This is a genomic window from Desulfosporosinus sp. BICA1-9 (genome assembly GCF_000802135.1).
The window spans coordinates 1-57,671 of record NZ_JUEE01000044.1 but is presented as its reverse complement, the minus strand read 5'-3'; the positions used below and the strand labels follow the sequence as shown (position 1 = coordinate 57,671).

56 protein-coding genes, 4 pseudogenes and 2 riboswitches (1 of these 62 running past the window's edge) are annotated in these 57,671 nt (G+C 41.4%); of the genes and pseudogenes, 7 read left to right on the top strand and 53 right to left on the bottom strand.

Annotated elements, in window-relative coordinates:
* From lpdA to JL57_RS05635, 16 genes are all read right to left on the bottom strand, one after another.
* Nucleotides 1–780, bottom strand: the 5' portion of a protein-coding gene (gene lpdA / locus JL57_RS05710; protein ID WP_034141116.1) for a dihydrolipoyl dehydrogenase. The gene continues 606 nt to the left of window position 1, outside the view; only the first 780 of its 1,386 coding nucleotides appear in the window; it begins with the start codon at nt 778–780; its stop codon lies beyond the left edge, outside the window.
* Nucleotides 781–803: 23 nt separating this feature from the next.
* Entirely contained in the window at nt 804–2,261 is a 1,458-nt protein-coding gene (gcvPB, locus tag JL57_RS05705) for an aminomethyl-transferring glycine dehydrogenase subunit GcvPB (protein ID WP_034141091.1), read from the bottom strand.
* Nucleotides 2,258–3,598: an aminomethyl-transferring glycine dehydrogenase subunit GcvPA gene (gene gcvPA / locus JL57_RS05700; RefSeq protein WP_034141090.1), complete on the bottom strand. Its 1,341-nt coding sequence runs from the start codon at nt 3,596–3,598 to the stop codon at nt 2,258–2,260. Before gcvPA ends, gcvPB begins: the two co-directional genes overlap by 4 nt.
* Nucleotide 3,599: 1 nt before the next feature.
* On the bottom strand, nt 3,600–3,986 hold the full coding sequence (gene gcvH, locus JL57_RS05695) for a glycine cleavage system protein GcvH (protein WP_034141089.1): 387 nt from the start codon (nt 3,984–3,986) through the stop codon (nt 3,600–3,602).
* Nucleotides 3,987–4,053: 67 nt separating this feature from the next.
* Entirely contained in the window at nt 4,054–5,148 is a 1,095-nt protein-coding gene (gene gcvT, locus JL57_RS05690) for a glycine cleavage system aminomethyltransferase GcvT (protein ID WP_034141088.1), read from the bottom strand.
* A gap of 32 nt (nt 5,149–5,180) precedes the next feature.
* Nucleotides 5,181–6,074, bottom strand: a complete 894-nt coding sequence (sdaAA, locus tag JL57_RS05685) for an L-serine ammonia-lyase, iron-sulfur-dependent, subunit alpha (RefSeq protein ID WP_034141087.1) — start codon at nt 6,072–6,074, stop codon at nt 5,181–5,183.
* Nucleotides 6,075–6,093: 19 nt separating this feature from the next.
* Nucleotides 6,094–6,753: an L-serine ammonia-lyase, iron-sulfur-dependent subunit beta gene (gene sdaAB, locus JL57_RS05680; protein ID WP_034141086.1), complete on the bottom strand. Its 660-nt coding sequence runs from the start codon at nt 6,751–6,753 to the stop codon at nt 6,094–6,096.
* Nucleotides 6,754–6,788: 35 nt separating this feature from the next.
* Complete coding sequence (glyA, locus tag JL57_RS05675; protein WP_034141085.1) at nt 6,789–8,021, bottom strand: serine hydroxymethyltransferase; 1,233 nt, start codon at nt 8,019–8,021, stop codon at nt 6,789–6,791.
* A gap of 140 nt (nt 8,022–8,161) precedes the next feature.
* A riboswitch (glycine riboswitch) is annotated at nt 8,162–8,257 on the bottom strand.
* Between the two features lie 390 nt (nt 8,258–8,647).
* A complete protein-coding gene (locus tag JL57_RS05670) occupies nt 8,648–10,270 on the bottom strand; it encodes a PucR family transcriptional regulator (RefSeq protein ID WP_034141084.1) in 1,623 nt (540 codons plus the stop codon).
* Nucleotides 10,271–10,353: 83 nt separating this feature from the next.
* Nucleotides 10,354–11,160, bottom strand: coding sequence for a methyl-accepting chemotaxis protein (locus JL57_RS05665; RefSeq protein WP_034141083.1), 807 nt, complete (start codon nt 11,158–11,160; stop codon nt 10,354–10,356).
* 175 nt (nt 11,161–11,335) lie between these two features.
* Complete coding sequence (locus tag JL57_RS05660) at nt 11,336–12,697, bottom strand: amidohydrolase (protein ID WP_034141082.1); 1,362 nt, start codon at nt 12,695–12,697, stop codon at nt 11,336–11,338.
* A 15-nt stretch (nt 12,698–12,712) separates the two neighbouring features.
* The gene (locus JL57_RS05655) at nt 12,713–13,411 is read right to left on the bottom strand and encodes a hypothetical protein (protein WP_291299747.1); all 699 of its coding nucleotides are present in this window, start codon (nt 13,409–13,411) and stop codon (nt 12,713–12,715) included.
* A gap of 25 nt (nt 13,412–13,436) precedes the next feature.
* Nucleotides 13,437–14,132: a DUF5058 family protein gene (locus JL57_RS05650; RefSeq protein ID WP_034141080.1), complete on the bottom strand. Its 696-nt coding sequence runs from the start codon at nt 14,130–14,132 to the stop codon at nt 13,437–13,439.
* 706 nt (nt 14,133–14,838) lie between these two features.
* Nucleotides 14,839–16,332, bottom strand: a complete 1,494-nt coding sequence (locus JL57_RS05645) for a Na+/H+ antiporter NhaC family protein (RefSeq protein WP_034141079.1) — start codon at nt 16,330–16,332, stop codon at nt 14,839–14,841.
* An 89-nt stretch (nt 16,333–16,421) separates the two neighbouring features.
* Complete coding sequence (locus tag JL57_RS05640; RefSeq protein WP_034141078.1) at nt 16,422–17,555, bottom strand: aminotransferase class V-fold PLP-dependent enzyme; 1,134 nt, start codon at nt 17,553–17,555, stop codon at nt 16,422–16,424.
* A 68-nt stretch (nt 17,556–17,623) separates the two neighbouring features.
* Nucleotides 17,624–18,661, bottom strand: coding sequence for a low specificity L-threonine aldolase (locus JL57_RS05635; protein ID WP_034141077.1), 1,038 nt, complete (start codon nt 18,659–18,661; stop codon nt 17,624–17,626).
* 158 nt (nt 18,662–18,819) lie between these two features.
* Here JL57_RS05635 and JL57_RS05630 point away from each other — a divergent pair, with 158 nt between their 5' ends.
* A complete protein-coding gene (locus tag JL57_RS05630) occupies nt 18,820–19,536 on the top strand; it encodes a Crp/Fnr family transcriptional regulator (protein ID WP_034141076.1) in 717 nt (238 codons plus the stop codon).
* Between the two features lie 252 nt (nt 19,537–19,788).
* Here JL57_RS05630 and JL57_RS05625 read toward each other — a convergent pair whose 3' ends face one another.
* The 13 genes from JL57_RS05625 to JL57_RS33590 all read right to left on the bottom strand — a co-directional run bounded on the left by JL57_RS05625 (nt 19,789) and on the right by JL57_RS33590 (nt 30,953).
* The gene (locus JL57_RS05625) at nt 19,789–21,141 is read right to left on the bottom strand and encodes an APC family permease (protein ID WP_034141075.1); all 1,353 of its coding nucleotides are present in this window, start codon (nt 21,139–21,141) and stop codon (nt 19,789–19,791) included.
* A 162-nt stretch (nt 21,142–21,303) separates the two neighbouring features.
* On the bottom strand, nt 21,304–22,509 hold the full coding sequence (locus JL57_RS05620; protein WP_034141074.1) for a thiolase family protein: 1,206 nt from the start codon (nt 22,507–22,509) through the stop codon (nt 21,304–21,306).
* A gap of 21 nt (nt 22,510–22,530) precedes the next feature.
* On the bottom strand, nt 22,531–22,626 hold the full coding sequence (locus JL57_RS33600) for an acyl-CoA dehydrogenase family protein (RefSeq protein ID WP_291299755.1): 96 nt from the start codon (nt 22,624–22,626) through the stop codon (nt 22,531–22,533).
* Between the two features lie 112 nt (nt 22,627–22,738).
* Nucleotides 22,739–23,575: a DUF2148 domain-containing protein gene (locus tag JL57_RS05615; protein ID WP_034141073.1), complete on the bottom strand. Its 837-nt coding sequence runs from the start codon at nt 23,573–23,575 to the stop codon at nt 22,739–22,741.
* A gap of 1 nt (nt 23,576) precedes the next feature.
* Nucleotides 23,577–24,365 carry a DUF2148 domain-containing protein gene (locus JL57_RS05610; protein ID WP_034141072.1) on the bottom strand — a complete coding sequence of 263 codons (789 nt, stop codon included), beginning with the start codon at nt 24,363–24,365 and terminating at the stop codon, nt 23,577–23,579.
* Between the two features lie 67 nt (nt 24,366–24,432).
* Entirely contained in the window at nt 24,433–25,614 is a 1,182-nt protein-coding gene (locus JL57_RS05605) for a thiolase C-terminal domain-containing protein (protein ID WP_034141071.1), read from the bottom strand.
* Nucleotides 25,615–25,749: 135 nt separating this feature from the next.
* Nucleotides 25,750–26,175: a Zn-ribbon domain-containing OB-fold protein gene (locus JL57_RS05600; protein WP_045691375.1), complete on the bottom strand. Its 426-nt coding sequence runs from the start codon at nt 26,173–26,175 to the stop codon at nt 25,750–25,752.
* Between the two features lie 126 nt (nt 26,176–26,301).
* Nucleotides 26,302–27,669 carry a phenylacetate--CoA ligase family protein gene (locus JL57_RS05595; RefSeq protein WP_034141070.1) on the bottom strand — a complete coding sequence of 456 codons (1,368 nt, stop codon included), beginning with the start codon at nt 27,667–27,669 and terminating at the stop codon, nt 26,302–26,304.
* A 79-nt stretch (nt 27,670–27,748) separates the two neighbouring features.
* On the bottom strand, nt 27,749–28,312 hold the full coding sequence (locus tag JL57_RS05590) for a TetR/AcrR family transcriptional regulator (protein WP_034141069.1): 564 nt from the start codon (nt 28,310–28,312) through the stop codon (nt 27,749–27,751).
* Between the two features lie 156 nt (nt 28,313–28,468).
* Nucleotides 28,469–28,642: a hypothetical protein gene (locus tag JL57_RS33595; protein WP_291299746.1), complete on the bottom strand. Its 174-nt coding sequence runs from the start codon at nt 28,640–28,642 to the stop codon at nt 28,469–28,471.
* A gap of 429 nt (nt 28,643–29,071) precedes the next feature.
* Nucleotides 29,072–30,034 (bottom strand): S8 family peptidase, encoded by a 963-nt coding sequence (locus JL57_RS05585; protein WP_034141068.1) that lies wholly within the window; start codon nt 30,032–30,034, stop codon nt 29,072–29,074.
* A gap of 182 nt (nt 30,035–30,216) precedes the next feature.
* Entirely contained in the window at nt 30,217–30,456 is a 240-nt protein-coding gene (locus JL57_RS05580; protein ID WP_034141067.1) for a helix-turn-helix transcriptional regulator, read from the bottom strand.
* A gap of 395 nt (nt 30,457–30,851) precedes the next feature.
* Nucleotides 30,852–30,953, bottom strand: coding sequence for a putative holin-like toxin (locus JL57_RS33590; RefSeq protein ID WP_243454596.1), 102 nt, complete (start codon nt 30,951–30,953; stop codon nt 30,852–30,854).
* A 434-nt stretch (nt 30,954–31,387) separates the two neighbouring features.
* On the opposite strand from JL57_RS33590, the gene JL57_RS33585 reads away from it, so the two are divergent.
* From JL57_RS33585 to JL57_RS05565, 4 genes are all read left to right on the top strand, one after another.
* Nucleotides 31,388–32,047, top strand: coding sequence for a LexA family transcriptional regulator (locus tag JL57_RS33585; RefSeq protein WP_291299745.1), 660 nt, complete (start codon nt 31,388–31,390; stop codon nt 32,045–32,047).
* A 430-nt stretch (nt 32,048–32,477) separates the two neighbouring features.
* Nucleotides 32,478–32,864, top strand: coding sequence for a site-specific integrase (locus tag JL57_RS05570; RefSeq protein WP_291299744.1), 387 nt, complete (start codon nt 32,478–32,480; stop codon nt 32,862–32,864).
* A 26-nt stretch (nt 32,865–32,890) separates the two neighbouring features.
* On the top strand, nt 32,891–33,055 hold the full coding sequence (locus JL57_RS33580; protein WP_291299743.1) for a hypothetical protein: 165 nt from the start codon (nt 32,891–32,893) through the stop codon (nt 33,053–33,055).
* Between the two features lie 94 nt (nt 33,056–33,149).
* On the top strand, nt 33,150–33,374 hold the full coding sequence (locus tag JL57_RS05565) for a type II toxin-antitoxin system Phd/YefM family antitoxin (RefSeq protein ID WP_291299742.1): 225 nt from the start codon (nt 33,150–33,152) through the stop codon (nt 33,372–33,374).
* A 156-nt stretch (nt 33,375–33,530) separates the two neighbouring features.
* On the opposite strand, the gene JL57_RS05560 is transcribed toward JL57_RS05565, so the two are convergent.
* From JL57_RS05560 to JL57_RS05515, 9 genes and pseudogenes are all read right to left on the bottom strand, one after another.
* Complete coding sequence (locus JL57_RS05560; protein ID WP_034141066.1) at nt 33,531–34,319, bottom strand: PhzF family phenazine biosynthesis protein; 789 nt, start codon at nt 34,317–34,319, stop codon at nt 33,531–33,533.
* A gap of 591 nt (nt 34,320–34,910) precedes the next feature.
* Nucleotides 34,911–35,654 carry an NAD(+) synthase gene (gene nadE / locus JL57_RS05550; protein ID WP_034141064.1) on the bottom strand — a complete coding sequence of 248 codons (744 nt, stop codon included), beginning with the start codon at nt 35,652–35,654 and terminating at the stop codon, nt 34,911–34,913.
* Nucleotides 35,647–36,261 carry a nicotinate (nicotinamide) nucleotide adenylyltransferase gene (gene nadD / locus JL57_RS05545; protein WP_291299741.1) on the bottom strand — a complete coding sequence of 205 codons (615 nt, stop codon included), beginning with the start codon at nt 36,259–36,261 and terminating at the stop codon, nt 35,647–35,649. The genes nadE and nadD overlap by 8 nt, the downstream gene beginning before the upstream one ends.
* A gap of 8 nt (nt 36,262–36,269) precedes the next feature.
* A complete protein-coding gene (locus JL57_RS05540) occupies nt 36,270–37,619 on the bottom strand; it encodes a nicotinate phosphoribosyltransferase (protein ID WP_034141062.1) in 1,350 nt (449 codons plus the stop codon).
* 15 nt (nt 37,620–37,634) lie between these two features.
* Entirely contained in the window at nt 37,635–38,300 is a 666-nt protein-coding gene (locus JL57_RS05535) for an isochorismatase family cysteine hydrolase (protein WP_291299740.1), read from the bottom strand.
* A 64-nt stretch (nt 38,301–38,364) separates the two neighbouring features.
* Nucleotides 38,365–39,270 (bottom strand): NrtR DNA-binding winged helix domain-containing protein, encoded by a 906-nt coding sequence (locus JL57_RS05530; RefSeq protein WP_034141060.1) that lies wholly within the window; start codon nt 39,268–39,270, stop codon nt 38,365–38,367.
* A gap of 302 nt (nt 39,271–39,572) precedes the next feature.
* Nucleotides 39,573–40,097, bottom strand: coding sequence for a 3-isopropylmalate dehydratase small subunit 2 (locus JL57_RS05525; protein ID WP_034141059.1), 525 nt, complete (start codon nt 40,095–40,097; stop codon nt 39,573–39,575).
* A 16-nt stretch (nt 40,098–40,113) separates the two neighbouring features.
* On the bottom strand, nt 40,114–41,400 hold the full coding sequence (locus JL57_RS05520; protein WP_034141111.1) for a 3-isopropylmalate dehydratase large subunit: 1,287 nt from the start codon (nt 41,398–41,400) through the stop codon (nt 40,114–40,116).
* Between the two features lie 385 nt (nt 41,401–41,785).
* Nucleotides 41,786–42,559, bottom strand: a pseudogene (locus tag JL57_RS05515) (DNA polymerase III subunit alpha); the annotation flags it as partial.
* On the opposite strand from JL57_RS05515, the gene JL57_RS36245 reads away from it, so the two are divergent.
* Together JL57_RS36245 and JL57_RS05505 are read left to right on the top strand one after the other, a co-directional pair.
* Complete coding sequence (locus JL57_RS36245) at nt 42,444–43,244, top strand: tyrosine-type recombinase/integrase (RefSeq protein ID WP_366556983.1); 801 nt, start codon at nt 42,444–42,446, stop codon at nt 43,242–43,244. The pseudogene JL57_RS05515 and the gene JL57_RS36245 overlap by 116 nt on opposite strands.
* On the top strand, nt 43,226–44,419 hold the full coding sequence (locus tag JL57_RS05505; RefSeq protein ID WP_034141056.1) for a tyrosine-type recombinase/integrase: 1,194 nt from the start codon (nt 43,226–43,228) through the stop codon (nt 44,417–44,419). The genes JL57_RS36245 and JL57_RS05505 overlap by 19 nt, the downstream gene beginning before the upstream one ends.
* A gap of 10 nt (nt 44,420–44,429) precedes the next feature.
* Here JL57_RS05505 and JL57_RS05500 read toward each other — a convergent pair whose 3' ends face one another.
* The 15 genes and pseudogenes from JL57_RS05500 to JL57_RS05430 all read right to left on the bottom strand — a co-directional run.
* Nucleotides 44,430–45,788, bottom strand: a complete 1,359-nt coding sequence (locus JL57_RS05500) for an ATP-binding protein (RefSeq protein WP_034141055.1) — start codon at nt 45,786–45,788, stop codon at nt 44,430–44,432.
* Between the two features lie 33 nt (nt 45,789–45,821).
* Nucleotides 45,822–46,145: an STAS domain-containing protein gene (locus JL57_RS33570; RefSeq protein ID WP_291299739.1), complete on the bottom strand. Its 324-nt coding sequence runs from the start codon at nt 46,143–46,145 to the stop codon at nt 45,822–45,824.
* A gap of 17 nt (nt 46,146–46,162) precedes the next feature.
* Nucleotides 46,163–48,037, bottom strand: a complete 1,875-nt coding sequence (locus JL57_RS05490; RefSeq protein ID WP_034141054.1) for a DUF342 domain-containing protein — start codon at nt 48,035–48,037, stop codon at nt 46,163–46,165.
* Nucleotides 48,038–48,055: 18 nt separating this feature from the next.
* Nucleotides 48,056–49,270, bottom strand: a complete 1,215-nt coding sequence (locus JL57_RS05485) for a PP2C family protein-serine/threonine phosphatase (protein WP_034141053.1) — start codon at nt 49,268–49,270, stop codon at nt 48,056–48,058.
* A complete protein-coding gene (locus JL57_RS05480; protein ID WP_034141052.1) occupies nt 49,270–50,343 on the bottom strand; it encodes an HD-GYP domain-containing protein in 1,074 nt (357 codons plus the stop codon). The genes JL57_RS05485 and JL57_RS05480 overlap by 1 nt, the downstream gene beginning before the upstream one ends.
* Nucleotides 50,344–50,369: 26 nt before the next feature.
* The gene (locus JL57_RS05475; protein ID WP_291299738.1) at nt 50,370–51,803 is read right to left on the bottom strand and encodes an HD domain-containing phosphohydrolase; all 1,434 of its coding nucleotides are present in this window, start codon (nt 51,801–51,803) and stop codon (nt 50,370–50,372) included.
* 72 nt (nt 51,804–51,875) lie between these two features.
* Nucleotides 51,876–51,961: riboswitch (cyclic di-GMP riboswitch) on the bottom strand.
* 467 nt (nt 51,962–52,428) lie between these two features.
* Nucleotides 52,429–52,650: pseudogene (locus tag JL57_RS33565) on the bottom strand (23S rRNA (uracil(1939)-C(5))-methyltransferase RlmD); the annotation flags it as partial.
* 3 nt (nt 52,651–52,653) lie between these two features.
* Nucleotides 52,654–52,923, bottom strand: a pseudogene (locus tag JL57_RS05470) (hypothetical protein); the annotation flags it as partial.
* A 481-nt stretch (nt 52,924–53,404) separates the two neighbouring features.
* Nucleotides 53,405–53,647 (bottom strand): hypothetical protein, encoded by a 243-nt coding sequence (locus JL57_RS05455; RefSeq protein ID WP_034141048.1) that lies wholly within the window; start codon nt 53,645–53,647, stop codon nt 53,405–53,407.
* Nucleotides 53,648–53,681: 34 nt separating this feature from the next.
* Nucleotides 53,682–53,882: pseudogene (locus JL57_RS36240) on the bottom strand (Fic family protein); the annotation flags it as partial.
* Between the two features lie 126 nt (nt 53,883–54,008).
* Entirely contained in the window at nt 54,009–54,875 is an 867-nt protein-coding gene (locus tag JL57_RS05450) for a hypothetical protein (RefSeq protein ID WP_034141047.1), read from the bottom strand.
* Nucleotides 54,876–55,021: 146 nt separating this feature from the next.
* On the bottom strand, nt 55,022–56,116 hold the full coding sequence (locus JL57_RS05445) for a plasmid pRiA4b ORF-3 family protein (protein WP_034141046.1): 1,095 nt from the start codon (nt 56,114–56,116) through the stop codon (nt 55,022–55,024).
* A 51-nt stretch (nt 56,117–56,167) separates the two neighbouring features.
* Complete coding sequence (locus tag JL57_RS05440; RefSeq protein WP_291299737.1) at nt 56,168–56,449, bottom strand: hypothetical protein; 282 nt, start codon at nt 56,447–56,449, stop codon at nt 56,168–56,170.
* 216 nt (nt 56,450–56,665) lie between these two features.
* Nucleotides 56,666–57,079 (bottom strand): nucleotidyltransferase family protein, encoded by a 414-nt coding sequence (locus tag JL57_RS05435; protein ID WP_034141045.1) that lies wholly within the window; start codon nt 57,077–57,079, stop codon nt 56,666–56,668.
* A gap of 397 nt (nt 57,080–57,476) precedes the next feature.
* Nucleotides 57,477–57,671: putative quinol monooxygenase (locus tag JL57_RS05430; RefSeq protein WP_034141044.1), on the bottom strand; the 195-nt coding region annotated here is incomplete at its 5' end.

Sequence of the window (57,671 nt, the reverse complement as noted above, 5' to 3'; positions counted from 1 at the left end):
AGACTGAATTTCCTGTATTCCTTTAGCGTTTTCCACAACAGTCACCAAACCGTTCTCAACCGATTTGATCTCTTTAACCATGGTTTTAGTCAGAATATCAATGCCGGTTTTCTTAAGCACTGGGTTCAATCGCTTCGGGATTTCTTCATCAATATTAGCCAACAAAGAAGGCAGCATTTCAACAACGGTAATTTTTACACCCAGTGCTTGGAAAATGGAAGCAAACTCTAAGCCGATAACACCGCCGCCGATGATCACCAGTTTTTCCGGCAATGTTTTCTCATCTAAAATATTATCACTGGTCATAACCCCGTCAAGGTTCACGCCAGGGATCGGGATACGGAATGGTGTGGATCCGGTCGCAATAACCAGATTTTCAACTTCAAGACTGACCTTGCCGGATTCTGTTTCGACGTTAATCCTGCCAGCTTCGGTAATTTCGCCCCATCCTTTGATCACTTGAATCTTGGCGGCTTTAAAAAGTTGCTCGACTCCAGAAACCAGAGTATTGACTACGCGATCTTTGCGTTCGATCATCTTTGCAAAATCAAAAGAATTTTCTCCTGCCTGGATTCCAAATTCCTCTGCATGCTGTAGTTCTCTCCAAAGATCAGCAGATTTTACTAAGGCTTTAGTTGGAATACACCCTCTGTTCAGACAGGTTCCGCCCAAGCGGTCGCCTTCAACAAGAACAACGCTTAATCCCAGCTGCGCTGCTCTTAGAGCGCATACATAACCTCCTGGTCCTCCTCCAAGAATACCCACCTGATAATGCTCCACGATTTTTCCCTCCCAAATAAAACCTATTCTTTCTTCCAACGAAGGTTCGGCTTCCGGGCAGCTGCTGTTTCATCCAAACGTGTTATCAGAGTATTGTGAGGGGCGGTTTTAACCAGCTCTGAATCCCTTTTCGCTTCCTCCGCTATTTTGATCATGACTTCAACAAATTGATCGAGGGTCTCCAGACTTTCACTTTCGGTTGGCTCGATCATCATCGCTTCTTCAACGACTAACGGAAAATAAATTGTCGGCGGATGATAACCGTAATCAAGCAGGCGTTTAGCTATATCTAAGGTATGGATACCATATTGTGTAAGATTTTTAGAGGTTATGACAAACTCATGTTTGCACGTCCGATCATAGGGGAGATAATAATGCTCCTTGAGTATGCTCATCAGATAATTTGCATTGAGTACTGCATTTTGGGTAGCATTTTTCAAACCTTCTCCGCCAAGGCCACGAATATAGGCATACGCTTTAACAAGAACTGAAAAATTCGAATAAAACGTTTTTACACGCCCTATTGATTGTGGCGGGTTATAGTTTAAGGTAAATGTTCTGTCTTCGCGTTTCTCCACTACTGGTTTGGGTAAGAAAGGCTCTAAAAATTCTTTAACCCCGACGGGACCAGCACCAGGACCGCCACCGCCATGAGGAGTTGAAAACGTCTTATGCAAATTGATATGAACAGCATCAAAACCCATATCTCCAGGACGGGTAATACCCATGATGGCGTTCGTATTCGCTCCATCATAATAAAGTAATCCGCCGACAGAGTGGATGATTTCGGCAATCTCAAGGATATTTTCATCAAATAAACCCAGTGTATTCGGATTGGTCAGCATTAATCCTGCGACTTCTTCGTTGGCTACCTTACGCAGAGCCTCGATATCTACTCCCCCGCGTTCATTAGATGGAACCTGGATAATATTAAATCCAGCCATCGAAGCGGTAGCAGGGTTCGTACCGTGTGCAGCATCAGGAACAATGATTTTGGTACGCTTTGTATCCTGACGGGACTCGTGGTAGGCTTTAATCATTAAAATACCGGTCATTTCACCATGAGCACCGGCAGCCGGCTGCAGAGTGAAGGCATCCATCCCCGTGATTTCACAGAGGTCCTGTTGCAGCTCATACATCAATTGTAAGGAACCTTGAGTCAATTGCTCTGGCTGATAAGGATGAATATCGGTAAAATCACTTAAACGAGCAAGGCTTTCATTAACTTTGGGATTATACTTCATTGTGCAAGATCCCAGCGGATAAAAACCGGTATCCACACCGTGGTTGAAGGATGATAACCGTGTAAAATGTCTGACAAGGTCAACTTCTGCCAGCTGTGGCAGCTCTGGTTTACTGTCTCTCAGTAGTTGTGACGGTAAAATGGTATCCAAATCAACTTCAGGTACATCACAAACAGGTAGGCTCATGGCACAACGGCCTTCTGCACTTTGCTCGAAAATTAGTGGTTCCATTTTCATTTGATCCCCTCCAGTACGGTGACAAGCCTGTCGATATCTTCTTTGCTCTTTGTTTCAGTAACACAAAACAGGAGATGATGATCCAGTTCGGGATAGAATCGTGATAGGTCAAGCCCACCGATAATGTTGTTCTTTAACAGCTCCTCGTTGATTCTGGCTGGTGATTCTGTGGTTTGTATCACGAATTCATGAAAGAAAGAGCTGGTAAAGGCCAGGCTCATACCCTGTATAGCAGCGATTTGCCGAGCAGCGTAATGTGCTTTCTGCACATTCAGATGAGCCAAATCATGAATTCCTTGTTTGCCAAGAGCACTGAGATGCATTGTAAAGGCTAAAGCACAAAGTGCTTCATTTGAACAAATATTGGAAGAGGCTTTCTCACGTCTGATATGTTGTTCACGTGCCTGGAGGGTCAAAACATACCCGGTCTTGCCGTTATGATCAGTAGTTGCTCCAACGATCCGTCCCGGCATACGTCGGGTAAATTTCTCACGACAAGCCAGAAACCCGAGATTGGGACCACCGTAATTTAGGGGATTACCAAAAACTTGTCCTTCGCCTACTACAATGTCAGCACCCAATTCCCCTGGAGATTTCAACAATCCCAGAGCTACCGGATTCGTGACGAAGACTAAGAGCGCGCCCAAAGAATGTGCCATATCAGCTATCCGTACATAGTCTTCAACACTTCCGAAAAAGTTTGGATATTGGATGATAACGCAGGCAATTTCTTTATTAAGAGTATTACCCAAAGCGTCATAATCGATGACGCCATCAGAGTACTCGATATCTTCGATCTTGACACCACGAGGTTCGAGATAGGTCTGTAAGACCTCTCTATACTCCGGATGAACAGTCTTCGCAACAAGAACTTTGTCGCGGCGAGTTGCATCGCAACTCATCAAAGCTGCTTCAGCCATTGCCGTCGCCCCGTCATACATTGAAGCATTCGATGCATCCATACCTGTCAATTCACAAACCAAGCTTTGATACTCATAGATCGCCTGAAGAGTTCCTTGACTGATTTCCGGCTGGTATGGAGTATAGGCCGTATAAAATTCCTGACGAAGGAGTAATTGATCGACAAATGACGGAATGTAGTGCTCATAAGCACCTGCACCCAAAAAGGAGGTGTACTGCTCTAAACTGCTGTTCTTTGCAGCCAAGGCTTTGACATGTTTGACCAATTCCTGTTCGGACATTCCACCTTGAATATTAAGAGGGCGGTACAAACGTACACTCTCTGGCACATCTTGAAACAGTTCTTCTATATCATTGACACCGATGCGGGCCAATAACTGTTCCTGTTGGCTAGCCGTATTGGGTACATAGTTCATTTTAATGCTCCTCCTCGGCCACAAAGGTTTCATATTCGGAGACGCTCATCATGGATTCCAATTCGGAAAGATCTTCTGCTTCAATTTTGATTAACCAGCCCTCACCATAGGGATCATTATTCAACGTATCCGGAGCATCGATTACAGCCTCATTGATTTCAATGACTTTTCCGCTGACTGCTGCAACAACATCAGAGACCGCTTTAACAGACTCAATTGTACCATACGCTTCACCAGCGCTTACTGTTGCCCTGATTTCTGGCAGTTCGACAAAGACAACATCTCCTAAACTTGTTTGAGCATGATCAGTAATTCCGGATGTAATAATATTTCCTTCAGCCTTTGCCCACTCGTGGGTTTTGCTATATTTGATATCGGTTGGATTCATGAATAATTCCCCCTAATTGTATTTATTGTTTAAATTTCATAATATTTAGATTCTAATTCAATTGGAGTTACTTGGCTCTCTTATAGAATAGCGAAGGGATAATTTGAGCTATTACGGGTTTGTTCCGAATGATAACATCCAGAGTTGCCCCTATCTCAGCTAGGTCTGCACGAATCAAGCCAAGGGCAATATTTTTGTTTAAGGTTGGCGAGAAAGAACCTGAGGTTATGAAACCCACTTCATCTCCATCTTTCTGTAGCAGATAATGGGAACGAGCAATCCCACGTTCGATCATTTCAAGGCCTACAAGCTTACGGGGAATGCCTTTTTCCTTTTGTTGGACCAGCGCTTCTTTACCAATGAAATTCTCTTTGTTAAGCTTTACGAAAATACCAATTCCTACTTCTAAGGGGGAGATTTCAGGTCCTAACTCGTTACCGTAAAGCGGTAACCGTGCTTCAAAACGAAGGGTATCACGAGCCCCGAGTCCAATGGGTTGAACGCCTTCGGGAGCGCCGACTTCAAGAATCTTGCGCCAAAGATCGGATGCTTTATCTGGTGCGATATAGATCTCGAAACCGTCTTCACCAGTATAACCTGTACGAGAAACAAGGCAGGGTACTCCGTTCACTTCCCCATGCATAAACCAATAGTATTTAATCTCCTTTAGATCGATGGGTGTTAACTTTTGCAGAATTTGTTCAGCAAAGGGGCCTTGTAACGCCAGTTGCGCGACTTGGTCTGATACATTCTCCACCTGGACTGAATAGCCTTGTATTTGTTCCAGCATCCAAGCATAGTCTTTATCCGTATTTGAAGCGTTAACTACAATATAGAAATGCTCTGCTCTATAACGATAGACTAAAAGATCATCGACGATTCCACCATTCGGATAGCACATAGGAGAATAAAGAATCTGTCCATCCTGAATTTGGGTTACGTCATTTGTAATGAGGTTTTGAACGAAAGCAAGCGCATCTTTCCCTGTAACATCAATTTCACCCATATGGGAAACATCGAAAAGGCCGACCTTTGACCTCACTGTATTGTGTTCTTCGATGACCCCGGCATACTGCACAGGCATTTCCCAGCCGCCAAAGTCAATAATCTTAGCATTTGCTTGGACATGGGCTTCATACAAGGGTGTTCTTAGTGTTGTCAAGATTGCACCTCCTAAAAATTCTGTAATCTTTATCAAGCGGTGTCGTTTCGTCGATCCTCAAGTTCCTTTGCCAATCGACAACCGGTGGGTGTAACTGCTAATCCCCCTAGGGCTGTCTCCTTTAGGGTAACGGGCATCGATTGCCCAATTTGGTACATGGCTAGTATTACTTCATCAACTGGGATTACACTTTTAATACCGGCAAGCGCCAAGTCAATAGCTACGAGTGCATTAGCAGCACCTGCTGCATTTCTTTTCACACAAGGGACTTCTACCAAACCAGCAACCGGATCACAGACAAGCCCTAAAATGTTCTTCAGAGCGATGGCACAGGCGTGACCGCATTGTTCAGGTGTGCCCCCGGCCATTTCCACCACTGCAGCAGCAGCCATTCCTGAAGCGCTGCCGCATTCCGCTTGGCACCCCCCGGCAGCACCGGAAATCCCTGCATTTTTGGCTATAACTATGCCCACTCCAGACGCTGTAAAAAGCGCATTAACGAGGTCTTCTTCAGAAGAATTTAGTTTTTCGGCGACCGTTAACAAAACTCCTGGTAATATGCCGCAAGAACCAGCCGTCGGAGCCGCTACAATACGACCCATGGCAGCATTGACCTCGGCTATAGCTATTGCCTTCAGTATTGCCCCATCTAATACTTGCCCACCTAAGAGTTTACTTTTTGCCATTGCCTCCTGAAGTAGTTGGGAATCCCCGCCTACCATGCCGCTAAACGACTTGTTAATTTGACTCAGTCCTTTTCCTAAGGACTCCCTCATTACCCCTAACCGTTCCTGCATCTTTCGGTACAATTCCGTTTGGGACTGACCTAAAACCTCAGCTTGATCCTCCAAAATTATCGCAGACAAACGTTTACCTTCTAAGGTAGACTTTTCGATTAACTCTTGAATACTCGTATAGGAGATCATTTTTGCCCTCGCTTTCCAATTAAAGAGGTTTAACTAAGGTCACAGATAATAGGGTTGATATTGTATTTAAAGTCTCCATCGTTTCCCGGTCGCACTCCTCATCCGTTTCAATAACCATCATAGCTTGTAAACCAAGTCGTTCTCGGGTAACGTACATTTGGGCTATGTTAATACCCTTTCCGGCCAAAACTCCAACAACCGCTCCGACAGTACCCGGCCGATCAAGATGAGGAATAATCAGGGTGTGAAATTGTCCACTAAAATTAACTGAGAAACCCAATACGTTAATTACCTTGATATTGCCGCCGCCGACAGAAGAAGCTACCACAGAAATTGGTTTTCCCGAAACACCGCTGGAAATAATCTTAGCAGTATTGGGGTGAACCTCCCCTAAATTCGATTTATGAAAAGTTACCTGGATGCCTACTTTGGCCGCAATAGCTACAGCTTCCCTGATTCGTTCATCATCGGTAGAGAAGCCCAACAAGCCCCCGACGATAGCGCGGTCCGTACCGTGGCCCAAGTATGTTTCGGCGAAGGAACCGTGCAGGTATACATCCGCTTTTACGATCTGCTCTCCTAATACGATTCTGGCAATTTTTCCAATCCTGACAGCACCCGCGGTATGGGAACTGGATGGCCCTATCATCACTGGACCCAGGATGTCAAATACGTTCATCAGATACCCCTCCAGACCAAGACTATGATAATCCATTAACGGTATAAGGGATATTTAGCACAAATATCTTTAACCGTATGTTTTAATATTTCTTTGTTAGTTACAAAATCCTCGGATAAAGCTACGTCAACAATCTCAGCAATAGCGTGCATTTCCGGTTCCTTAAACCCTCTAGTAGTTGCTGCAGGAGTACCGATGCGCAAACCACTGGTAACAAAAGGACTCTGCGGATCGAAGGGAATAGTATTCTTGTTTACAGTGATTCCAATCTCGTCTAATCTATGCTCACCTTCCTGACCAGTTAGCTGTCTATTGCGCAGATCCACCAGCATTAAATGGGTATCTGTTCCACCAGAAACCAGATGGAAACCACGTTCCCGTAGGGAATTAGCCAAGAAAGCGGCATTATTAATGACCTGTTTTTGGTATTCCGTAAATTCAGGTTTTAACGCTTCTCCCAATGCTACTGCTTTAGCTGCTATCACATGCATCAGCGGCCCTCCCTGGATTCCCGGGAAAACGGATTTATCAATAGCTTTGGCATATTCCTCCTTGCACATGATTATTCCACCTCGGGGTCCTCTTAAGGTTTTATGAGTAGTGCTGGTAACAAAATCTGCATATGGAACTGGATTGACATGCAAACCAGTAGCCACTAATCCCGCAATGTGAGCCATATCAACCATCAACAATGCGTCAACTTCGTCGGCAATTTCTTTAAACCTTTTGAAATCCAAAGCCCTGGGGTAAGCGCTCATTCCAGCTACAATCATTTTCGGTTGATATTCTTTGGCCCGTTGGGCAATTTTATCATAATCCAAAGTTTGGGTTTCCACTTCGACTCCATACGAATCAAATTGAAAATAAGTACCGGAAATATTTACCGGACTGCCGTGGGTCAGATGTCCACCATGGGAAAGATTAAGTCCCATTACCTTGTCTCCGGGTTTAAGAACAGCAAAATATACCGCAGTATTGGCCTGAGCACCCGAGTGAGGTTGAACATTTACATGTTCGGCATCAAATAATGCTTTTGCCCGCTCAATGGCGATGCTTTCCACAATGTCTACATATTCACACCCACCATAATAACGTTTACCCGGATAACCCTCGGCGTATTTGTTCGTTAAAACGCTTCCTTGAGCCTCCATTACCATCGGAGAAACGAAATTTTCCGAGGCAATGAGTTCAATCTTTTCATTTTGTCGATTAAGTTCAAGTTCAATAGCCCTGGCTACCTCGGGATCGTGGTTAATTAATTTAGTCAATTTCTTTTCCTCCTTGTGCTATGCAGGTCAAAGGGAATAGGATTTACATTCAGGATCAGGTTCGATTAATTTTGTCATGGCATTCCTCCTTGAAAATTGACTATAATAAAAAGACAGAAGCATACAACAGCATAGTTAGCTGCCATACTTCTGTCCTTTTACCTGAGAGTTTACTTGAAAGTCAAGTTGCTCCTTTGGTGGCCCGCCTTTGGCAGGCACTCTCCAGAATCCCGTCCGCCGAAAGTACATTTGCCTGAGATCTTCAGCACTTCTTCAGTCTAAAGAAGTCCCTTATGCCTTCGGCGTCCCCAGCTCAAGTTAAACAACGTGGGGAACTCTCCTATCGTCTTCATCCGGTCGTATTATATTAGTTCTATTTCCCTACTTGAGAAAACTCTAACTGATCAGCTATGATGGAGTTAAGACTTCCATCTGAACTAAGTCTTTCTCTATGACATAATTTTATTGTGTTTACTTATGACATTCAACGTAAAAACTTTCATTATTTTATGAAATCAGTGAATATTTTTCTATTCTTCTAATAGTTACCGTACTTAGACTGAAGTCGGCCTGTACTTGAGGATCCTGCTTAAAACTAATTTATTTGTGCTTAATTTTTTGATTATTTAAAAACTCAACAGCTTAAGTAAAATTTCCAGCTTCAATCTATTCATAGGGTTCTCTAGGTTGAAGTTAATCAAATTATTTATATCGTCTATTCTCTTTCGAACAGTATTAATGTGTATGAAAAGTTGCTTTGCTGTAAGACTATAGTTCATTTTGCAATCCAGATAGGTTTTCAATGTTCCTACTAACTCCCTATGGTCATCCTTTTTAATTAAATTATTTATGTCCTTTAGCATTATTTCTAGCTCATCTTCCTTGATGTCTATCCAAGCAAAAACTCCTAGCCCCGAGTAAGTGAGGTAATCCTCATGTGGATATAAAAGTCTACCAATTCTTATAGTCTGTACACATCTAGAATAGTTTCTCTTTATTTCAAATATTGTATCGCTAATATCCGAGATACCAAACACTAGCCTTATATTCTTTATTATATTTTCTAAACTTTTCTGTATTTCCTTAGAAGCTTTCCTGATTAACTCCAAGCTTTTTCCAGCTGAAATTCTATCATTGATTGGAAATAGAAAAACACAGCTGCTTTCATCGATTATAGCCATTCTAGCTCTCACCTGACTAATACTTTTATTGACAGTATCCTTAATCACGTCCTTGTAGCTTGATAGAATAACCTCTTTGTTTATTTGCTTCATTAAAAGTAAATGATAGTTCACGTTTATATCTATACCAAAGTCAATGGCACTTTTAGCTAAAATTTCATTATTTGACAAGCTCCCTGATATAACTTCTGTCACAAATTTTTCAAAACCTACGTCCCCAATGCTCTGAGCAACTAGTATTTGCTCATATAAGGATTGAAGTAATAAAAATCCAATGCGTAAAGCGAATTGATCATAATAGTCTATAAGCCCTGTAGCTTCAACCACTACAAAGTAAGCCTTGCTCTTGTCTCCAACCGCAATAGGTACAGTAATCCAACTATAAGGTTTGTCGTACTTATCATCATGGAACTTATATCTAATCATTTTAAGGTTGTCACATAGTATTTCTTCGGTGAAATGGAATGAAGGACTCCAAAAATCTTCTATTTTTAGGTCACCGGCTAGCCTTAAAAATGCAGGAGAGCTATAATATGCCTTTTCACTTGATAAATCATAGAGCATGGCCGGAAACTTCATTTCTTTTTCTATCTGAGACAGTATTTTCTTTATCTTTCTGACTTGATAGGATAAATCGGAAAAGCTCCTCGGATTTATATTGCCAATGTTAAATTGCCTTATGTTTTTGTTCATTACAAGTACATTTAGCTGATTCATCATACCCATCCATGAAGGATCTGGCGGAATAATGATGAGGGGTATATCATAATCATCAAAGGCTGCTATTATATGGTCTGGGATGTTTTTTAGGAATCTTAGCTTTATTCCTAGTCCTGACGTTTCCTTAAATTTGTCTGTCTTTATGTAGTCCTCAAACAATCCTGGATTTTGTTGAAATATATAACCCGAAGATATGACCAGTTCTCTACCCTTTGTCCAGTTAAATCCATCCGGAGCGTCTAGTATCGCTAAGCCCTGTATCTGTTTATCTAAGCCTCCATGACCTGCAATTACCTTAAAGTCTTTGAAGAACTGTGATTTTAAAATTTCTCTAAGAGATATACCCATGTTCTCACCTACTCTCTACTATGGATATTTAATTAATCATTAACTGTGATAAATGTGTCTCAGAAGCGGAGAAGGAAAAGAAGCTAACTTTTCCCCATGTTAACCAGTTGTTCTGCCATTCGTGCAATTTGCCCCAGGGCCTGAGTCAATTCTTGCGAGGCAATGGCCTGAGCATCGGTTACAACTTCAAGTTGTTCAACCGCCTCAACAAGCTTATATACTGAATCTTTTACTTCTCGTAGGTCATGTTCGATTTCCTGCGTAGAATCCTTAGTCGACTCAGCCAGTTTTCGAACCTCGTTAGCAACAACCGCAAAACCTCTTCCCTGTTCGCCGGCTCGAGCAGCCTCGATTGAAGCATTTAGGCCAAGAATGTTACTTTGAATAGAAATCTTCCGTATTTTATCAGTCACTGTATTTGTGTGCTCAACTTCCGCAAAGACTTTAACAGTTTCTTCATTCATGCTTCTAACTGTGGCAGCAAGCTCCTCGGAACCGGAGGACATGCTTTCGGCTGAAGCTGAGAGTTCCTCGACTGCTGCAAGAATTTCTTGTCCTGTAATGGTTAAAGCATCGTACTTTGCAGTTGAGATGGTGACTACAATTGAGCCTACAATTTGGCTATTTTCACGGATTGGAAGTGCAATTCCAATATATGGAGTACCCAATACTTCTTTTGGAACACGCTTTATGACTCGTTTGCCTTTTAAAATGGATTCTTCTGCCACACCCCCTTTGGGCAACAGGTCACCCACACTTACTCGAAGGTTTAAGCTTGGGGTTGGATACCATGCGAGAACTTTTTCGGTGTCAAGAACACTTACAGCGACTTCATCATCGTAAAGAAGCTGCATTTCGGTAGCAACATCTAACATCGATTCAAGTTTCATCGACGTTCCTCCAATCATTCTATAATGTATGACACTTATATGGAACTACACTAGCGAAGAAAACAATTGTATTATTCCATATTTACGCAAACCTATTCACGAAACACAAAGACACTAGGCCCTTTCGGACCTAATGCTTTTGTATCATTTTTGTAAGCTTCTTATTTTCTATTTTCTATTTTCTATTTTCTGGTCTATTGTTGAATTCTGCTTTGGCAACTGCTACTAAGCTTGGGTCGTTTAATAGGTCGTACATCATACCTGATAAAATCTCTGCTGCATAGACCATACCTTTCATTCCTATGGAAGCGCCTGATGATGAGGTTGCTTGCCATGAGTGAGCTGCCACTCCTAGTGGCCAGCAAGCTGTGAGGAATAAGTTCATTGGCATTATCCAAGATACGTCTCCACTATCTGAAGAGCCTGCAACTACAACTGAATTTGCATTTTCCTTTTCGAGTACTCCTTGGTGGATATATGTTTTTCCTTTGCTACCTGATGACATAAATTTCTTTATTTCGCCTTCCACTGTTTTTGGGTCTAGGGTTTCTTGGAGAGCTTTTGCAAATACTAGCTCATCCTCAGTATATTTCGGGACACCTATTTCTACCATGTTTTTATGAGTTAGGTCAAATAGTACTCTATTCGGTAGCATCTCATAACAACCACTGATTATCTCGTAATCAACTGTTGTTTCAGTCATCATTGCTGCACCCTTTGCCACCTTGAATAGTCTCTCAGTTATTTCTTCTACGTCCTTTCTAAAAGGTGCTCTTACGTAGTACCATGATTCTGCTTCCTTTGGAATAATGTTTGGCGCTCCACCTGCATTTGTTATAGTGTAGTGGATGCGAGCCTTGTCAATGACATGCTCTCTTAGATAGTTAGCTCCAACATTCATAAGCTCAACTGCATCAAGAGCACTTCTCCCCACCTCAGGCGATTGTCCTGCATGAGAGGATATACCATGGAACTTAAACTTAATTGAGTTATTGGCTAAAAACGCATTCTCTAAAGCAGTGTTGGCATTCATTGGATGCCAGCTTAAAGCAAGGTCACAGCCATCGAAGGCACCCTTTTTTATCATCTTCACCTTACCTGCTAGGGTTTCTTCTTCGGGACACCCGTAAAACCTGATTGTACCACTCATCTTCGTTTCTTCTATATATTTCTTTATTGCCAGTACTGCACCCAGTGCCGCTCCTCCCAGGAGATTGTGCCCGCAGCCATGTCCCGGACCATTGTTATCCACTGAATTAAATTTTGTATCTACAGATTGAGATAACCCTGGTAGTGCATCATATTCCCCTAGCACTGCTATGACAGGTGAACCGCTGCCATACTCTGCTATGAATGCATGCTCCATTCCTGTTATTTCTTTTATTTCAAAACCATGGACTTTTAGTACATTTCTAAATAAATCTGCTGACTCTTTTTCTTTTTCTGAAATTTCTGGGTTGCTCCATACCTTAAGACTTAAATCCTGGACTTCATCCTTTATGATATTCAGATAGTTCAATACATCATTTTTTTCCATTAGCTTTAGTCTCCCTTATTTACCGGATTTACTTTTCTGCAACGCTGTAGCGATAGCTATGGTGCCAAATACTGCTCCTAACGTAACGATATAGCTTGGTCTGCCTGGCAAGAAACTAAATACTCCTGCCTTTAAAGCAAACGTTAATGCTAAGCCTATGCCAAGGGCAATTGGGGCTAGATTTAACTTCATGAGTGCAAATTGGATGAATATGGCTCCAAATAACGACGGTAATAAGTAATTAAAGGCAGCCACTACCTCTGGGGATAACTTCGATAAAATGACAGTTCCTGCAAATACTCCAACTGCTAAAATTACAATATTAACAATAACCGATACCGCCATGCCAAGAGTTGCTACAATGGCACCTTCCTTACTTCCGGGATCTACTCCTGCTACTTTTTGAGATACTGCTGCAGCAGGCACTCTAAGATTTGAAATATTTCCTGTGATAAATGCCATATAGGTTCCTGCTACACCAATGATTGGAAAATAGGACATTGGTTCTATAATCCAAAAGATACCTACTGCGCTTGCTATGGCTATAAAGGCAGTAATGATTGCGCTAAACGGCGGAACAATATCAAAGACGACGAGCAGAACCAGAGCTGGTCCAAAAGATGCCAGTACCCCTAGCCAATTCGTGATCTTACCCCATTTATTTATATAAGGTAAATAGTCACTCTCGAATATATCATTGTTTTTATCCATCATAGTAACCTCCTTTGTTTTTGTTGATTTAAAATACGACTGCTACTAACATTCCACCAAACAAAGCAATTGCCAAAACCCATTCCTTCAGCCATTTAATATTATTTTTATCAGCTAAAGGGGATAATACCAGCATGATGGCTCCCCCTGCCACTGCCGCTATAGTATTATTATTCAATGCTACTAAATGCCCCGATACTAACGAACCAAAGGCGCCTAGCATAGCTGCTACTGAAATTACTTTTAGAAGTCCTTTATCTCCCTTAGAAACTTTGGCCTGTACTTTATCCATTTTGCCTGCTGTAAGGGTTGCGAAAATAATCCAGCCTATGGAGCCTAAAATCATTGTCCATACAGCATTTGCAAAGGCTATATTTGTCATGGGGTCAATACCCATCTTGACACCTACTGCTGCCGTACCAAAGCCCGCGGCCATTAACTCAAACATTACCGAGCCTATGAAGGATAACCTCATCCAGGCCATTGGCCCACCTACCGTGACCAAAAGTGATAACAGCCCTGTTAGAATAATGACGGATGGACCTATAGACGTGATCAAACTACTCTTCATTGCGCTTTTCATTTGTTCTTCCGTCAACCCGATTTCCTTACCCGTTGCATAGGATTTTTTAGCAAAAATAAACGCTTGAAATAATACCAGTAAAATCGCTAGCCCTGCTGCTATCCACATAGGAACACTGTTGGCAATTTGTAAATAATCCATGTCCTTCCTCCTCATATTTTTATTAAGGTTCTTGATATAACTGTATTATTTTCACTCATTTTGTTCAATGTCAAAACTTTCATAATTTAATGTTAATAATGAAAGTATTTTCATCAGTGTTGCCACTACAAAGTAGCGCAACTTCAATTGTCACACATATTGCACCTGCATATTTAAAGAATTAGTCTGAAATGTAAAAAAGACATGGTAGCATTTTTAGCTATCATGTCTTTAGATTTGATTGCATATTTATTTTAAAAACTTTGGTTGCTTAACCCTCACAAGAAAGTATAATGGTCTAGGAAAACTCGACAAGATTCTTTGAAAAGATAATGAACCACTATCGGGTTGAAGAATAACAGTATCCGTATCACTTAGTATGAAAGAAAAAAGACACCATCCAGAAGACCCCTTAATGAGTTCGACAAATTGCGGGAAGTACCAGGTCACTAGGGACTTTCTCCATCATGGCTGTACACACAGATGGTTTCACATAATCTGCAGCCTACACATTTTTCACCGTTAACCTTAATCTTCATAAATCTCTCCTTTGAAATGAGTGGTGATTTGACACACTGCTAAAAAATCGTAGTGCCCAAGGCTTTGCCAATTACAGCCATCACCTTGGGCACGGTGAGAATAAATTTTTATTCCACCAAACTATATACTCACCTGATCTTAAGACGTTAATTTTCCCACCAACAGCTTAAACACTTTTCGTTCTTGAAGCAGAGCTTTTCGATCCTTGATTTGATTCAGCGATAGGCTCACCGTTCTCGCCTTCAAAGGCTCTACCCCAACCTGTAATGACTGAAAAAGCGAACACTATAAATAACATAATAGGGTGAAACGTAGATAAAGCTATTGTTATCGGATTAATGGTTTGAATAAAGGAGTAATCTTTTTGAAGTCCTTGTATAACAATCAGCACTATGAAAATAAAAGCACTAATAAAGGGAACAATTATTGGAATTGTATTCGCAAAACCATCAATTAAATTTGCCCTTCTATAGGGGTGAAGATTGACTGCTCTGCCAACATCATTGGCAATAGGGCCAAACATAATGATCGCCGGACCCGTTGCAGACCCCATTGATAAGGATGACAGCATTATGCCGATCGCCAGACATATTTCTGCACCTCGAGGTGTTTTCGCTAAATCACTGGTAACGATCGCATTAACAAGCCTATCCATAGTACCACTGGCATTAAGTATCCCCACGATTCCAAACAAGGCAATACAGAATATGGAAGTTCCTATCATATTTCTAAAACCAGTATACAGAAAGCCAGTTAATGCTCCATCCTTTACGCTTAAAATATCTTTAAACGTTAGTATTCCAAACCCCAGTGCAATAATTGTACCTGTAACTATACCCCAGGTTATTGCAGTAAAGATATCTCTTGTTTTAATAGCAACATATAAGAGTATTGCAACGGGTATCAGCATAATCAATCCCTTAGGGTCAGTATATTTTTGAAGCAGCTCTGTTGCACCAGTTCCAACACTTCCACCACCACCAAAAACTAAATATAGAACCGTTGCTGCAATAGCCGCAATGATGGAATACTTAAATCTTGTTGCCACGACCCCACCAATATCAGCACTACCCTCTTTATTCTTATATCTTTGGGTTGCAGCTGAAGCGATGGTCGTGTCAGAGATCGGGGCAAGATTATCTCCAAAGATTGCGCCACTTAAGATTGCACCGGCTAATAAGGCTGGATTAGCTCCAAGTAAGATGCCTGCAGGATAGAGAATCGGAAAAGCAGAAAACAGTGTTCCAATTGAGGTACCTGTTGCAGTTGCAATAATACAGGTAGTAACAAAGGTAAAGGCGGTAAATACTCCTCCTTTTAGTCCAATTTCATTCCCTAACCAAACAAATCCTTCAGCAACTCCACTTTTGCCCATAAGCCCTGTAAAGATTCCTACGACCAATAGAATCATGATGAGTACACCAGTCATTGGATTTGAGATACCCTCGAGAACAGAGTCCCAATACTTTTTCCAGTTTTTACTGAAAAAGCTTCCTGCAATGATCCCTACTACTCCACCCATCGCTAAAGCTTCCATTTCAAATACCTTAAAGACAATGAAAAAAGCAATACAGAATCCGATAAAAATCGCCATGGGTATCAAGGACATTTTATAACCGCCGTGAAATTCAAGCTCATTATTAATCTTAATATAGACCATTCCTTTCTTCGCTCAAGCCACAATACGGTATAGACCGTTGCAGCTTAGCTTATTTAATTAGAAAGAATTATGAAATCTAGATATCCAGATTATCGAATCAAGTCAGTTAATAAGTCCATTGCGGTTGCTATATCTTCTTTAGTGTTATAAAAGTGAGGCGCAATCCGTATTACGTTTTTCCTTGATGAAACAATCACTCCTTTCTCCTTCATTTTTCGTTCCACTTCCCCTGCATTCTCGACGTAGATTGCCGTGTTGGATCCCTTCTGCGCAAGATCTGTCGGACTTATTATCTTCACTCCTTTCTCTTCAGCATATTGAATGGCAAAGGCAGACAATTCCTTAAGATAAGGAGCGATGCGTTCCATTCCTACTTCAAGAATGAAACGAAGCGCTGCCCGTGCCGCATAGGCATTGATCATCGGAGCAGTACCGGAATCAAACCTCCGTGCTCCTGCTGCATACTCAAGATGAGTAACATCAAACAGAAATGGATTCGATTGACCAAACCAGCCAGTGATCCGAGGCTCCAATTGATCGGCAATCTCTCGTTTGATATAGAGAAAGGCGATCCCTGGTATCCCCAATAGATACTTCTGTAAACCGGTGGCTAAGAAATCTATATCCATCTCCCTTACATCCAGCAAAACATTTCCCACCGACTGATAAGCATCCACAAATAGATAAGAACCCTTGCGATGAACGATTTCGGCAATCTGCTTCGCATCCTGCTGGAAACCGTTGTAATAGGTCACTTGTGGAATGGACGTAAGCAACGTGTTTTCATCGACCATACTTTCATATTTTTCTAAAGGAATTTGATTGTTCTCTGATGCAATAAACACAAGTTCAGCTCCCCGCGCCTGCTGTGATAACCAGACATGGCCAATGCAAGGAAAATCCATCTCCGTTACCACCACTTTATTGCGTTGATCAAAGCTTAAACTATTGGCAATAGCCGAGGCGGCGTGGGATACAGAAGATACCACTGAGATTTCATTGATATCCGCATTAATTAGCGTCGCAAAATCAGCGCGTGCTTCCTCGACAGTCTCTACCCATGCCTCCCACTCCATCCCATGTTCTTCCCAGGTCGCCATGTACTCCTGTACCGCTTTATTGACCGGATCGCTTAACGCGCTCTGAGAACAGGAGGATAGCTGAATCTGATTTTTCAAGATCGGGAAACGCTTTCTGAACTCTGTAAATGGATACTGCTGCATATTTCAACACTCCTTTATTAACTCCATTAAGATTAAACGCCCTTAATGACAAACCTCTCTTAAGAAATTCATTCCTCGCTAAGTAACAACTTCATGGTGTTCAAAACATACTCTATATCGTTTTCTGTCACCCAATAGTTCGTGACAAAACGTATATAATCACCTTGTCGACCGTCATTGGCTTTAATTCCCCTTACTAATAAAGCCTCAATGATACTTGACTGACTTCTACCGGTCTGAGCAATATTTGCAAAAACCATATTAATTTGAACGCGGGACAACTCCACGGTTACACCCTTAATCAGGCTTAAACCTTGCGCCAACAGCTTGGCATGCCGATGATCCACTTCTTGCCTAGCCGTCATTTTCTCTAAGGCCACGATACCGGCTGCTGCCAGAAAACCTGCTTGGCGAAGTCCGCCCCCCAGCATTTTGCGGTATTTACGGGCTCTGCCAATGAACTCTTTACTCCCTGCCAAGATCGAGCCTACTGGGGCACATAAACCTTTTGAAAGGCAAAACATCACTGACTCACAATACCTTGTTAGGTCTTTGACCTCGACCTCCAACGCTGCAGCAGCATTGAACACCCTCGCTCCATCGAGATGAACTGGAATACCCTGACTCGAAGCAAGCTTATGGAGCTTTTTCATGTCTTCTAAGGTATGTACTGTCCCTTCAGATGTGGCATTTTCTAGACATATTAATCCTGTAGTCGGAAAATGAACATTATTTCCCCTAATTAGGTTCTCAACTTCAGAAAATTTGAGTTTACCATCGACGGTTCCGGCTGTTCTTATCGTAACGCACGATAGCGCCGCTGCAGCGCCAACCTCTGCTTGGATGATGTGGCTGCAGTCTGCAGCAATAACCTCATCTCCCCTTTTTGTATGCGTCATAATGGCCACTTGATTACCCATGGTTCCACTTGCCACGAAAAGGGCGGCTTCTTTATTAACCATCCGCTCAGCTAAGGATTCTAACTTATTGACTGTTTCGTCTTCACCATAAACATCATCACCCACTTCAGCCTGAAACATAGCTAGTCTCATCTCATCGGTTGGTTGAGTTATGGTATCACTCCGTAAGTCGATATATCTGAGCATTAATTTCACCCCTATTCAATACAATCTTACGTTTATAACCGAGTTCTAAGATTGTATTAGTTTGATTATACCGTGACGACTATTTATATTCTGTAAAGTATGCTACAATTTCAATAAAATAATTTAATATTCTGAAAACTGTGAAGGGAGGTACAAACTTGAAAGAAGGTCTACTTTTAGAAAGTGAAATTTTTAGTCAACCTCGTTTTTTGAACTCTCCTTGGTTAGCTTGTAATATTGATTGGAGTGTTCTAAAACAAATTGGTATAAAAAAACTCTTTAAAAAGAATGCGATAATAAATTCCGATATTGAGCCATCACAATATATTTACTATATATCTCAAGGTAGGGTGCGTACCTCGGTTTTTACCGAAGCTGGCGAGGAAAAGATCATCATGGTAGTTGATGAAGGCAATATTATTGACATGCTTTCAGCCATCGATGATTTGCCTAATTATTTAGTATCAACCGCAGTGACAGAAAGTATCTTATACAGAGTCGAAAAAGAGGTTTTTCTTAAACTTGTCCATGAAGACATAGAAATTAGCAATAAAGTAATTTCAGATTTAACCAGTAAAATGAGAATTCTGATTACCCAGATTGAGGATTTAACGTTTATGACGTCGACTGCTCGAATTGCCAAATGCCTATATCGCCTATCTCACGAGTACGGGAGACCCTTCAATGATGGTATAAAATTAAACATAAAATTTACTCACCAGGAAATGGCGATTTATGCTGGAACTTGCAGGGTTACCGCTTCAAATATCTTGAAAAATATGGAGAAGGCTGGCATCATAAAAAGAAATGATGGATACGTAATCATTAAAGATATCATAATGCTTAAATACTATATAGAAAGCAATTACGGATGATACCGATCTGATAAGAACAAGATAGAATGCCCCTGTGGTTATAGATCTCCACTGGGGCGTTCTATGTTTTTGTTAACAAAGCCTGTCCATTTCAATCATTGAATAAAATAGTATAAGGCTTTTTTTACCAAATCCCCAATTTACTGTTTTTAAAGTGCAGTAGGGAGGCTACCAATCGGTAGCCTCCCTAAACGCCTAGCCTTATACTTGCTTCTACTTGGAAGTTCATCTTCTTTCATCTTAGCCAACCTATTATTTCTTTCCGATGTTCATAATCATCCCAAGCGCCATAATAACGCCGAAAATAATAAGGTAGAACAAGACTGCCTTGCCATGGGAATAACAGGCAGCAATCACCATGAAGACACAGGCGCAGATAGCCAGCGACGGCATGAGGAAACGTTTAAAACCGTTTAGAGACGTCTCTTTTACCATCATCATCATGAAGATGGGGATATACATCGCATAAATGGTTACGATGGGAAGTTCAGAACTATCAAAACTAAACGAACCGAACCAAGGGACCGCGGTTAGATTGGCGCCGAAGAAGTAAAGCAACCACATACCGCTCAGCAGCAGACCTAGAATCGAGGAATTTGTCGGCATATTGGTGTTAATATCAATACCTTTAAATACTTTTGGATTAGGACCCATATCTCGAGCTGCCAACGAGTAGAAACCGCGGGTGCAGCCCATCATCAAACCATTCAACGTTCCTAAGCAAGAAATGACAACGAATACGAACAGAATTGTACCACCTATGCTGGAGAATACCGTGGAAAACGCCAGCTTTGCTCCCGCTTCGCCGCCTTTCATCATAACGCTGTTACTAACAGCCCCAGCAAGTCCTAGATAATATAGGATGTATAATAACACAACAAACATGGTTCCAAAGGTAAGTGCCAAAGGCAGGTTTTTCTTGGCATCCTTCAGCTCAGCATTGATACTGGTGGCAATAATCCAGCCTTCGTAAGCGAAAGCCGTAGCAACAACAGCTGTAAAAAGCGGGTTGGCACTCGTCACATCTGCAATCGTACCACTCGTAAAGTTACTCACTAAAATGCCATTGCTTAGCCCGATGATAATCCCGACAACGGCCATCAGAACAAGCGGGACAATCTTAATGATCGTCGTAGAGACTTGGAACTGACCGGCTAGCTTTGGTGAAAGCGCGTTTAAAGCAAAGCTTCCAATCAGGAAAAAACCTGCAAGAGCCATTGCTTCACTGCCTACTATATTCCATCCCAGCAAGACACACGTGTATCGAGCAGAAACCCAGGCCAGGACAGAGGTTAGCGTTGGATAATAGATAGCAGCCATAAACCAACCAACAAAATAACCGTACTTACTGCCTAGAGCAACTTCAGCATAGTCAACAACACCATTCACTTTCTCATATCGAGTGGCCAGCGTTGCGAAAACATAAGCACAGACAATCATGATGATTCCGCCAATGCTCCAAGCCAAGATACCCTGAGGAAGATCACCTCCGGTAGCTTTTAATACCTTTTCCGCTTTGAAAAATACACCACTACCAATGACAATACCAATAACCATGGCTATCGCAGTTAATAGCCCATACTTTTTTTCCAGTCCGTTTTCCATCCTTAATTCTCCTCACTAGCTTATATTTCAAGAAACAAAACATTAATAAATGTACCATAATGTCCTGCAAAAATAAACCGCTAGTTTTGGAACTTCTTTTCTTTAACTAAATTGATGTGCTTTGACATAGTCTCCAGGGTTCGAGGATTGTTGATATTTTCTTCAAACTTTAATTATTACAGCATCCCCTTGGGCAAGTCCTCCGCAGATAGCGGCAGCCCCGTAGCCTCCGCCTAAACGCCTTAATTCATACGCCAGTGTACCTACGAGCCGAGCTCCGCTGGCTCCTACCGGATGCCCTATGGCAATAGCACCCCCGTTGGAGTTAAGCTTTTCTCTGATTTCTTTCACTTTTCCTTCATCAAAATCACCCAGAATTTTGCTGGATACCAGCGGTACAGCCGCAAAGGCTTCGTTAATTTCGATCCTTTTAAGATCGTCGACACTTAGATTTAACATCTTTAAGCCCTTTATGATGGCTTGGCCAGGTACTGTCGCGATGTACTTGGGTTTATCAGCCATACAGGCAATGGCAACTATTTCGGCCAAAGGGTGTAAACCTAACTCCCGCAGTTTACTTTCACTGATCAGAATTAATGCCGCCGCACCGTCGTTAAGACCAGGAGCATTACCTGCTGTCACAGTTGGACTCCCGTAAATAGGCAATAATTTTTTCAGACCTTCCAGCGTTGTATTCGCCTTGGGAAATTCGTCTTTGGCAAACACAAAAGTGTTATTTTTTTTATCTTTTGATTCGACTGGCATGATTTCTTCCTGGAATTTACCGGCTTTTTCTGCCTCTTGAAATCGTTGTTGACTGGTGAATGCCCAGACGTCTAAATCTTCTCTGCTCTCCCCATATTCGAGCCCAACTTCTCCGGCATCTACCGCCAACGGATTAAAATCTTTGTACTGCAAAGGGAAAATAGGATCTTCCAGCACAAAGTTTGCTAATTTCATACCCCAGCGCAAATTTCTGGCAATATGCGGAATTCTACTCATTACTTCGGCACCGCCGGCGATCACAATCTCCGCTTCCCGCAGGCGGATAGTATCATATCCTCTTCTGATAGCCTCTGTTGCGGAACAACAAGCTTTGTCAATCGTCGAAGACAGTACCCCTACAGGTAAACCTGCTTTAAGCAAGGCTTGACGTGCAATGACCGAGCCGGTAACGTCTTTGCACACGGACATTACGCAGCATCCCAAGTGTACCTCGTCAATCTGGTCTGGCTGAATATTATTGCGTTCAATAATTCCTTTGATCAGCATTCCTGCCAATGTATCAACTTCGATATCCTTCAAACTACCGCCAAAACTGCCAAAGGGTGTACGCATCGCATCCAGTATATAAACTTTTTCCGTCATAATGTTAAAATTCCCCCTCTGTTAGAGCCCCATCCCCCTGCTAACGATGAGTTTCATCACTTCAGACGTGCCGGCATAAATGGTATCGACGCGCGCATCCGTCCAAAGACGGGAAATCTCATAGCGATATCCCTTTTGGTTTTAACATAGAACGCCGAATCCCTTATTAGGCAAAGAATTCAGCGTCTTTACTTTCAGACTCCGGGTGAAATAATAGAGCCCTAAAGAGTTATTTCTCCAACGTATACCAACTGGTTATGTTGGGAATATGTTTTAGAGCCACCTCCGTAACCTTACTCATGGTCTCATTGACAAATTGCATTTCTGCCTCAGAGAGCTGTTCAAGTTTTATATATTCCTTGTTTTCCCACCAGTCATCTTTGGTTTTGACCACTGGATTTGATCCTCCCGGGAAGGCAAGCCAGTGAATTGGCGAACTCTTAAGAAAGGACTGCTTATGTTTTTCCAGAGGAGAAGAATCCCTGTTCTGCTTACGGCTAAAGTATATTAGTTCACCAGGAGGTCCGATAAGCACTGCTGTCCTAGCGGTGCAATCGGGCATATAGCCTACACTGGCGCAGACCGCTCCAATAGTAGCCATGGGCCGTGAATCCATTCGATATTGGTTCGCAGCCGCACAAGCATAGTCACAAGCTGCAGCCCAGTCCATCATCTTCCAGTGACAAGATGGACCTCCCCAAAGTGCTCCCATGCTTCCATTATCTTTAGCCCATTGGTTGAACGTGGCACACGATTCGAACCCGCAGGCTCCACAATCCCATGCTAACTCTGAACGGTCTAGTTTGGCTCCGATGAGCAGGCATACTAAAGGTGCCCGTTTTTCGCGAAAGTACTTCATGGTTTCATAATCAAACGCCATGACAGGTGAAATTGGGGCAATGCTGCCTGCTAACTCGATAAGCGGATCCAGATCGTCATCTGTAATGATTTCGGTCTGGATCTCTAGTACACCCGTAAGCTGTGGGGAACGATAAGCTGCGGCTGCCGCTAACTTGGTAACCTCCAAGACCGCTTCTCGTGCTGCCTGTTTGCCATCTAGTCTCATACTACTCCTCCTTTCCTTTTTTAGGGAATTGAACCCGATAGTCAAAATTAATTCCCGAGGCTGTTTGCCGAGTAACTGAAAAGTTCTTACGAGTGCTGTCAATCATCTTATCCATGTTTACAAGGTGATAGTCGATATTAATATCTTGATAAGAGTTCTTGGCTAGGGTTGCCATGGGAATACCGATGACTATGGCAGCCTTGGGACAGTATCCCAATTTCTGTCCGGCCAGACCGACGCTCATAAATGGTTTTGCATCCACCAGTAGGCTCTGGGCCATCCAGACGGCCGAACCCCAAGCATAACCAAGATCGTTTACCCTACAGGCACATAAGGGTCCTTTGATGGGCGTGCTACTTCTTTTGTCAGTGATGTCAATCAGCCCACCCTTAGTTTCACGCCTTTCATACAGAAAGGAACATCCTTGAGAACCGCCACAAAGCCCGCAATCTGCATCTAGTGGTGTTTCGTGGGCACGGTTGTTTCCCAGGAAGAGAATAACGTCTGATTCACGAACCATTACTGCTTCATTAAGAAACCTTTTTTTCCATGCAGCATTAAGATAAGCAAGTTCTTCCATCTTGAGGGCTACTTTTTCAAGTTCTTCCTGCCCATACACTAGATGTGCCCCAACTTGAGATACTCCTCCGGCAACAGGTGCAGTAAAGGCCGCATTCATACATAGCTTGGCGGCTAATATTGTAGCTTCTCTTCTCCGAGTATCTTGAGGAGAATGACGAGGCCACTCCTCGACATACTCCTCCCCTCGTAATAAATCGAATCTCTCCATGATTTCCCCTCCCGTAATTGAACGTCCCATGAGTACTAAATCATCGTTGAGAACCTGATTCGCTTATCTACTTCGTTAAGAGATGTACACACATGATGGCTGCATCACCTCCAATACTCCCGCCACCATTTTGAACGAGTCCCACTCTAGGTGAATTGACCTGTCTGGGACCCGCTTGACGACGTAATTGGATAACCGCCTCATGGATCATGGCTAAGCCGGTGGCTCCGACCGGATGCCCTTTTGACTCTAAACCTCCACTGGTGTTGATCGGAATGGTACCATTTATTTGCGTTTTGCCTTCCTCAAGATAGCGCGGAGCCTCACCTTTCTGACAAAACCCTAATTCTTCAAAATAGATAAACTCGGCAGGTGAAAAGGCATTATGAATTTCTGCAAAATCCACGTCCTCCGGTCCAATCCCAGCCATCTCAAAAGCTTCTCTTGCAGCCAACTGCGTAGCAGTCGGCATATTACGATTAAGACCGATTTCTGGATATCCACCAGAGGTCATACCAATTCCGGCAATCATAACCGAATTCGCCTTGTATTGAGCAGCAACTCTTTCGGAACATAAGATTGCAGCAGCAGCGCCATCGCCAATTGGGGAACACATGTAAAGAGTTATAGGGGAAGCAACCATTTTTGAATTGAGCACTTCCTCTACTGTCAATTCCTGTTGAATCTGAGCGTAAGGATTTAAACAACCGTTCTTATGATTCTTGACAGTAATCTTCGCGAACTGCTCTTTGGTGCACCCTGTCTCGAACATATACCGTTTCGCTTCCATCGCATAAAGCCCAGGCAAGAAAGCTCCCATGTTACCCTCAATTTCCAGATCAGTAGCGGAAGCAAGGGCTCTATTGACCTTGGCAGTGTCATTAATATACAGTTTTTCAAAGCCTACCGCCAAGGCAACATCGTAAAGCCCAGAAGCGATAGCTAACCACGCCTCGCGAAAAGCGGTTGATGAAGAACCGCAGGCATTGGGAGTATTAATAATTGGTATCCCCGCAAATCCGATATCCTTCATCACCACCTGACCTCTGACATCTTCCTGACCCGAAAGTAAGCCCTCCATCGAATTTCCGCAATAGATTACTTGTATATCCCGAGGACTCACCCCGGCATCCTTAATTGCCTTCCATGTGGCCTCCCGTGCTAGGTCTTTAATGCTTCTGTTAGACTGTTTTCCAAATTTTGTCATACCCACACCCATGACTACCGCTTGTCTAGCGAGCTTATTCATACCTTTATCCTTCCTGCTCCTTTGATCCAATCGTAAGACTCCCACTTCTTCAAGTGGGAGTGGGTCCCCTACTCTGCTTCGGTGGGGGTAGAGTCCCCCACCGAAGACTCGATGTTCAGCTTTAGCTGGACGAGTTCACTTCTGATAAATGGGTCTAAACTTGTAGCCTAATAAACTATTGCCATTCTCGTCTAATCGAATTGTCTCAAAAAACAACTCCATATCCATACCTATCTGTACTGAATCCTCATGAGCTTCACATCCACCAATGATGGAAAAAACCCTTACTTGTTCCGGTAAGTCTACTCTGCCCGTAATATAGGGTGCCTCAAAGCCTTGAGGTGCCATTTCGTTGACTGAGAAAGTATATAACTTCCCCTTTTTACTTAAAGGTATTTCTTCCATAGTGTTTTCCACAAGACAATTTGGACATATAGATCGTTTGGGGAATGTCACCAAGCTGCATTCTTGGCACCTTGAGCCGAGAAGATAGCCCTTTTCCAGAGACTCACCCGGTAGGACGAAAAGCCCTTCGGCAATGTTCTTTATTTGATCGTTCATCTATAACTGTCACCTTTTTCAATCATTCGAAGTCTGCACCCCGAACTTATTTCGGTGTAACCTTAAAGTTGCCACCATCTTCTCCATGAGCTAAATTGATTACCCATAAACCATTAATCGTAAAGATCACTTTTCATATAGCTTTTCTATTAACTGGGTCTTCTTGGTTGATCGGTCTAAAGAATTAAAGGGTACCCAATTAATGGACGGCCTAATCTTTAATTGCTTATGCATCTGTACGAGAATTTGGTGTTCTAAAGGCCCCAAGTCGCCTTCCCTGATTCCTTCCCCGTACTCAAGTTTGAGTTTTAACGGAGGAACAACTCGGGGAGGTCGCTGATCAAGAACGATTCTAAAGACACCACTGACCTTGGGAACGAAGGATTGGATGATTCCTTGTATTGCCGCCGGATAAACAGGGACCCCTTTTACCTTAAGCATGTCATCAGCCCGCCCTACTACTTTGTACCTCATACCCGATCGACCACAAGGACAAGGTTTGGTAAAGACTTGATGAATATCATTAAGTGTGAAACGTAGACTGAAAAAGAAATGTCCTGATTTTGGTTCGATGGGTGTAAAGACTGCTAAGCCAGTTGCACCATCCTCTAATGGGATTGACTCTTTGGTTTCCGGATCAACAAGTTCATAATAACAATAATCACCAGCTACCCAGTGCATACCTTGGTACACCGGGTGATCACAAGAAACGCCGTACCCGGCACCGATATCAAATACTTTTGCCCCATACTCACTTTCCAGCCTTGTTCTCAACTCCGGGATACCAGCTCCTGGCTCCGCCCCTAAAATAAGTGTTTTGAATCCTATATTTTTAATAGGTTCCTTCAAGACATCCTCTGCACGCTCAATTAAATGGATTGCTAACGATGGTGTTCCCGTAAAAACAGTAGGCTTAAAAGCTTTAAAAAATGTAAGCAAGCGTTCTGTACCAGCTTCCGCTCCCATAGGGATGATTGTAAGGCCAGGAACGCTTCTATACCAAAATAACTGAGGGGTTCCGGCAGCGTGCATACTTAAGCCAAAGCATAATGCCATACGATCACCTGGTCGAATTCCGGCTCTCCAAGCAATTCGCCCGAAAATGTCTGCAACCCGATCTAACCCACTTCTAAAAAGAGGATAGGGTGTTGGGATGCCAGTCGTTCCAGAGGTTGACGATAATAAGAAAAGATCGTTAAATCGCTCTTCACCAAACAAATCGCGATAAACTCGAGTCAGATCGAAGTCCCCTTCTTGCATTGCCCCACGGAAATCTTCCTGACTGATAATCGGTATCGCCCGCGCAAAATCCTCAAATGATCGAATATCCTCAGGTTTAACACCTGCTTTATCCATCCGACGCCGCTCAAATGGGACCTTCTCATAAAAAAAACGAATTGCTTTCTGAAGACCTTCCCACTGGATTTCCCTCATTTTTGGAGTGTTTAATATTGGCTCGACTTCCATATCGAAATATGTTTGCTCGGCATCCAAAAAACTACACCTCCCCAACTATAGAAATACTCATCCAATGCTATACGGTTAAACTTTGGCAGTGGAATCATTAATTTAATCAACCTTTAGTAATAGCCTTCATGACAAATTCGCAGACCATCGATGCCACTACATCCGGCGGAAATCTCTCCCCTCCTTTAAACCACTTATAGGGCCAAGTGCAAGTTCCTAAAATTATATGCGCCATAACAGTTACATCCGAGTCTATAATAAAGCCCGCTTCAATCCCTTCCGAAAGCAAATTTTTGAAGACATTTAAATACTCTTCCTGTGTTTCTTTAATAATTAAGCTTTCCTGCGAATCGAGCGACCGAATTTCATCATGAATAACTGCAACATATTCGGGGTTAGTTAAAACAGTGAGGGTGTGATCATAGACAGCCTGACGAAGTTTTTCGTAAACTGTAAAGTTTGAAGCTTCTACATTTCTAACGGTCTGATACAGACGAAAACCGATATCTTCAACTAAAGTATGTAACAATTCTTGTTTGCTCTTAATGTGATAATACAGACTAGCCTTTTTGATTTCCAAATCATAAGCTATATCCTCCATTGAGGTAGCTTCATATCCTTTTTGGTGGAATAGCTTGAGCGCCGATTTTATAATATCGTTCTTATCCATTTATATCTTCCTTCCCTAGCTGCCTACCTACCGTTCGGTAGTTAACTAATTGTAATATTCAGACTATTGTTTGTCAAGGGTTAAAAAGAGCCTTGCACCACTTTATATTAATAGCTAATAACAATGATTAGTAATACTTGATGAAGTTTCAGCCAACTACATCCTCGGGAGGACAGCGAGTCCGCTCGGTATCATCAGACATTCGTCGACATGCTCAAGCATCGCCTTGAGCAGTACCGGTTTGTAGGAGAAACTCATATCCATGGTCTTGACCATATCCATAAACTTGTCTTTCATATTGGCAAGGGTAATAATGTCCCAACTATACAAACTTCAAGTAGGTTTCTGCTAAGATATTATTTCTCATTGGCACAAACAGTTTGCTTTCTAAGTCCTGAGCATAGTATTTAACCCCATTAATTCTAACCGTGGAAAGTTTCAACATACGACATTTTTTAACAAAAAAAAGAATTTCTGTCTTGCGGACTTTCCGGCAAAGAATCTCTTTTGGGGTAAGAGTAGATCATAGGTTTTCCAGATCGTTCAGGCCTTCAGATAACTCCTTTTCCGGCCAGAGCATTCATTGCACTGCAATAGGCGGGAAAAAATTAAGGCGTCCCTCACAGGACTGCCTTAAATAAAACAGCAAATTATTATTTTTAGCTTATTGGATTCCTAAGTGCTCCTTTAAGGCTTCTTGGAGAATGGATGAGAACTTGACATTATGTTCTTCTGTGCTCTTACCTTCATTGAACCTTTTTAGTCTTTTGCTAAATCTAACAAACCATTACCTTCCAAGCACTTTGGATTACCAAGAGCATTTGTTCTCTTTATTAATTGAGCATAAATTTCATTTTCCGATAAGGTTCTTTCAAATTCTTTTTCACATTGTTTAATAATTAATGCAGATCCTCCCGAAACGTGTGGTGTTGCCATTGAAGTCCCTCTCAATGTTGCATATCCTCCACCTATATATGTTGACAAGATTCCATCTCCTGGGGCAACCAAATCTACATTCTTATTTGAATTACTGAAACAAGCTATTTTTTTATTTAAATCAACTGCACCCACTTCTACAACTTCTTGATATGCACCTGGGTAGTCTAACTCATCTGTTTGGGGGCTACAATCTCCACCATTACCAGCTGCACAAACGACTAATATATCGTTATTCACTGCATTTTTTACAGCCTGGTGTAGTTCTGAAACATCTTGAGGTCCTCCTAAAGACATTGAGATTACTCGTGCTTTTTCTCCACTAGGACCTCTCCAGTTTACCGCATAATTAATCCCATTTATAATCCACTCATATGCCCCCGATCCATTACCTGCAAGAACTTTTACAATGAGTAGCTTGGCTAATGGTGCTACTCCTAAAACACCTATATTGTTTTCTGATGCCGCAATTGTACCTGCTACATGAGTACCATGCCCCACATTATCAGAAAAGTTATTAGGATCATTATCATAATCTGTAGTAAAATTGCGTCCGCCAATAATACGATCTTTCAAATCTACATGATTGGTTTGGCATCCTGTATCTAATACAGCAACTACAATGTCCTTACCCTTTTCACTCTTATCCCATGCCGTTGGGGCGTTAACAAGTTTCACACCGGCAGGTATTTCAGTAAAAGTAGCCTCGGCAGCAATCGATAATACTTCATAAGGAATTAATTTTACGTCATTATTATTTAATTCATTTGAATAGTTATGACTCATCTTTCTTCACCTCAAAATCATTTTATTATAAAACTCCTTCCCCCCAATCGATCTAGTTTTCTTAGATAACGATAGTATTTCCCTCCTTTTCTGTGGTGTCGACTTGACATGGGACCATACGTCGGATGCTTCAATGGGGCGAGGGAAAATGCTCATTTGACGTATTCGCAATGATTACGTTACTAAAATGTTACCCTAGGGTCATTCCTGTGCTTTTGACGGCAGTCAGTTTCAGACCCCAGGTAGATAAGATCTAGGGTAACTCCATAAAGATTAATAAGTTTCGATAATAAATTGTATTCTATCTGACCAGAATCAATCTCCAATTCTTTTATCGTCTCAGTTGATACTCCACAATATCTGGCAACCTCATCTTCCGCATACCCGCAGGAAACTCTAACAGCGCGCATGGTAAATTGCATAATTTCAAACCTCCGCTCGTACCAGTAGGACTTTGGTCCCAAATTGTGCGATTCATTTAGGCAATTCCAGCATATACCAGCTTGGTTGTCGAAATCGTTAAAATATTGTCAACTAAAACCTTATTTCTTGGACGATCGGTACAGTAGTCGCCTAATGTGTAATAGCAGGAATTTCGCCTTATAAAGGATTTCCCACGAGTGTTGGGAATTAAATCTCATTACTATTATTATTTTTAATTCTGTAATACCAATGAAACAGGCGACATAATTTTGATATTGCATGCAAAAAAAAGATAAGGAAATATCCTTATCTGTGCGGGCAAGGCAACCTTACCGGTTGGTGAGAAGTAGCTCGGTTTGGCGCTGGCTACTTTTTACCTGTCAAGAAAAATAATTTACCTACTAATTGCTTTTATCACCTCCACGATTAAAACTAGTAAACTTACTAGTAATGAACAGGATCCGATCGCAATCATCATCGTTTCATATGTTTTCATGAGCCCAGTTCCTCCCTTCAGAGAGAAATTGGTTGCTTACCCGCAAAACGCGATATTTAGTTCTATTACAATATATACGGTTATCATACCGTTAGTCATTTTTCCGGAAAATAAAGTCGTCAGTAAGAGGTGGCATAATTTGCGATCATCCGGAAGAATAATAACTCATCAACTAACTTAAAACTGCAAATCAAAAATAATATAAAGCGACATGACTATAGTAAAAGCTGATAATTTTAAGTTTTCCTTGGGTGTCCTCTATTCACCCTTGCTAATCGCCATGTAATCTTGAACCTCTGGTTCAACTTGTTTGTCTCAATATTATTCCGATTTAATCGGATAGTCAACATATATTTTCACCTAACCTACTATTTATTATTCATAAAATCGGATATACTCGGAATAGAATATTCTTAGACTTTGGAGGGAATTATGTGGCACGCAGTAAGTATACCGAGGTTGAGCTTGGCATGATCGCAGACATTTCTGTCAACCTCAAACAGATCCTACACCTTAAAGGTGTTAGTCAAACCGATCTAAGCAATAAAACTAAATTACCAACAAGCACAATATCAGACTACGTGAATGGAAAAACATTAATTCCCCCTGGTAATCTACAAAAGATTGCCGACTCATTAAATGTCTTAAAGTCTGACATAAATTCATCATTTAAGAAAGCTCAGTCATATAAGTCTATCCCCCTTATCGACAGGATCTATGCTGGTGAAGGATTACTGGCTGAGCAGAATGTTGAGGGCTATATCCATTATCCATTCCAAGATAGTCGTCAACCAGACTATGCCTTGAGGGTGAAGTATGACAGCATGGTCGATGCCGGTATCGAGTCTGGCGATATTGTCTTCATGCGTTATGCGCAGTGGGCAGAATATAATGGTCAAATCGTGGCCGCACTCATCAACAATGACAAAGAGGGAACCCTGAAGCGTATAAAATGGTCGGAAGGATCACCACAAATAAAGTTAATGCCTGGAAATAGCAAGCATAAAGTGATTGAAGTTCTGCCAAATCAAGTGCGAGTGTTCGGGGTTTATATGGGTCACTTCAGACCAGAAAATCATCAAGAAAACAGCTAAGGGCTGAGATATCATTTCAGGGTAATGGATATATGCGGATGAATTTGTACTCAACAAAAAAGGGCCTCCCTTGTAGAATAAGGGGTTGCCTTTTTGAGTTGAAACTTTAATTTAATACACAAAATCGCAAGTTTTTAGCACACTATTAGCATATAAATCAGCAAATTTTTAGCAGGAAAATAGCCACGACTTGGCAGTTCACACTACGCCAAATCGTGGCTATTCCAATTTAGTAGGGTAGGCCCCTTTTCGATTTTCTTTATACGCATTTTAAGAATTGGACTAAACCGCTATCGCGGTGGTTAAGCCGTCGAAGTTTGTGGATACACTTCAATCTGTACAAAATTTAAGTGATTCTACTTTTCTCAGTTCAAAGTACCTTAAACTTGTTATGCAGGTCTACTGCTAATAAGTTTAAGGGGAATGAAGCATGGAAAACAAGGAACAAATTTTACAACGGATGAAAGAAGACATCCTTCTTCGGGGACTGTCAAAGAACACACTGGAGAGCTATACCTTAAATGCTCGAACTTTTCTTGAGTATTGTAACCGTCCGGCGGAACAGCTAAATGAACATGACATCCGTAGATTCTTGTGGTATTTGATTAACGAGAAAAATGTTATGCCTGGAACTGTGAATTGTTACAGTGCAGCCATACGGTTTCTCTTTGCAGTTACGTTTAACCGTACTCTTAATTATCTTCAGATACCTCGTCAGAAAAAGCGCAAAACACTTCCGGAAGTTTTCTCAATTATCGAGAGTTGCAAAAACTTAAAGCACAAGGCAATGCTGACGATATGGACAAGAAGAAAATAAATAATTCTTGTGAGGAGGAAAAGGATATGTCAACTGCATTAGACAATAAAAAAATCACTCTACAAGAAATGTTGGATAAAATAAGCTCAAAATCAGATGCCTTAACGGGTAAAAAAGGTATGATTGAATTAAATCCCGACAATCCTCTTCATAAAGAGTGGTTTGAAGATGACAAGTATAAGGGGCAATAAGGACTAATGTCTGAAAGACGAGATATTTACACGGCTATTATTTATTATCGTGGTCAATTGGGAGCTTCTAAACCCTAACTCTATCAGCGGAGCAATGAATTCTCTAGTGCCAATTTCCCGTTTCAATAAGGGCGAAGCCAATAAAATCTTTGAGGAAGTCCGTGAAACTGGCTTTAAAATTGTTCTAAAGAACAACACTCCTACCTGTGTTCTGCTCACACCAGAAGCCTATGAGCAAATGCTTGAAACAATTGAAAATTACCGTTTGCTTGTAGAAGCTGAAAAACGGCACGAACCTAGCTGGTTACTGCAAGATTAAGCTGTTAAAGCTTGGGTTACGGGTAGTGTACAAGGTCGTGCGGGAAAACAACATCATGAAGATTGTTGTGGTTTCCACAAGAGCTGATGATGAAGTATATATTCTGGCCCAAAAGCGTATAGAGCTATAAAGAAAACGTCCGGTCTCCGGGCGTTTTTATGTTGGAGCGTCTGGCAAAGAAAGTTCTGCAACGGAATAAAGAGCTGCCTTGCCTGCAAGCTGAACCCGCCCGCCGTTCACACGGCAATATAGGGTTCCACCGCGACGGGAAGCCTGTCTGGCTACTAACTCTGCTTTTCCTAATTTATCGGACCAAAGCGGGGCAATATGGCAATGTCCTGAACCGCAGACCGGATCTTCAGGCACACTCAGCTTAGGCGCGAAGCTGCGGCTCACACAGTCATATTCTGTGCCTTTCGCAGTAAGATGAAGTAAAAGACCAGACAGCAGTTTAGTTTTCTCCAAATCAGGATGCGCCGCCTTAACCTGTTCTTCATTTTCCAGTATGCAAACAAGATCACGATCAATCCATGCTTCCAAAGGACGGAAGCCAATGATTTGCTCCATCTGATCTGTTACCTCTATAGGTTTTAGCTGATAACTGGGAAAATCCATCTCATACAGGTCATCTTTTCTATTAACAATAAGTTCACCGCTTAAAGTCTGGAAAAAAACTTCCGTCATGGATGTATCCACATAATTCATCAATACAAATGCAGTGGCAAGTGTAGCATGGCCACACAGATCAATCTCACCACCAGGGGTAAACCAGCGCAATCTATAACTCTTTCCTTCCTTAACAGTAAAGGCTGTTTCGGAAAGATTATTTTCAATCGTAATCGCCTGCATTAGTTCATCCTTTAACCATTTTTCCATTACACATATAGCAGCAGGATTACCTTCGAACAGCTTATCAGCAAAAGCATCAACTACATATTGTTTCATAGCTAAAGCCTCCTTGTTTTTTCATTTATCTTTTATTTGAGATATACAACTGCTTCAATCTCGCAGAGAATGCCAAGCGGAAGCTGCCTGACAGCGACGCACGTTCTGGCCGGCTTGTATATAATAGTTCGCATAAACTGCATTGAAAGTAGAAAACATTCTTTTTCATCCAATACCCTAAAACAATATAAAAAAAGTTTCAACTTATCACATACTTCAGCTAATCTATTTTTCTTTGAAGCGTCCCTCAAAATCAAGTCCTGTTTAGTATACGTTTTTATCATGATAACTCATTTTGCAATCATGCATATTATGATTTATAAGACCATTTTCTTAAAATCACCCTATGTCATCTATATTTTCGCCTATTTTTAAGGGGCAAAAACCGGCTTTTTTTTGCCCAATTTTTGCCCCAAAATCGTCTCCAAACCACAACATCTTGTGGTCAAATTCTACTTTTTGTCCTCAGAACCACATTTCGTCATCAGAATTATCGTTTCTACATGCGCCGTCCAAGTAAACATATCAACCTAAATGGAATCTAATGATGTAAACATGCTTCCTATCCTAATTCTACTGCACAATAAGTCTTTAAAGTGAGGAAAAGTCCGGCTCTCCATATACTAAGGGTAGCATCCGTTTATGAGCGGTTTTCGTATAGGCAGTACGGATAGCTGAGATAACCTCATTCGGACCCTCTCCTGTCCGTATGAATTCATCAATCGCCGCATAAGTAATGCCCATTTCACTTTCATCCGTTTGGCCTTCCCAAAGTCCGGCTGATGGCGTTTTTTCAATGATTTCTTTAGGAATTCCTAAAGCCTTGCCGAGTTCCACAACTTCCGTTGCCGTGAGATCAGAGATAACGCAGAAGTCATACGCGCCGTCACCATACTTCGTATAGTAGCCCATGACAGCTTCCGAAAGATTGTCCGTACCGGCAACCAAGTAACCCTTCGCTTGAGCCAATGCATAAAGTGTTGTCATGCGAAGTCTTGGCTTGATATTGGCAAAGGCCATAGGGGTAATAGTTTCATCCATGCTGTTTTGAATACTCTCGGATAGTTTAGAAAAACTCTCTTCAAGAGGAACTTCAACCGTTTCAATGCCTAGTTTTTCTGCAACTTTAAGCGCATCAACTTTATCGGTATCTCTGCTGTAGCACGGCATAATCACGCCCAGGACATTATCCGTGGCCAGTTTGCATAAGGCGGCGACAGTATTGCTGTCTTTTCCGGAAGACATTCCAATGACAAGGCCTTTAGCTCCGGTTTGATTCAAAATTTCCCTAATCCATTCAACACGACTCTTAATTTCTTCATTCCAATTACGCATTAAAATCCCATCCTTTCAAAGTTTCCTCTAAGTAAAAGTACACAGGTTCCGGTACAAGGTAACGGACACTCTTCCCTGCTTTAAGTAAATCACGGACATGGGTCGAGTTACCATCGTTTCGCACATAGTCATCAGGAATCAGAAAGCTATCCAAATTTACGAGGAGCGAAGGGTTTTTTAGAATCATCTTCATAGGGTCGTCTCCATTTCGAGGGATAACGATGAAATAATAATCGTCCATTAACTTTTGGAAATCGTCCCAAGTATCGATAAATCTCAGGTTATCCGTACCCATGACAAAGGCGATTGGATACTTAGGATACTGCTTTTTGAGTATTTTTAGTGAATCGATAGTATTGAGTAAAATCGGAGACAGTGTTTCAATCTCTGACACTTCAAATTTGGGGTTCGCTTCACAAGCAAGTTTCAGCATCTCTACGCGGTCCTTGGACGGTAGTAGCCCATTCTTTTCATAAAGGTCGCTTACGGGTAGAAAAATAACCTTCTCGATATCATAGATATTGGTGATTTCCTCAGCAAGAGCTAAATGAGCATTTGTTACAGGGCTAAACGAACCGCCAAAAACTGCAATTACACGTTCCATCATACTCCCCCTTAAGCAATGCTATTAAGATTTGGATTATCGCAAGGCCCACGGCCAACCTTATGCATTTCGACCCATGAATCGTCGATTTTGACTCGGACAATATCCGATGTAAAATCATTATTGGTCTCATCCGAATTCTCCAGAAGTGACGACCCAACTCCGTAAATATCAACCGGCACCTCAAGTTCCTCAAACATTGTTATTTTCTTGGCATTAAAGCCACCAGTGACTATTATCTTAATCGCTTGACACCATTCTTTGGCGACAAGGATAGCATCAAAAGGAATATCCCACTGCTTAAAAGCAGCATTAATCGCGTTGCGCAGTGCCCATATTAAACGAGGGTTTACGCCGCAGTCTAATTTCTTATCACCAAAGGGAGGAATTGCTTTATCCCGCATGTTCCCTGAGGTATCTGGGCGAACGCCAAAGAGTTGGTATTTTCGGGCTTCTTCTTTGTTCCCTTCTTTTAAGAGACTCCAATACTTGTCAAACATCCTTTTCATCACTGATTGGGAATCACCAATACAATCGTTATGGAAGTCCACAAGGGCAATTCTAGGGATTTCAAGAGGCATAATCCGACAGAACTGCATCATCGTCTCAGCTGTATCCCCCAAAAAGGCAGCGATTGAAGCGTGGGCAATTGTACCTCCGGCTTTCCCGCCCCACCAATCAGCTTGGTCATCCGTAGAAACAAAGGTTTTGGATTTCTTACCGTATTTGTCGTTGTATGCTTGGACCGCCAGTGAATAGGCATATCCATGAAGTGCTTGCATTTTGTAATGAACGAAACGTGCCGGGAAAAAGAGAATGTCTTTCCCCTTAGCAGCCTTCAGGACGTTAAAGACGTTGGTGGCTACCCGAGTTGCCTCAGAAAGAACCCCGAGTATAGGAGTTTCTAATAGTGCGAAATAACGATAGACTCCTCTTACTTTCAGTACAGGCTGTACGCTCATGGGGTCGCCGTCATAGGTAACAAATGTGCCATCTTCTACTGCTTCGACTTCAAGCGTATGATACATATTAACGAAGTTGCCATCTTCGTCATAATAACCGGTACATTCTTTCAGAATAGTCAGGGCCTCGTCTACCCCAGCTACTAGGCTGTAGGGTTTACGTCGAGTAAAGAATTGCATTTCAACAACAATGTCGCCGTTTTTCACCTGAGCTAATTTATCTTCAGGAATTTCCTTAACTTCACATTTCCCTTGAAACCTATAGCCTTCTTTTGAAACGGTTTCAAGTATCTTTACAATATTCAGGAAGTACGCATCGGAGTACCAACCCTTTCTCATGCGCTCTGTGTCAATCTTAAAAATTTCAGGGGCTAAACGTTGTCCATTAAATACACTCATTTCTCTCCACTCCTTTTATTTAACTAATGTTGAAGCGAGTTTAATACCATTTGACGATATGTACATAAGGCCAAGCATCTGATAAAAATCACCATCATGGGTCCCTGGAATATCGAAGGTTTCTACGCCTTTTGTTAAAACGATTACCGAAGAATCCTTATTCTTTCTGTCAAAATCAGCTTGAGCTGTTAAAGCGAAGGAAGAGACACATATATCGGTACAGTCACCGACAACAAGGAATGTGTTGATATCAGGATGAGCATTTATCCATTCTTGAAATTCTTCTTCGAGATAACCATTGATCGAGTTTTTATCGAAGACTCTACAGTGGTCTCTGAATTCATCCACAATTTCTGATTCCTTAGAGTTAAAACCGCAGTGTATTGGATAGCGTTTGTATTCGGGGCTTTCTTTCGTATGGCTATCGGCAAGGGCCAAGATTGGGATACCACAGTCGATACAAAGTTGTATGACCCTCCCTATTTCAGATATAAGTCCTTCGATCCGAGGACTGTAAAGTGCCCCTTCTTTAGCAAACCCTTTAACCATATCGATGACAATGAGTACTGTTTTCTTTGGGTCTAACTCTTTAATGGATAGTTCATCTAAATTGTTAAGAACATCAACTTGTTTGCTTAGGACTTGATTAGCAAGTCCTAAAAAATCACGTTTGTTAAACACATTAATTCCCCCTCAACAGTTTTTCACTATGGAGCCAAGCTCTACGCGGATATGACCTTCTTTGTTAAAACCCATCTTCTTCATCCCAGTTGGGGTTAAATCGATAAAGTTCTGCTGGCTTATAGGCTTTACCCTTCTGGTATTCATTTGTACCAATGACCATCTTTTCAATTTTTTGACGAAAGTTCGCCTTATTAAGCTTCTTCCCGAGAATCACTTCATACGACTTTTGCAATTCGCTCAAAGTAAAAAGTTCCGGCATCAATCCAAAGGCAATATCTGTATACTCAAGCTTGTTCCGCAAGCGTTCAACACTGTACTGAATAATCCGAGAATGATCAAAAGCAATTCCGTTTTTTTCAATGACATCTCGCTCATATTGGATGGTTGTTCCTTTCACAATTTTCGTAATCAGGATAACCGCACTTAGCGTTTCATCGTTGCTTTCAAGTTCAAGTAAAACCCACTTTTTCTGGACAAAGCCGTCGCCTGTCAAAATCTTTTCTTTTTTAAAAACTTTATCTCTCACGGAATACCACTTAGCTTCCGCTGCGTCATCCCCTGCCTGAATTATTACCTTCGTAGAATCAATCAGCGCCATATAAGAAACACTAATCACTCGGGTCCTTGGGTCACGTTTAACTTCACCCCATGTATAAAGTTGTTCCATATATGAACAATCAAGGTTTGTTTCCTCTTTAAGTTCTCTGACCGCTGCATGGTCAATATCTTCTTTTGGATTTACAAATCCTCCGGGTAATGCCCAATGGCCTAAGAATGGATGCCCACCGCGTTTCACCAAAAGAACCTGCAATTCTTTATCAGGTAAGCTTCGTTTATTAACTTCCTCTTCACTTGTTATCGTAAATATTACCGTATCCACAGTAACCGAGGGCCGTTCAAATACACTGGCATCATAGTTGGCTTGAAACTCAGCTTCAGTTAATCCGTTTTTATCCTGAAGACTCATTGAAATCTCCCCTTACTTAGTTATGATATACGACTAACTATGTTAGTATTATTTTAATACTAAGTGTTTCGCGTGTCAATAGTTAGCATTAAAAAGATACTAACTATAAGAAGCAGCCTGAAAAGTTTGACCGGATTCACAAGTACCATTCTTATCCGTATCAAAGGCTTTCAGGCTATCTGAGTCTAGGTAATTCTACGTTGCATAAAACAACAATAATTAAAGGCAATAAGCCTCCACAAATATTTAAAAAATGTAGAGACTTATTGCCTATAATACCTGCATACCAATAGGTTTATGAATTAATAGTTTTTATCAGCGTAACCAACCCAGCCGCCTTCTTTTACAAGTGTCTTGTCAAACTCGCCGACTATGAAATCTAGTTCTTCGGATTGGTCTGATGAAGTTACAATAATCTTATTTTTATCAATGTCGATTGTTATTGAAGTGTCTTTCCCCGCGTAGTGCTCAAAAAGATAGCCCATCTTATCTGTTGGTAGTTCTATGGCGAACATACCGCAATTATACATGTTCTGTCTGAATATTCTAGCGAAGCTTTCAGCAATCACTACATTGATTCCATTCACTTCTAACGCCCATGGAGCATGCTCTCTGGAAGAACCACAACCAAAATTGGCTCTTGTTACAAGCACAGCTTTGTCCTTAATATCTTCTTTATTATTAAATCCAGTAAGAGACAAATCCTCCAATAAATAAGGTTTCAATGCCTCTTTAGCGATTTCAGTAAGATACTTTGCTGGAATGATTTCATCGGTATTGATATCACTTCTATCCAAGAATAAGACTTTTCCGCTAAATTCTTTCATTTTTCCCTCCGATATTTTACGCTTTATACAATTGTGAATTTGATATTTTTCCTTCAATCGCTGAAGCTGCAGCAGTAGCAGGACTCATCAGATGAACTGTACCGCCCTTTCCCATTCTGCCATTAAAATTTCGGTTTGTTGTAGAAGCACAGGCTTCACCATTAGCAAGCACCCCATTACTCATGCCAAGACAAGCTCCGCATGTTGGGTTTGTAACGCAAAAACCAGCGTTCTGGAAAATCTCAAGGATGCCTTCTTTTAAAGCCATGGAATAAATATCCGGAGTTGCAGGGCTTACAATGGCACGAACGTCATCACTTATTTTTTTGTCCTTAAGGATACTGGCAGCAATTCTCAGATCTTCTATACGACCATTGGTACAACTTCCTATATAAACCTGGTCAATTTTTGTACCTGACATTTCATTGACTGTTTTTACTTGGTCTGGTTTGAACCCGAAAGTAACCATTGGTTCTAAATTCGTAACATCATATTCATATACTTTTTCATAGGAAGCATCCGTATCCGAAATCCATTTTGAGTATTCAATCAAAGCGTCTTCCTTTGTGTGAAATTCGTCTTTAATGAATTCCCATAGGTATTCGACTGTTGTCATATCCGGGTAGCATATTCCGCAAGTGCCTCCGGCTTCAATTGCCATATTGCATAATGTCATACGTGATTCCATTGACATTGCATCGATAACCGGTCCAGTAAATTCTATGACCATGTTTGTTGCACCGTTTACAGTCAGTTCTTTAATAATAAAAAGTATCAGGTCTTTTGCATAAACACCTGGTTTTAAGGTGCCATTAAGCACAAATTTAATGGTTTTCGGAAAATGGAAGGCACATACACCCTTAAGTATACCTACTTCAAGGTCAGTCGTTCCGACACCTGCAGCAAAAGCTCCAAACGCTCCATGAGTACATGTGTGCGAATCCCCCATAATAACTGTATAACCCGATCTTACAAATCCTTTTTCAGGGAAGATCGCATGACAAACACCATTTCTTCCGATGTCAAAAAAGTCTTTTATACCATGCCTTTTAGCCCAATCGCGTAGTATCTTTCCCTGTTCAGCAGTTTTAGAATCTTTGGCAGGTGTTACATGGTCTATGACAGCTTTTATTTTCGTGGGATCAAAGACTCTGTCCATTCCCCTTGCCATAAGATCCGTGATTGCAATCGGTGTGGTAATTTCGTGACAGAAAACCCTGTCCAATTTTAAAACGTGGGTATCAGGAAACGGCATGTTTACCCTGTGTGCATCAAATATTTTCTCAGCTATTGTTTTTCCCATCTTCTTCTCCTTGCATATTTTTATCGAAATCTCAAAATTTGTGCTGAGGGTATAAACCTTCTTCCCCATTTTATAATAAATTCTTGGAGGATAAAAGGATAATATTATTCCCATTTATTACTCTTCTTAAACTTGCAGTGATTTAAGGCTTCTTAGCGAATAATTCTTATGGTATAAAATACTGCTAAGGAGAATCTATAAAAGAAGGCTCAGTAAGGATTAAAGAAAGGTAATCTTAGCTGTGTCTAGTGCTGGAAAAATCTTACGCCAAACTTGGGATTTATTTTTGAAAGTTCTAATTTGCCATTTAATATCCACTTAAACTTTACAAGCCACCGTTTTACTGTGAACGGTGGCTTGTTGTTTTCACTTTTTTAATCGCTCATTAAATCACAACAAAAAGACTCAACTGATCACTTTCCGGAATTCCCTTAAAGCAGCCAAATTTTCGAAGTGAATCTATAGTAGCATTCCCGATCTTAGCCCGTTTCTTCACATCCTCTACGGAATTGAAGGGCTTTTCTTGGGCTGCGTTGTATAGACCTTCGGCTGCCACCGTTCCCATGCCGGATATGCTGTTGATAGGCGGCCTTAAGCCCTCCTCCTCGAGCAGGAACTTTGTGGCATGGGATTTGTATAAATCAATGGGCAGGAATTTAAAGCCCCTTTCATACATTTCCAAAACCAATTCCAAGTCATCGTACATATCCTTATCTTTAGGGGTGGCAACGTTACCCAGCTCCTCAATTTCCTTCATTTTAGCCTTAACCTTTTCTTTGCCGAAGATCATAAATTCAGCGTCAAAGGCCTTTGCTCGAATGGTGAAATAGGCTGCGTAATAAGCCTGGGGTATGTGCACCTTAAACCAGGCTATGCGGAAGGCCATCATGACATAGGCAGCAGCATGGGCTTTAGGAAACATGTATTTTATTTTTCGGCAGGAATCGATATACCATTCCGGGACCTTATGCTCCCTCATTAAAGCTTCATATTCGGCCCATTTTTCAGGGTTCGCTAAAGCCTTTCCTTTACGAACCAGCTCCATGATCTTAAACGCCGTATTGGGCGGCAGGCCCTTGCTAATCAAATACGTCATAATATCATCCCGGGTGCAGACGGCTTCACTTAGGGTCACGGTTCCCGCATCGATTAAGTCCTTGAATTACATCCGAGAATATGCTGAAACAGGGGCTGTTAGATTTAAACCCGATGTGAACACAAAAGTATTTTTGCCGAGCGAGGAAGCACTTGTCTTAATAGAAGCGGCATTAGCTACAACAAAGTTAAAAGATGGTTTTAACTACAAGCTACATTCAATCATGCGGAAATTTTTCAGTTTCATCGAAGACAAACATTTGAGCGCAGACGATATATCATCTGATGTTATCAAAGAATTCATTTGCTTTGCCCATGACAGTAATTCTGGAAGCATGGGATACGTTATTTATTCTTTAAGAGTCCTACTTAATTACCTGAGGTCAGTTGAGGCAATAGACCTCAAGTTTGATTTTAATTACTTTGCACCTAAATCAAACCCTAAAAGAATTATTGCAGCATTCTCTAAAGAAGAAATTTCAAGAATTCTAACAAAGATTAACACAACTGCATCCATTGGCAAACGTAACTATGCTATCATCCTACTGGCATGTGGAACCGGTCTTCGTGGAATCGACATTGTGAAACTGAAACTTTCAGATATCGATTGGAAATCTGGCGAAATAAGCATAATTCAAAGCAAAACTGGGAAGCCAGTAAAGCTTCCAATCAATGGTCAAATTAGTAATGCCATAGCTGATTACATTTTAAACGGTAGACCAAAGTCAAATTGTCTAAATATTTTTTAAGGGAAAATGCACCTTTTGTTGGCTTAAAAGGAACATCAACCTTAGATGGAGTCATTGAAAACGCTTGTCTTAATGCTGGAGTTACTAAAAAACCATATCGTTCTTTCCACAGTTTACGAAGAAGCTTTGGAACCTGGATGGCAAAGGAAGAAGTGCCGATCACAACTATTTCCCAAATGCTTGGACATGCTGATATGGATTCAAGTAAGCCCTATCTTTCCTTCGACGAGAAGCAGATGCTTGATCTAAAGGAAGCCATTGGCTATAGCAGAGTTACGTATCAACCACATATAAAAGAATTCATTGTGTTCTGCGGTAATACCTACCCTGAGGCTGTCTGCGTTACCAAAGAAATGGTGGACACATGGCTTCAACAGAAACAATTTCAAACGAATGCAACTCACAATTCTGCCATTTCAAGGCTCAGAGCATTCACAAAGTATCAGGCTGCCATTGGAAAGGATACTTTTGTGCCCGGAGAAGAGTATTCTGTCAAAACGGTACACTATACGCCATATATCTTTACTGATGTTGAATTACGAAAGCTATTTAAAACTTTTGATACCCTACAGCCCCATTTTGAAGCTCCGGAAAGGGAATACATTGTTCCGGTACTATTCAGAATGATGTACTGCTGTGGGATGCGCCCATCAGAGCCGCTTGAACTTTTATATGAAGATGTAAATCTGCAAACAGGAGAAATCTACATCAGACAGTCAAAGAGAAAAAAAGACAGACGAATTCTTATGTCTGAAGATTTGATGAGTCTTTGTCGCAGATATGCTTCTTTTAAGAAACCAAGAACATACTTCTTTGATAGGGTTGACGGAAGCAGATTTCCTACCTATTGGATGACAAACCAGTTCCGAATCTGCTGGCGCAACAGCGGTCTTGTAAAACGTGGTAACCCGAGGCCATATGATCTCAGACACAATTATGCTAAAAGAACAATGATGCGTTGGGTTAATGAAGGCAGAGATGTTATGGCCATGGTGTCATATCTTAGTGCCTATATGGGGCACACAGAATTTTCTGCAACATTGTATTACATACACCTTTTACCTGAAAGATTAATAATGAGTTCAGGCATCGATGGGAAAGATTTTCATGTGTATATCCGGAGGCTGCTAATGAAAAAAATTAAGGATCCGGAGTTGTTTAAAACTATTACTTAATTATAACTTATTAACTTTCAAAAAAGTCCATAGCCAGGAAAGTCCCGTTCCTTGACGTGGTAAGATATATTTTATCTGCGAACTTATTAATGATTCCGAAGCCATAACCGCAGGAAATTTTCGTAGAAAAACCGTTTAGAAAAACCATATTCGGCAGCTTATCCATTTCCATTCCCGGCCCTTCATCCGCTATGGCAACTCGAATACCCTTGTCAATTTTCCGGATCTGCATTATTCCATAGTTGGCATGCTTAATCACATTTGTTGCCGCTTCAGAAACGCAGAGCATTGCGTGATTAATTCTTTCGGGACTATACTTTTCTTGTTCGAGCACTTTATTAATAAATACCCTGGCAGTGTTAACATCACCAGGTTGTAAAATTTTGACTTCCGTTATTAAGTTTCCTTCACAGGATATGGGATTAGATTTAGATTCATTAAGTAAGTTAAATCTCCCTTGGGTTACGGAAAAAATAACGTCTCTATACACATTAAAGATCTTGTCTCGTTCCATTTTGCTCTTCTCCAGATCCTCCTCCAGCATCCTTTTCTCTTTAAATAATAAGTCAGCGGCTTGGTTCATGATTTCTCCAAGAACCTCAAATTCATCGCCTGTTTTAATATTTAGCTTTTGTTGTAAATCCCTGTTTCCCAATTGCCATTCCCTGATACTGAACACTATTTCGTCTAACGGTTTTGTAGACTTCTTGATCGCCTTATTAGTCGTGTAAATAATTAATCTCAATCCGAATATAAACAAAAACAAAGCCCATAATCCAATACCAATATCATGTCTGATCATTCTATTGGCAGTTATCATCACAAATACAAGGCCAAGGGTTTGTCCATTGGTATCTTTAATTGATGCGAAGCCAGTAATAAAAGTGCCCCACTGGCTTGTCTGAAATCCATTGTCAGCAACCCAAGCGGTATTTGCATTTTCCATGACTTCATAGTTACCTACAGCATAATCGTCACCTATGTGGTGATGGTCTTGCGTATCTGCATCTACAACATATTCCCACTTATTTTCCTCGTTTGATTTTCGCATAGTATAAATATATTTAATGTCAGAATTATTGTCCTGAAAAATTTTGAGTAACTGTTGAATTTTACGGTATTCTGCACTATTCTCATCAGTATGTGTTCGTAAGCGGTTATGTTCCTGACCATCGATTAACGATGCTGCGCTCGCCGCTAGATTAGATGCTTCAGCTTGAAACCATTCTTTACTAGATATGTAGTGAAAGATATAATTCGAAACTAATGTCATAAGAAGAATTAAACTGACGTAAATTGCTACCTTGAAAGTCATTTTCCGTCTAATGCTGCTTTGATACCACATTCTAATTTCTCTTATTTTGCCCATCGTATTCTCCTCAAGCTAAGGAAAAATCTCAACTTAACTCTTCTTTATCTGAAAAACTTCTTCACCAAATATTTCCGGCAAACCAAGGATTTCAAAAACCTCAAACACAACTGCCGGAATATTCCTGATTGTCACAATAACTCCTTCAGATGCTAGTTTTCTAAGAATTTTACTTATTGTGCCTATACCCGTAGAATCGACAAACTTAACCATTTCAAAATCCAAAATGACCTCATGCACATCTATAAGCTTACTCAGAGATGTCTGAACCGAATCAACTGTCGAAATATCTAGAACCCCGTCAAATTGAAGCGTAGCTACTTTATTTATGATTTCCGATTTAATTTCAAGCATCATTAACTTATTCCTCCTTCTTATTTCTGGGCAACCCCTTCAAGCTTCAGGTAACCTTCCTCATTCACCCACGCCCGTAAATAACGGTAATTCTCTTGAATGAGGAGACGTTCGGTACCGTGCTCTATTGTTACTACCGGATGTACAAATTTAGCTTCCATGCAGCAATTATCCAGCAACTGAATGTTAACTCCCGAATCACCGGTCGGCGAACCAAGCTCGTATATTTTTATTTTGTCCCGGGCGATAAGCCGACCCCCTCTGACTTTGCCATTGGGGATCAAAATACTGCCTCCAGCTTCCAGTTCCGAAGCAATACTGCCTTGCCCTGTAACAATGATGTCCCCGGTGGTCCTTAAGAGACTGTTTTGCACATAATTTACTGTAATATTAACTTTAGTAGAAATTAGCCACTCTACAGTTTCAACTGCCTTCTGTACATTGGCAATGAGCATCTCAACTTCTGCTTGTTCTTTCATACGCAAAGGCCCTAAGTTGCAAAGTTTATCCTTCAGTTCGGTGGCAACTTCCGAAATCAACGGGTCCAAGGCTTTGTTTACCTCAGATAATGTCTGGACAAAAGCGGTTATTATCTTTGGTATATCTTTGTACTTGAAGTCAATCAACAGTTGAACAAGTTGCCCTTCACCTTTGGCCTGTAGATCAGCAGTGGAAAAAGCCGGCTGACTCTTAAGAATCCTTGCAGCATTGAACATACTTTCCAGACGGTTTTGGAGCACTCGGAGCATCTGCAAGATCTGCTTATAGTTTACTGACAGACCACCCGCTTGGATCCTAGCCGAGATAGCATTTTTATGAATTGCTACTTCCCGGTTGGCATATAGGGTAGCAAGCATGGCATCTCCCCAGACTTCAATGCTTCCCCCGGCATCAACACTAAAATTGTCTAACACACTCCCGGTGATAACAATATTCCCTTTAAAGCTGATGTGTCCTGTATTAATCCCCACATCTCCGATTACAACATAAACAGGATCAACCGATAGATACTTGCGAACGGAGCCGTCCAAAACCGGTTTGCCTGAGATACTAGCCACAGCTACTGTCCCATCGTTAATTAAACGTACTCCACTTTTAATAAGAATTGGTTCATCATTAGGCTGACGTGGAGGTACAGTCTCTCCAGTAACATCGATCCCCGGATATCCAGTTGCTGGGGGTTGTTTTACAGCCAAGACCTCGCCGATTGAAACCGATAACACCTTTCCACTTTGAAAATGACTGTCTTGGTTAGCAACTTGTTTTTGGAAAGTATAAACAATTTGGGAATCCTGTACCCCGGTTGGTTCCTGACCTACCGCAGCCACTATGGAGATTTCTTTTCCTTGAAAAGCAACTGCTTCTTGAATAGCATCTTCTCTAATACCAAAAATGACCTTGCTCTCGTGTAGTAAATTCAGCACTTGCTGGAGCTCGACCTCCGGCCATATTTCCTGTAGGCACATCGCCGAAATGCATACCTCCAACGACCTGGGAACATCTTCAATCGCATTACGTTTACCGGGTTTCTTTTCAAGCCTTAATAAGGCTTTCATTTTGTCTTTTGTTACTTTAAGATCGAGCGAATAAGATGGTTCCATATTAACAACCTGTACTTCAATTTGATCACCTTCATTGACAACAGTAGAACTGGTTATTTTTTCACCGTTTATCAGAACTTCCACATTCGAGCCTCGGCTTATAGTAGGAAATTTACCGTATCCTTTGGGATTACATACTATGACCTGGCCGTTACTAAGCATGACAGTACCGTTTTGGTCCTCGTCATTAGTTTCTTGATCTGTAGACCTGCCGAACTGCCTTTTTGATTTTGCTTTTAGAAAACTACCCCTGTGGGTTTGCTCTTTAATCATTGAGTCTTTATCTATAGCCATGCTTTCACCCCTCAGGATTTATCTCACTTTCAAACACGCAAAGGTAATGTCATCCTCCTGCTGACAATTACCAATATACTGGCTAATATGAAGCGTTAAACTGTCAACGATTTGCTGGGCGTCAAAAAGAGAATTCTTACCTACGATGTCAACAACATTATGTATCCCGAATTGTTCACCGTTAGAGTTAGTCGCTTCTGTTAAGCCGTCGCTATAAAAAAGCACAACATCACCAGCCATTAACTGTACCCCCACTAATTGGTATTTTCTATTTTCAATGCCCCCTATGTAGGGACCTTTTACTTTCAATAACTCATACTGACCGGTTGTGCTATGGAACACAAGCGGTGGAAGATGTCCAGCATTCGATAAAAGAAGAACTTTCTTAACAGGTTCATAAAGAGCATAAAGTAAAGTTACAATAGTCCCTTGCTCAACCAGGTCACCATAAAGCGTTCTATTGATTTCTTCAAGCACCACATGCGGTTGGGCACCACTTTTAGCTACTGTACGTAAAGTTACCCTTGACATAGCCACCCATAAAGCCGCCGGGATTCCTTTTCCCATGACATCCCCTAACGCAATTCCCAATAACTTGTTTTGAGTTCGAAATAAATCCAGATAATCGCCTCCCACTTCATGGGCAGTCATTGATTGAAAGGCAATAGTGTTACCCGCGTGTTGAAGTGCTTTCTTGGGTAAGAAGGAGGTTTGTATTTGCTTAGCGATCTCCAACTCTTTGTTGAGACGCCTTTGGTTAAGAACGGAGAAGTTCCGGTAATTATGTAATCCTAGAGCCAAGTCGGCAGCAATTAAATTAACTGAAGAAATAACATTTTTATCAACAGCCCCGTCAACAGACCAGAGGCAAATAGCTCCAACAACATCCCCATGGCTAGAGAGTGGTTTAGTTAGAGACAATAATCTTTGTTTTTCCATATCTACCTGTGATTCCTGCCACTTCAAAGCTCCCTCTCTTTTCATAGCCTGTAAGGTTGCCTTGAAATCCAGTGTCGGAAGATCAGGGGGCAAGTTGTCCTCAGCTACAGAAAAAGCCAGTCGTTGCTGACCGACTCCGCCGTTAGGCTTAGCCAACCAAATGCTGCAGCAAGATACCTGTAAGTTTCTGCACAGTTGTTCGGCAATCTGTTCAAATACTCCAGGTTCTTCATGAGCCTTAAGCAATAAAGAACAGATTCGGTAAAGGAGTTTGTCCTTCCTTACTTCCGACATCACAGTTCACCTTCTTCTAATATCCGGATTATATAGAAGTCCAGATTAGAAGCCAACTCCATCTCATAAGGAGGATTAATTCTGGTCCCCTGCGAGTTCATCAGCAGCCTCACTCTTGGCCTTGTTGGGTATTTTTTGATGGTCTCAACAACCACAGCTTTCTCCTGCGTATTTAACATGACCAGTGTCCCTACTGGAAAAAGGGCAATGGTATGTATGAAATGCTCTACGACTTCAGGGTCAAAGAATTTCCCGCTGTTGGCAATGATTAATTCCACAGTTTGTAACGACGAAAGGCGTGCACGACCCGCCCTACCGCTGCTTAATCTGTCATATAAATCTGAAACGGTTACAATTCGGGCAAATTCATTAATTTCATCCCCTCGTAACTGTCGAGGATATCCTTGGCCATCGTAGCGCTCGTGATGCTGGAGTGCAACATGAGCAACCTGCAAACTAAAACTTTCGATTTTACGCAAGATATTGAACCCGATAGTCGTATGTTGTTTGAATAACTCTTCTTCATCATCAGTTAACGGCGTAGCCTTAATAAGAATATTTTCCGGGACAGCAATTTTTCCAACATCATGAAATAGCGCGCCAGCTCCAATTATTCTTAATTTATCCTTGTCAAAGCCCATTGTTATGGCGGTAATAAGGGAGAGAATGGCAACATTAACGCTATGCCCAAAGGTGTAATCATTCATCGCACGAATATCAACCAAGTTCACCATCATGTCACGGTTGTTCAGCAACTCATTGATGATATCATTAACCGCCTCATTAATGCTGGCCAGATTAAGAGTAGGATTCAGCCTAATGTTTTCCATAGCTTTTTTAGTAACTTTAATTGCTTCTAACCTGGTCTTTTCGGAAACCACGTCATCGACTTGTAAATCGCCCACGGACTCGTCAACTATATACAGAGCGACTAGCCCTAACTCTTTAAGCCTGTCAATGTATCTTGAAGTTAATATAACCCCGGCGGCCAACAGTGTTTCCCCACTGGCCCCGTAAATGGCTCTGCCTACTTGCATTCCGGGTTCAACCTTTTCAATCGACACAGCCCGCATACCATCACCCTCCGTAGTAATAGAATTCACTCAGGCAACCACTCGAACGCTTCTTTGCCACAGAGATCAGGAACGCCTAAAATCGCAAAAAGCTCAAAGATATATTTGGGTATATTCTTATATCGGACAAACATATTTTGTTCCTTTGATTTCTTAACTATTTCAATAATCCCACCTATCCCGGTTGAATCAACAAAAGTAATACCGCCAAGATTTATCTCAAGGCAATTTATTCCCTCAAAAGAATTCAGACTGGACTTGAAAGCCTCAACTGCGGAAATGTCCAAGACCCCGGATAAATTTAAAATACCTTTATCATCGGCAATATCGGCTTCAATCTTTAAGAACCCTCCATTAATGATTTTGCTGATTTTCTGACTTGCCATTTTCTTAGACATTTGAGAACCATCAAAATCAATGGCCTTAATCGATAGGGCAAGATCATCACGCAAATCTACAATTTTCTTTTCTTCGATCTGATTACCTTGCTGCTTATAAATAAGTACAGTTGGACGTGTGGGCAGTCCGGGTGAAACTGCGATAACTATTCCCATTTCTCCGATGTTTAAGGTTACAGTGGAGTTTTCCGGATAGATATCTAAACAATTCCTGAATGCATGAACAACGTCCGGGGAAAAATTCTTATTTATGCTCAAAAAAATCATTTCTAAGGCGTGATAAGGGGGTAAAGCCCGCCTGTAAGGACGGTCTTCCGTCAGGGCGTCAAAAACATCCGCCAGTGCTACAATCTGGGCGTTTCGGTGAATGTCCTCTCCCTTTAACCCATCTGGATATCCTTGCCCATCCCACCGTTCGTGGTGTTGACGTACCACTTTGACTACTTCCCCAGGTAATTTACTCCAGCGTAACATTTGTTCACCACAAATTGGATGTTGTTTAATTAAGTCAAATTCATACAATGTTAAACCTGATGGTTTATTTAGTATTTCGCTGGGAACGCTTAACTTGCCCCAATCGTGAAGAAGAGCTCCTAGAGCCAAATTGTGAAGCACTTCTTGGGCATAACCCATATGCATCCCAATTACGACCGCCAATAAGGCCACGTTAATGGAATGAATATAAGTAAGCTTATCGTACGTCTCTAGTGTGCTGAAGTTAACAAAAGAGAATGATCCATTTTCCATGTCGATAAGAACCCGGTTTAAAATAACTTTCCCCTTAGATAAATAGTCCACATGAATTAAATTAATTTCGTCATAGAGGTGGTTTAATAAATTCAATGATTTATGATGATCCTTCGATAGAGACATACAAGGCCTATTCGTCCAATTAGAAGTAACACTATAGGCTTCTTGTTTACGGATAGCCTGCAGAATTTCTGGTGAAATAAGTTTGCCCTTTTCTAATAGCAACCTACCATTAGCGTCAAATAAATCCTGTTCTGAAGCTTGTCCTACCGATGTTGATGGAGCTTGTAAAGGTCTAATTCGGAAGTTCATACAACCACCCCCTTATAAAAAGCAAATCGTCACTACCCAGCAGGCAGTGACGAGATTCCCAAAATGCCTGTGTTCGGTAGTCCGGCGATCATCACCCTAAACGTGGAAGACCCGTAACTTTGCGTCCCTAACTTTCGTTAGGTTTGCCTTTTCGCGACTTGGTCGGGATGGAATTTTCATGAATTATAATTAAAGATTACCATAAGATCTTTTAAATTTCAATAAACTTTGACAAATTCCCCTATTGAATTTGATTTGATTGTTAAGCATTTCAACTGAAACGGCCATTAGTTAGGACTGGGACCACAACCGGGTGATGAATTAAACCTTGTGCGTGGTGTTGGCGGTGTCGAATCGTTTACGAAAAGCATGTGGAAAGGTTGTCTTAGATACTGCTACTTAATATTGTACTTGAGCATCACAAATTCTTATTACCATAAAATTGGTACTGCTGTGGGTCAAGCATAGATAATTAAGTGGAGGTCTTGGAAGTGGATAAAAGGGATATTAAATGCTTTCACCTCCGTAAAATACAAAACGCCGTCACATTTTTGAGACGGCTTCAAATAGTTTTGCTTTATACTAGTAAAACGGCCTAAGTATCATGTCTATAAACATCAAATCCTTACCTATCGTTATTATCCACCGGCTGCACCTCAGCCACCCGATATCCCCCGCTCTGCAGTATCCCCAGATCCCGTGCCAAAGTCCCCGAATCACAGGAGACATAGATGATCTGATCCGGCACCAATTCCAGCAATCGCTCCAGCACTCTTTTGTGTGCCCCGGCCCGGGGCGGATCGAGGACGACGATATCCGGACGGTCTGTGATTTGCCGGAAGGTGTCTCATTAAATTACATCAAAAAGACTCATCTGATCACTTTCCGGAATTCCTTTAAAGCAGCCAAATTTCCGAAGTGAATCGATGGTAGCATTCCCGATTTTAGCCCGTTTCTTGACATCCTCTACGGAATTGAAGGGTTTTTCTTGGGCAGCGTTGTATAAACCTTCGGCTGCCACTGTTCCCATGCCGGATATGCTGTTGATGGGCGGTCTTAAGCCCTCCTCCTCGAGGAGAAATTTTGTGGCATGGGACCTGTATAAATCAATGGGCAGGAATGCCTGATGTTTTAGATTATGCAACAAATTTACGAACTTGGCTGGAGCAAATTCCATCCGTTCCTTTAAGCAAACCGCTTAAGCCATACGTTGACTACCTTTATGAGAAGGCATTTCAAGCAAATTGTGTGGAGGCTGATTAAAATGTCGAAACTATATATATACTCAACTGGTCGTATTCAGTCTGAAACTGATATCCTCGAACTTGGGTCGACGATCGAACTGAAATCCGTTTATAAAAGAATAAAGGCTTCTATTCCAAGGGCAAGTGTCGGAGTATATGGTGCTAAAGATTTTGATACTCTACAAAGAACTCATAGAAACCTTGGGCGTTGCAAAATAACAAAGTCAGTTGATGAATTCATGGCACAACTATACGTAAGATGACGGGATAACAACCCGTCTTTTTTTTCGCCCTCCCTATTGAACCCATTATTATAGTCTTTAGGGATATCACATGGGGTGGACAAATCTTTGACCATCACTCCGTTGAAATCTCTTTCCGTTCCTTTTTCTGTCGTGCCTTATCCAGGCGTTCTTGATACATTTCTCGAATCCAAGTACTCACAGGTGCCTTCCATTGTTGGCTTGGGCTGGGGATATTTTTGATCAGACTTCTTGGATTTAATCCCATCTCTCTGGCCATTTTCAGGGTTTCGTCGTTCAGTCTGCATTTCTTTTTTGCTTCAACCCATTCTGCATCCTTTTTTATATTACTAGCCATGTTGCGTTCCTTTCTTCACACAATTTAAATTAGATTAACATCCATTATTTCGTTTTACAGCCCGATACTGCTGTTTGCTGCTGTTTGGCTTGTCAGGAACAGTCATCTCAATCAAGCCAAGTTCCAACGCGGGGCGCAAATAATTGTTGCTGAACGTTGGATGGTGCTTAAGTCCAAGCCACTCCAAAAACTCTTTTGCGAACAGCGTTTCGCTGCCTATGGCGGGCATCAGGCGCTCGACTTGATCGGCAACTTAATCGGTAACTTGCTCGCGAACTTGTTCGGTTTGCATAAGATCATTTAAAGCATCTCGGATCACGCGGAGCATGAATTCAACAAAAGGAGTAGAATCTATATGACATTAAGTAGTTCCAATCACTTGGTCAATCATCTTCAAAAGATAATCAGGGAAATCATCCGTATCATGTTCAACGGATATAAGTCGCTTTTTCATTCTTTTTCCGACGTCGACAGCCTTTTCTTTATTACCATACTTGCAAAGTAACTCCAGTTCATCTATCCTTTCAAACAAGGCTTCTCCACAAGCACTTGCATGTTTGTAACTTAAAAAATCGCCCTTCAAAAACCAACTCAAAGACCTTTCAAAATGCTCAATAATAACATCCGGATTGATACTTACCCTTCTAAGTACCGTATCTTTTCCATGGACTTCTTCGGACAGATCCCTCATCTGAAAATCCATATTAAAACCCTCAAAAGCTGTGAGCGCCCGTCCAAAATCATGTAAAGGAATATCCTTTCCATCTATAACCAGATAAACTTGATTTTCTTCTTCAGCATGTTGAATCCGGCATGTTCCAACGCTATTAAGACTATATCCCTTGTCGATTTGAATTGCATTATCTATAAAATCCCTATCCGACAAATGTGTAAGCGTTTTATATCCAAGACCAATCAATATCTTCTGATGCAAATGTTCGATTGCCACTGCCTGATTTTCTTCAGGCTTTACGAGTATCTCAAACTGATAACCACCCCCCATTTCTTCTGCTTTCCATACGGAAAACCCTGGCACAATCATATTTGAAATCTCAAATCGATGTATAATCCCATCGGCATCATAGCCTGATATAATTTTTTGAAAGTCATCCATCTTGCTTACACCAAGTAACTCAACCATATAATCATTATGACAATCCAAACAGAAATCACCGACATTTGCCACATGAATAGTAGATTCTATTGATTTGCACTTTTTACATTTCATGAATACGGCTCCTTTCAGACGCTTTTATCCTCTAAATCATTCCCGTGAATCATTTAACTCTTCATCATCGCCCTGCTGAGCCTTACGTATGACATTTGGCCCTGTATTACTCCCATGGATCACATATTAATCCATCGACTAAAACACTATACACGCAAGATATTTTCTAACCTTTTATTGATTAATTCCATATCAAAGCTTCTATACCATTGGCTCTGAGCCCACTTCTGCATCGTTTCATAGTCAACATGGTTCGGATCTGCCATGATTTTTAAAAATTCTACGTATCCCGGAATGCCCCCCACATCTTCCGGTGGTGCATTACCTTCCCCCATTAAGCAAACCGGATAGGTTTTATTATACTCAGTATTTGTCCCTCGAATGGTAATTTCGTGCTCCCAGTTGTCGCCGTAATCATAGCAATAAGTTATTTTATAAGGCTGCTTGGCATATTCCGAGAAGTTAACCTCTGAATCTAAACGCATTGGGCAGTCCGGCCTTGGTTCAAAAACTTCTTCAAATTCACTAATCACCTTTGAAACGCACTTACTTGCCTCGTCCAAAATATTAAAATCATACATATGATAACTTTTCCAACCGAAAACTGCTTGTAATATGATATGAAGCTGTTTGAACGTAATATCTACAGGAGTAATAACTCGTCTCCAGGCTGTGTGGCGATCTAAATTCAGCTTGACCATTATATCGACTGCCTCACACTTAACGATCTCTTCCCCGGCAAAAAGCTTGAAATCTCTGTATAAAAGGGCATGTGGGTATGTATAATCAGATTCCTGGGTGATTTTCATGAGTTCATTATTCATCCTTTTGGCAACATTAGTCTGATAAAGTTCCTTTGTTTCTAAGCTATCCTCAAATATGTTTACCCGTTCACAGGCTTTATTGAGGCGAGCAACATATTTAGCACCTCTGGTCTTAGAGAAAACTAACTCTCCAGCTACATGCAAATACCTTTCGATGATTTCGCTCTTTATTTGCTCATCTCTCAAGCAATTTCTAATTCCTTGGATAAGTAACTCATTTATGTGTTTGAAATCTTTTGCTTTCAAACCATGCAGAACAAATCCATATCGATTGCTGTCATTGACTGCGACAAGTGTCTTTCTGCGCTTCACAGTGATCAAATGCACGCTCCAACAAAATAAATCGTTTTCTTCAGTTCCTTTTCCAGGCACTATCCCCATCTCGTCATTTAGTTTTTTTGTACAGCATATTTGCATTTTTTCCCTCCTAAGTCCAAGAACTTAATCATATATCTAGTAGACGAGATTCTAAGCCTTTTTACATGTTCGCTTCGCTATGCTGCACGGGTTATATCCTCCTGTGTACAATTTACCAAGCCTCATTCCCACAAGAGCCGCGAGCTCTTTTATTGTGGTCACTCCCCTGGCAGATAAGGCTGATAATAGAACATTGCCACAGGCGATGGCATCTTCTAAGGCGTTATGATGGGCAAAATCATGGTTTAGAAATTTGAAAACCGTATCAAGTTTATAGTTATCTAAGCCACGCCACGTCTTAAGTGCCGTTTTATAGGTACATAAATAGTACAAAAAAAGAACACTCCAGGTGACTTGTCCGAAGTGTACCCATAAGTTTACGCTATATTGCTCTTAAGGGTGCCTATAGGGAGCAGACCCCTCCCTCGGTCAGTAGTCTCAATCTTTTACTTCGTCTTCCGTCATACCTGTTGCTTTAGCTATCTTTGAAATCTCCATTCCTAAGTCCAAAAGATTCTTCGCAACTTCTGCCCTGTATCGGGTTTTCCGTCATATTGAAATCCCCTCAGTTTTAATTGCTTTACAAAGTATAGAAACGGAAAATGCACCATTTCTTGTCTCACTCTGTGGAATAACCAAAGGTGAAATTACTATGTCATTCTCGAAACCAATTTCCCAGACCAAATCGCTGATTATACGCCTTTGCTCTCGTGATATTGGCCCGGTTTCCAGATATAGATCAAGGTCTGAATCAGTGCTAGCTTCCCCTCGCGCCCGCGAACCAAATAGCCGAACTTCATATAGTGGAATTTTTTCTCCAACACTTTGTTTCACTTTCTTGGATATCTCAATATCTTTATTACCAGTTGCATACATGTTATAGTTCACACTTTGTTCTTCTGGATAATCGCGAGTTACTGATTCTACGATTTTGCCCACTAATGGGTTAGGAATTGTCTCCATCGTGCCAACCCCCTTCTTCCCTTTGTCATATTACACCATACATTGTAAGGTAGAAAAAGCACAGGTCCCAATGCTTTTTCTGCCTTACAATGCTCTCTCATCTTAATAATGGCGAGTGCCTTGTCAGCACAAGTTTCCATTACTAACCACTCCCGTTTAATCGTACCCGGAATCAATCGCCGTAATAGAGGGCAAGAACTCAGGATAGATATCCCCGCTTGGCTGATTCCAATTGCTCGAATGGACATATTCCAAAAAATAAATAAAAACACAGACAGAAAAATTGCGATGTAGTTATTTGAGATAAGTAAAGTAATGGAGGCTTTTGCATCAACACGCGAAGGCCTCCTCTTACTTATTACTTTTATGTTTGGCGTCAATCGCTCGCTGCTGCCTATTAAACTTCTTCAAGAAATTTAACCTGGATCTTACCCTCTAGTAGGTCTTCAAACTTTTGGGCTGCTTCCTTAAAATAAGCTGAACTCCCATGGGCTTTGAAGGCCTCTTTATCCTTATACTTTTCAAAGAAGACTATTTCAGTTGGGTCATTCTTTACCACATGGGGTATGTACATCAAACAGTCCTTTTCCTT

What these genes read in the sequence shown, in the direction of transcription:
- JL57_RS05530 (WP_034141060.1), bottom strand. Translation starts at nt 39,270, where the DNA reads ATGAGTCTTCAGGATAAAAACGGATTAACTGAAGCTGAGTTTCAAGCC.
- JL57_RS05570 (WP_291299744.1), top strand. Translation starts at nt 32,478, where the DNA reads ATGGAAAACAAGGAACAAATTTTACAACGGATGAAAGAAGACATCCTT.
- JL57_RS05500 (WP_034141055.1), bottom strand. Translation starts at nt 45,788, where the DNA reads ATGGGCAAAATAAGAGAAATTAGAATGTGGTATCAAAGCAGCATTAGA.
- JL57_RS05620 (WP_034141074.1), bottom strand. Translation starts at nt 22,509, where the DNA reads ATGACGGAAAAAGTTTATATACTGGATGCGATGCGTACACCCTTTGGC.
- JL57_RS05445 (WP_034141046.1), bottom strand. Translation starts at nt 56,116, where the DNA reads ATGCAAATATGCTGTACAAAAAAACTAAATGACGAGATGGGGATAGTG.
- JL57_RS33580 (WP_291299743.1), top strand. Translation starts at nt 32,891, where the DNA reads ATGTCAACTGCATTAGACAATAAAAAAATCACTCTACAAGAAATGTTG.
- JL57_RS05610 (WP_034141072.1), bottom strand. Translation starts at nt 24,365, where the DNA reads ATGGAGAGATTCGATTTATTACGAGGGGAGGAGTATGTCGAGGAGTGG.
- JL57_RS05485 (WP_034141053.1), bottom strand. Translation starts at nt 49,270, where the DNA reads ATGTCGGAAGTAAGGAAGGACAAACTCCTTTACCGAATCTGTTCTTTA.
- JL57_RS05585 (WP_034141068.1), bottom strand. Translation starts at nt 30,034, where the DNA reads ATGAGTCATAACTATTCAAATGAATTAAATAATAATGACGTAAAATTA.
- JL57_RS05540 (WP_034141062.1), bottom strand. Translation starts at nt 37,619, where the DNA reads ATGAGTGTATTTAATGGACAACGTTTAGCCCCTGAAATTTTTAAGATT.
- JL57_RS05450 (WP_034141047.1), bottom strand. Translation starts at nt 54,875, where the DNA reads ATGAAATGTAAAAAGTGCAAATCAATAGAATCTACTATTCATGTGGCA.
- JL57_RS05580 (WP_034141067.1), bottom strand. Translation starts at nt 30,456, where the DNA reads ATGCAATTTACCATGCGCGCTGTTAGAGTTTCCTGCGGGTATGCGGAA.
- JL57_RS05490 (WP_034141054.1), bottom strand. Translation starts at nt 48,037, where the DNA reads ATGGCTATAGATAAAGACTCAATGATTAAAGAGCAAACCCACAGGGGT.
- JL57_RS05520 (WP_034141111.1), bottom strand. Translation starts at nt 41,400, where the DNA reads ATGGGAAAAACAATAGCTGAGAAAATATTTGATGCACACAGGGTAAAC.
- JL57_RS36245 (WP_366556983.1), top strand. Translation starts at nt 42,444, where the DNA reads ATGATCTTAAACGCCGTATTGGGCGGCAGGCCCTTGCTAATCAAATAC.
- JL57_RS05665 (WP_034141083.1), bottom strand. Translation starts at nt 11,160, where the DNA reads ATGAAACTTGAATCGATGTTAGATGTTGCTACCGAAATGCAGCTTCTT.
- JL57_RS33590 (WP_243454596.1), bottom strand. Translation starts at nt 30,953, where the DNA reads ATGAAAACATATGAAACGATGATGATTGCGATCGGATCCTGTTCATTA.
- nadD (WP_291299741.1), bottom strand. Translation starts at nt 36,261, where the DNA reads ATGATGGAACGTGTAATTGCAGTTTTTGGCGGTTCGTTTAGCCCTGTA.
- JL57_RS05480 (WP_034141052.1), bottom strand. Translation starts at nt 50,343, where the DNA reads ATGCGGGCTGTGTCGATTGAAAAGGTTGAACCCGGAATGCAAGTAGGC.
- JL57_RS05475 (WP_291299738.1), bottom strand. Translation starts at nt 51,803, where the DNA reads ATGAACTTCCGAATTAGACCTTTACAAGCTCCATCAACATCGGTAGGA.
- nadE (WP_034141064.1), bottom strand. Translation starts at nt 35,654, where the DNA reads ATGCGTAATTGGAATGAAGAAATTAAGAGTCGTGTTGAATGGATTAGG.
- gcvPA (WP_034141090.1), bottom strand. Translation starts at nt 3,598, where the DNA reads ATGAACTATGTACCCAATACGGCTAGCCAACAGGAACAGTTATTGGCC.
- JL57_RS05640 (WP_034141078.1), bottom strand. Translation starts at nt 17,555, where the DNA reads ATGCAGCAGTATCCATTTACAGAGTTCAGAAAGCGTTTCCCGATCTTG.
- gcvH (WP_034141089.1), bottom strand. Translation starts at nt 3,986, where the DNA reads ATGAATCCAACCGATATCAAATATAGCAAAACCCACGAGTGGGCAAAG.
- JL57_RS33570 (WP_291299739.1), bottom strand. Translation starts at nt 46,145, where the DNA reads ATGATGCTTGAAATTAAATCGGAAATCATAAATAAAGTAGCTACGCTT.
- JL57_RS05660 (WP_034141082.1), bottom strand. Translation starts at nt 12,697, where the DNA reads ATGGAAAAAAATGATGTATTGAACTATCTGAATATCATAAAGGATGAA.
- gcvPB (WP_034141091.1), bottom strand. Translation starts at nt 2,261, where the DNA reads ATGAAAATGGAACCACTAATTTTCGAGCAAAGTGCAGAAGGCCGTTGT.
- JL57_RS05670 (WP_034141084.1), bottom strand. Translation starts at nt 10,270, where the DNA reads ATGGGTATATCTCTTAGAGAAATTTTAAAATCACAGTTCTTCAAAGAC.
- JL57_RS05525 (WP_034141059.1), bottom strand. Translation starts at nt 40,097, where the DNA reads ATGAAAGAATTTAGCGGAAAAGTCTTATTCTTGGATAGAAGTGATATC.
- JL57_RS05655 (WP_291299747.1), bottom strand. Translation starts at nt 13,411, where the DNA reads ATGATGGATAAAAACAATGATATATTCGAGAGTGACTATTTACCTTAT.
- sdaAA (WP_034141087.1), bottom strand. Translation starts at nt 6,074, where the DNA reads ATGATCTCCTATACGAGTATTCAAGAGTTAATCGAAAAGTCTACCTTA.
- JL57_RS05435 (WP_034141045.1), bottom strand. Translation starts at nt 57,079, where the DNA reads ATGGAGACAATTCCTAACCCATTAGTGGGCAAAATCGTAGAATCAGTA.
- JL57_RS05455 (WP_034141048.1), bottom strand. Translation starts at nt 53,647, where the DNA reads ATGGCTAGTAATATAAAAAAGGATGCAGAATGGGTTGAAGCAAAAAAG.
- JL57_RS05565 (WP_291299742.1), top strand. Translation starts at nt 33,150, where the DNA reads ATGAATTCTCTAGTGCCAATTTCCCGTTTCAATAAGGGCGAAGCCAAT.
- JL57_RS05645 (WP_034141079.1), bottom strand. Translation starts at nt 16,332, where the DNA reads ATGGTCTATATTAAGATTAATAATGAGCTTGAATTTCACGGCGGTTAT.
- JL57_RS05625 (WP_034141075.1), bottom strand. Translation starts at nt 21,141, where the DNA reads ATGGAAAACGGACTGGAAAAAAAGTATGGGCTATTAACTGCGATAGCC.
- JL57_RS05560 (WP_034141066.1), bottom strand. Translation starts at nt 34,319, where the DNA reads ATGAAACAATATGTAGTTGATGCTTTTGCTGATAAGCTGTTCGAAGGT.
- JL57_RS05600 (WP_045691375.1), bottom strand. Translation starts at nt 26,175, where the DNA reads ATGAACGATCAAATAAAGAACATTGCCGAAGGGCTTTTCGTCCTACCG.
- JL57_RS05605 (WP_034141071.1), bottom strand. Translation starts at nt 25,614, where the DNA reads ATGAATAAGCTCGCTAGACAAGCGGTAGTCATGGGTGTGGGTATGACA.
- JL57_RS05635 (WP_034141077.1), bottom strand. Translation starts at nt 18,661, where the DNA reads ATGCTCAGATATATCGACTTACGGAGTGATACCATAACTCAACCAACC.
- JL57_RS05615 (WP_034141073.1), bottom strand. Translation starts at nt 23,575, where the DNA reads ATGAGACTAGATGGCAAACAGGCAGCACGAGAAGCGGTCTTGGAGGTT.
- JL57_RS05590 (WP_034141069.1), bottom strand. Translation starts at nt 28,312, where the DNA reads ATGGATAAGAACGATATTATAAAATCGGCGCTCAAGCTATTCCACCAA.
- sdaAB (WP_034141086.1), bottom strand. Translation starts at nt 6,753, where the DNA reads ATGAACGTATTTGACATCCTGGGTCCAGTGATGATAGGGCCATCCAGT.
- JL57_RS05650 (WP_034141080.1), bottom strand. Translation starts at nt 14,132, where the DNA reads ATGGATTATTTACAAATTGCCAACAGTGTTCCTATGTGGATAGCAGCA.